Consider the following 57,671-nt stretch of genomic DNA (forward strand, 5'->3'; position numbering starts at 1 on the left):
CAGCGTACTAAACAGACAGAGAACTGAGTAAGAAGACATTAGCGGTATGGCTTGTACGTTATTTACTGCAGCACACGATTGCAGAGGGGGTACACTTAATTTACCCAAATAGACGTGCATAATACATCTTTGGTTGTATTATATGCTACCCCCTAGGAATCCATATAGAGCCAAAAAGTTTATGAACAGTTAGCGCCTGATGTCTGTGTACCTTATGCAACCCGTAGGTCGCTCGGCGAAATCTCAAGAGACCTCCCAGCAGGTTATCTTGACAGGGTTAAGCAGTTTAACGAATAGACAATATTATATGTCATTAATTAGATGCTATATCCATAACAAAGGGTATATGTATCTAATTAATGTCACTTCGATTCACTATACATTAATCAATCCTTAGTTTTTCTTCAAAGTGTATTCAATAACATATATTATTTCATAGCATACCCACTCGGCTTTGGCCATTATTGAATACACATGACGGCTAAAAATAAGCTATTAGAAACAACGGGTTAGAATTAATTCATATCATGGTTTTCATTAGACATGAGTTAATTCAGGTTATAACCACTAACAGTATTGCTTTACCTGCAATGCCTTAGCTTCTAAATGGCCAAAGTCGAGACCCACTAATGCTGTTATACTACAGGTGCTTATGAGCTATGAAGTTTTAGATACTATTGCAGACTTATATATCCCTCTTTTGGCTTGTATACTCTTTTGCACTCTTATTCTTTCAGTAAACAAACATAGCAAAGAGGTAAAAGTACTTAAAAAAGTTGTTTTTTACTTCATAGCTCTAACTATTACTTCCTATGGAGTCATGTTCTTAGATAATACTTTTAAAATATGGCCCCATCTCATGCTCGACTACAGTACCCATACCGCCGTATCATTCACCTTAGTTTTATCTTTATATCAACTATTTCCTCAACGCTGGCTACTCTTATTGTTAAGTTTCATCTTATATTTGGCACTAATGGTGTATCAACAGTATCATAGTATTGCAGATATACTCACAACACTGCTTCCTATTGGACTGTTAGCCGCTATTTTTCATAAGTCAATTTTCACAAAGACATAATTAACTCACACGTAATAATATACACTATGCAGAGTATTTACGCGGTTATGCCCCTTGCCTTGCCTTCCCCCCCCCCCGACAAATCACTGTATATCTTGTTTTTTATATACACTTCAATATCTGTATACAATCATAATTTCTATCAACATATGCATCATCACTTCCAATAGACCATAACCTTCGATTAACGACACTCGCTTTGCTTTAAAAAGCACAACCTGTATATATTTTGTACACAGAAGAATTACACTGACTTAAGTCAACGTATTCAGCTCGCAAATTTCCCTCATTGATATACCATATTTAGTAGTTAGTCATACCAAAGTTACAACATCTTGTAGTACATCAAAACGCCGCTACCGACTAGGGTAGTAGCGATGTTTGTGTTAAGTACGCTAGAGAGTGTTCAGTTTCTGTACTGAAGAGCAAACTTACTGGTTAAAAAACACCCAATTAAGCAGCTTGTTAAATTAAACACCGTTATTGAAAAAAGTTGTGAGGAAAGCAAGTGAAGCCCATTGTTATCAAGCGTGATGGCTGTCGTGTACCATTTGATTGTCAGCGCATTAAAGAGGCAATCTTACGTGCTTGTGTTGCAGTAAACTGTAAAGATGATGCTTATGCTGAGTGGGTTGCCAAAAATGTTAGCCAACAACTGAACACGCTTGATGAAGTTGATATTCAAGATATTCAAAATGCAGTTGAAAACCAACTTATGCAAGGTCCTTATAAAGGCTTAGCTCGTGCATACATTGAATATCGTCATGATCGCGATATGATGCGTGAACGTACTAGCCGGCTCAATATAGAAATTCGAGGACTCATTGAGCAAACCAATGCTGCTATTCTCAATGAGAATGCAAATAAAGACAGTAAAGTTATTCCCACCCAACGAGACTTACTGGCGGGTATAGTTGCCAAACACTACGCTTTACAACATATGTTACCTAAACCCATCGCTCAGGCTCATACTGACGGTGATATTCACTATCATGATCTTGACTACGCACCATTCTTTCCCATGTTCAACTGTATGCTTATCGACTTGAAAGGTATGCTGACGCATGGTTTTAAAATGGGCAATGCAGAAATTGAAACACCCAAATCGATTTCCACAGCAACAGCGGTAACAGCGCAAATTATCGCTCAGGTAGCCAGCCACATATACGGTGGAACCACTATTAACCGTATTGATGAGATCCTTGCACCTTATGTCAAAGCCAGCTATATCAAACATCGGGAAGTGGCATTGGAGTGGGATATCAAAGATCCTGATGCTTTTGCGAAAGCTCGCACCGAAAAAGAGTGCTTTGATGCCTTTCAGTCGCTGGAGTATGAAGTCAATACCCTCCATACCGCGAACGGACAAACACCCTTTGTAACCTTTGGTTTTGGACTGGGAACTTCATGGGAAGCTCGACTTATTCAGCAGTCTATTCTCAAAAATCGAATTGCCGGACTTGGTAAAAATAAAAAAACGGCGGTGTTCCCCAAACTTGTTTTTGCTATTAAAACAGGCGTCAATCAACAAAACGGCGATCCAAACTACGATATAAAACAACTGGCTCTAGAGTGTGCCGCGAAACGAATGTACCCGGATATACTTAACTATGAACAAGTTGAACAGGTTACAGGGTCATTCAAAACGCCTATGGGTTGCCGCAGCTTTTTAAGTGCTTATGCTGAAAATGGTGAATTAATCCATGATGGACGGAATAATTTAGGTGTCGTTAGCCTAAATTTGCCACGCATTGCTCTTCAAGCAAAAGGCAACGAAGCAACATTTTTCAAACTACTAGAACAAAGACTGCGCTTAGCGCGTAAGGCACTGGATACTCGTATTGCACGCCTGGAAAATGTCAAAGCCCGAATTGCCCCCATACTCTATATGGAAGGTGCTTGTGGTGTCCGCTTGAAAGCAGACGACAGTATTGCAGATATTTTCAAAAATGGTCGCGCTTCAATCTCATTGGGCTATATAGGTTTACATGAAACCGTCAATGCACTTTATGGCACCGATCAGCATGTATTCGACAACAAGACTTTACAGGACAAAGCAATAGCTATCATACAACGACTGCGTAATGCTGTTGATACCTGGAAAGCCGAGACAGGATACGGCTTCAGTCTCTACAGTACGCCAAGTGAAAACCTGTGCCACCGTTTTTGTAAGCTCGATACAATGACATTTGGTGTGGTTGCTGGTGTCACTGATAAAGGCTACTACACCAATAGCTTCCACCTAGATGTAGAGAAAAAGGTCAATCCTTATGACAAGATTGACTTTGAAATGGCATATCCAGCCATCGCCAACGGGGGATTCATTTGCTATGGAGAATTTCCCAATATGCAACGCAATGTAGAAGCTCTGGAAGGTGTCTGGGACTACAGCTATAGCCGTGTTCCTTACTATGGCACTAATACGCCAATTGATGAATGCTACAGCTGTGGTTTTATGGGCGAGTTTTCTTGTACAAGTAAAGGCTTTGTATGTCCTCAATGTGGTAATCGTGATCCAGAAAAAGTATCTGTCATTCGTCGAGTTTGTGGTTATTTAGGCAGCCCTGATGCACGCCCTTTTAATGATGGCAAACAAGAAGAAGTTAAACGCCGTGTTAAACATTTATAAGTAGCAGCGCTTTCCATTGCCATGAATTACCATAAATACTTTTCTGTAGATGTTGTCAACGGGCCTGGTACCCGTTGCACACTATTTGTGTCAGGTTGTGAACATCGCTGTGAAGGCTGTTACAACAAGGCAACCTGGCATCCAAACTCAGGAGATAAGTTTACTGAAGCACTACAGACTCAAATTATTAAAGATCTAAAAGACACTCGTATCAAACGACGCGGCCTCTCCTTATCAGGAGGCGATCCACTCTACCCCTCTAACCTTAAAACAATCCTTCATCTGGTTAAGACCGTTAAACAGGAATGTCCAGATAAAGATATTTGGCTATGGACAGGCTATACACTTGAAAATTTTAGTGAGCAACAGCAACAAATTCTTCCTTTTATCGACGTACTTATTGATGGCAAATTTGAAATAGAACATGCTAACCCTACGCTGACATGGCGTGGTAGCGCTAATCAAATGATTTACCAAATCGATAAACATGGAAATAGTCAAAAATTAATACTGGACCATTAGCTACTGAGTAAAGGTTTCTGCTTTTAATTCTAACGTTGTAAAAAACAGTTATTAAACAACCTTCGCCCAAATTCCGCATAACGTTAATCGAACACGCCTCAAGCCCATCAAAAACCATTTTTTATTCGTAGTCACCTTATTTATTAAACAACCTTCATTAAAGTTCACCTTATCTCGGCTTTGGCCATTATTGAATACACATGACGGCTAAAAATAAGCTATTAGAAACAACGGGTTAGAATTAATTCATATCATGGTTTTCATTAGACATGAGTTAATTCAGGTTATAACCACTAACAGTATTGCTTTACCTGCAATGCCTTAGCTTCTAAATGGCCAAAGTCGAGCTTATATAAAACCGCTTTAATTTATTGATTACTCATTTTATCACTATAAATATATTTACAATTTTTAATCAAGAGGCTTATTTATGTGACTTATTAGCTATAATAAAGTTGTTATAGCTAAAATCAAAATAACTGGCTTGTTTATAAAGAGAAATATACTATGAGGTTCCCACAAGCATTAATTATTACTTCTTTCGGTTTTGTTCTTTCAGGCTCTGTACTCGCGCTTGGATTGGGAAAGTTAGAGGTTAAATCTTCTTATGGTGAACCATTAAATGCTCAACTGGAGCTCATAGAAATAGGTGATTTAACAGAAAATGAAATAATCGCTAAATTTGCAAGCTCTGATGACATGAACAAGCTAGGTTCAAATCAACAGATTTTTTATACTCGTTATAATTTTGATGTAACGATTAACCCAGATCAAACTGGATTTATTAAAATAACAACAGATAGACCCATTAAAGAACCCTCTATTGATTTATTTGTTTCTCTCATTTGGCCTAGTGGTAAAATGGTTAGAAAGTACGAGGTAACAACAGAACTACCCGCCTTTGTACATAAATATCAGAGACGTTACGACACTTTAGTTGCTAAACAAACACAACCACCTATTACACAGCCTCTACCTCAGAAGATACGTCATGTCAACCCTCCCAGTTACCAACCTTCAAGCCCTGATCACTATTATGTGAGCGAGAATGATACACTTATGGAAATAGCGGCACAAATGAGGCCTTCTACAGCAGTCTCTCTTCAACAAACCATGGTAGCCATATATAAACAAAACCCTCATGCATTCATTAATAATAATTTAAATCTATTAAGGAAAAATGTTGACATAAAAATCCCAAGCACAAATGAAATTTCTAATATACCTTACGCAGAGGCCATTACCCAAATTAGTAAACATCATAACCAGTGGCAAAACTTTCAAGGGACTGGCACTGAAGTCGCGTCCACTGACAGCCCACCCACCACAACAAAAAGCAACTATATCAAACCTAAAAGTATTAAGCCTAAAAACAAAGAAACAGATAAAGCCAGGTTAAAAATAGTTACTCAGGAATCTAAAGTGTCATCTCAACAGGAGTCTGCTAAAAAAACTACTGCAATGTCTACTGTAGAATTTAACAAATTACAAAATCAACTTACTTCTGATAGAAGTGAGCTAGCAGCAATTAGTGAAAATAACAAAAAGTCATTTGCTAAACTTAAAGACCTTGAGCGCAGAATTCAGTCTTTGAAACGAAGAATAAAAGATAAGGATAATAGAATCTCTCAAATACAAAGTGAGCTAGATGAATCAAACCAATAACCTGGGCTAAAAAACTGGTACTATGATATACAAAAAAGAAGGGTATAAACTACCCTTCATAAGCCTGAAGTATATTATTCACCAAACCATGCAGTATTAATAAGCTAGATACCTCAAAAAATATGATGCAACTCCAGCACATTTAAGTTTTTGTGCTAAACTCCTTATGTGTAGATTTTTACCTTTAATAACAAGGTGAAAAACAATGGACCTGTACTACATCTTTACATTTATATGTCTCTTATTACTTACAACGCTAATTGCCATACCTCTTTTCCCTAAAGAGATCTTAATTTTTCACTTTCTACATAGCAATTGCAGGAAGAAAGTTGAATTGCTAGTAATAGCAAAACAGCTTACAGAAAAACTTGCAACCATAAAAGACAAATCATCCCAAAAATTAAAGCTAACGAGCTGCATCAAACCTGTGATATATGGAATAATATTACAAACCACAATATTTTCACATAATAATTATGAAGCACGAGATAGTTAATTTAACCTTGCTCGCTATATTCATAGTATACAGTGGTCACATTATTTATAACCTATCATATTTATTACAAACAGTTGTTTTTTTAAAGCGCCAGCAAAGCACACTAAACTTTCTTGAACAGCTTAAAAAGAAAGAAAACTCAGGAAAGGACTAACGTTTTGAGTTAATCGATGCTGTCGCAATAAGACAAATTACAATACCCACAAAGATCAAAAACAAAGTACTTTTTAAGCCAATCCAAATAGCAAGTGTCAACTCACTCGCAGCAAAGTTATAAAGAATACCTATTAGTATACCTAGTGGTATAGCAAAAACTAGAAGTGAAATCCCAATAATCAGCATCCAAGCTAGAATGCTATTTTTCCTAAGTCTACTGTATATTCCCTTATCATAGCCACTCATTCAGATGTCCTTAATATATAAGCCTAAATCATATCTTTAATTATTATTTAATTCCCTCCTGCGCTGTTCTCTTTGTATTTTAAAAATGAATTGATCTAATTTCTTTTGTACTTTAGATGACAGCTCTATTAATCTACCACCTACTAATGTATAAGTAATAGGCTTTCGATAACACTTCGCATGACTCACGAGAATACGGCACTTAATACTTGTTCCATCTGGCAATGTAAACATACAATTGTTTACGATAACATCCTGGCGTATTCCTTCAGGAATGGGACCCGCAAACTTTATTTGTACTCCTTTTGTTGATAAATCCAGTATTCTCCCATTCACAACCTTAGTACCAAATCCGCTTAATACTACTTTTAAGTACTCAGACTGTGAAATACTTACTCTGTAGTCTGAGCGTCTTTGTGAGTGCTGTAATGTCTCTGGTAACTCAAGCTTTAAAGCTGGCATATCTTCAAATGACTCGATAGACATTAATGTTGTAACAAAGTGAGTTTTATGACCTCGCTCAGAACAATCCACTCTCACTTTACAGCCATCATTAATAAAGCCCTCAGGAACAGGAGGATATAAATCATCAATCAATAAAAACTCCTCCTGAGGATCTACCATCAATATCATACTTCTAAATATATGATCATCATCATTAATTTGAATATTGATAAAGCTATGATCTCGGCATAACTTACTCAGAACATGAAAAGAAACCGAGTCCTTCTCTTTCTCTGCTGACTGTTTAAACCACCTCAACATACTAAACATGAACACTACCTTTGAACATCAAGGTTTTTTGTTATGAATCTCAAATGATTTATTTACCAATGAAGCACATGGAGTTTAATTAATATGTGACTGCGATGGCTTCATTAGTTGACTGCCCAACTAGCACCTTTAAAGCAACTATACCCTTCACGAATGATTTCTAGGTTTTGTTATCTTCTCTCCTCCCCCCAATCACCTATTAATATAGGCTCATGGGGCTTCGTCACTCGATGGCCGCACCTAAAAACCATTCGTATTGGGTGGTTGCTATCGCTCGTCTTGACTGACCAGACCAGTACTGCTGTGAGCCCTCAATTTTTGGTATAGCACTACTATTTAACAATATTGCAATATAATGTTTATTCAACTTATCTCACTGGCTATGACTTAAAAACATTAACGTTATATAACTCAGGTTAGACTAAACAGTTTCCGCATAAAAATTTAAATAATTTTATTGTGTTATATAAATAAAATGCTTATCACAAAAAGAAATATATGTTTCATTTTATTTTTTTACTTAGCATCATTCATAAACGTATATAATTATAAGACATACTTTGTCATAAGATTAACGAATCAAGGTTAACACTTGAATATACTTATTGCTGATGATACGCCTTCAATAAGGATTTTTCTGCAAAAAGTTGTTCGTGATACAGGACATACAGTTCATGCTGTATGTGATGGTCATGAAGCACTGTCTTATATGAAGAACCATGATATTGATATGATTTTCATGGATATTCAAATGCCAGACCTCAACGGTATTGAAACGGCTAAAATCATTCGAGAACAACAATCAGAGTGGATGCCTATTATTTTTATCAGTGCAACAGAAAATGACAGAGAGTTTGCAGAAGCGTTGAGTGCCGGTGGTGATGGTATTTTAACAAAACCATTAAAACCAATTTTAGTTCATGCACAAATACGCGCTATGCAAAGAATTGTAGATATACAACGTAAACTTCATATGATGAATAGTCAGTTACAAAGCTTAAGCAAAACTGATGTATTAACAGGGATTGCTAACCGTAGTGGATTCTATGAAGTTTCTGAAAGAGAGCTAAAACGATGCCGAAGAGAGCATAAGGCTTTGAGCATCTTGATGATTGATGTTGACTTCTTTAAGCAATACAACGACAACTACGGCCATTTGGAAGGCGATCACTGTCTTGTAACAATTGCGCAAGCATTGAAGAACACGCTTAAACGTCCATTGGATTATATATGCCGATTTGGCGGAGAAGAGTTTGTAGTGTTATTACCGATGACCGACCTGGAAGGTGCACGTCAGATCGCCCAACAGCTTAGACAAGCTGTTCAAAGCCTAGAAATCCCACACAAAGCAAGTACTGTTAGTCCTTTTGTATCAATCAGCATTGGGGCTGCGTCAAACCAAGACCATATCAATACCTTCACCATAAATGACTTATTAACTAAAGCCGATGCGGCACTCTATACAGCTAAAGAACGGGGAAGAAATCAGATTGTGGCCATATCACCAAATAAGTACGGTCAATTTCCTACAAGTTCAGTCCAAATCTAGCTTATGCCATAGGTTCGTCTATTTGCCATAATGAAACTGTCAGCTTTATATCTATTAAAGTAAGCAGTGCTGAAACTTAGCACTATATGCGGATGGGACGTGCATGTAAACAGAGGGAAAGCAGACGATTTTAAATAAGCTGTGTTAAAAGAAAAGAATGATAGCACTGAAAACAATTAACGTGTTTGATATTCAGCAATAAGTTTTTTTGAAAAAGCATCCTTTAGCAAGAAAAAACCTTTAGTTACCTCATTTTTAAATTAAATACTTATACAACTCTAGCGAACCCATGACCATGGGTTCGCTACTTTTTTGCTTCGAGCATTGGTTTTCCTATCACGTTCCACTAAAGTCTAATGAGCAACCTTCAAACAACAACAGCCTATTGACATCTCTACTTAACCGATCTAACATCTGCAACCTCGATTGCCGGTATAGCTCAGTTGGTAGAGCAACTGACTTGTAATCAGTAGGTCCTGGGTTCGACTCCTAGTGCCGGCACCAATCGTTTCTTCCTTCTAGTTGGTTAAATTTAGCTAACCATTAAAGGCCTGGCTTGTTTTTGCCCATCAATTCAAAACTTCTGCTACCAACAAAGCTCATCTCAGTCCACTTAACTACGCCTACACTTTCAGCAAACCATATATCGCTTACTCCTGCATCATAGCATCCACCAGTTAATTTTAAGTGTGTGACATTATCAAATGTACCGGCTTTAGTAGTTAGCTGACCATATTTTTCATAGATAATGGTTTTGTCTGCACAGAAAAATTTAACATCACTTGAATAACCAACTCCAGCTGAAAAATCAGTCATTAAACTTACTTTTTGGTCATACTCATTCCAAACATAAATCTGACCTTCATTACTAACTTTCAGCCACTGCTTGCCTAGCCCTGCAAACTGGTTAAATTTATACCAACCATTATTTTCATTCATTATTTTACTTTGAACGACGTCATGACTATTTTCGGCGTTGACATAAGTCAAACTATCTCCAACATTCATCCTGAAAAATTGATCTGCGCAACCTATGGCTGGAACCATGCCGATAAGCATAACACCAATTAGTTTTTTGCTGAGTTTTAAAGTTTTCATGGCTACATCTCCTTATGTAGTATGTTTTAGTGCTTTTTTTGCTAATTTAATTTTTTATTTTTCCCTGCGATTAATGCTTTAAAATCAACTGGGGTTTAAATTCTCTTTATGCTTTTATAATAGGCCAGGTTATTAAATAATAAAACCGAAAATTAGTAAGTAATTGTGCGTATTTATATTTTTGACATAATTAAATGAATACTAAATGCGGTGCACTATCTGCCTTCAAAGTACCTCTTAGTTTTTTTGATCGATATCAATAAAGAAAATCACTCTGTTTAAATCAAATCCGTATTATTTTTTACTGAAAGCTCAATAGATTCCAGAAAAAAATAGAATAACTAAGTGACTAACCAGTTATTTTAATAGTTTACTCAGCCCAAAACCATCACTCCTACCGTCCTTGGTAGATTTATGACAGGCTATAAAAAATCTTAATTATTGATCGCACAAACAAGGAAGGAAACGACAAATAGGTATGATTAATTTTCACTGTTAAGGACAGAAAAAACAGGTTAGGTATTTTCCTAAATAACTAGTTAGTTAATACGCGATTCACGCGGTAAAGTCGCTTTGACCAATACTTACTTTTAACAGTTGAAATGGTGACACCTTTACGAGTAGAAACATGTAAAAACTTACTTTCTCCCATAAAAATGCCAACATGGCTGACTTTTCTGCCATTATGAAAAAAAACGAGATCACCATACTGTGCCTGACTATACGGCACACGCTTTCCTACTTTTATTTGACTCCTGGAAGACCGAGGTAATTTTATACCAAATAACGTCTGATAGGTCTGTTGAATAAAGGCTGAGCAGTCAATGCCTTTTTTGCTTTTACCACCAAAGCGATAAGGTGTTCCCTGCCAGCTTTGATAGTGGCTATTTAATAATGCCTTAATTTCATTTTGACTCGATAAGTCTTCTTCCTGAGTGAAGATAACACAGCCTGTGACTTGCAAGGTGGCAATAATTACGACTAACTTAATTAACCGAAACACCATAGGCAACGACTCCACATGTTGCATAATTTAAAAGGGTGCTTTGCTTTCTAATCTCTTCATTATCGCGTTGAACTAGAGATTACACACAAAGAAAACAACTGATGGTGCAAATCAAACAACCAAACTTCGTATAAACGGCTACTTTTGCTGTGGCATGTTTCTGTTGTTGGAAACATAAGCAGAAATTCAAGCAAAAATTACACCAATACTAATGCACTTCTTTTTGACAGAGTAAGTAGTTAATAGTTGCCTTTGAAGAGAAAATACAGCAGGAGATATTGAAAACAGTCACTCTTTTATTGATCACCAAACCCTGAACTTTATAAAGAACATCAATAAAGAAACTGTTTGCAGTCACTGTTGGAGGGAGGCCAAAGGGCCATAAGAGAAGGAAGTGAAAGTAGATTAGTCAAAAAATTACTAACGCAGCAAAATCTTTCTGTGCAGGTAATGCCTACTTGCCTGGATGACCTTCAGACAGCAAAACATACACCAGTAATTGAAATCAAATCACACAATGAGCAGTACAACTGCTCATTTTGATTAAAAGTAGCACACTGTTGATTTAGTGTATCAAACCCTTATTCATCAGCCTCGCATAGCTCACGATATGCATCGGCATCAAGCAGTTCATCAACTTCGACTTGATCTTTAACTTTTATTTTAAATAACCAGCCATCTCCATAAGGATCTGAGTTTACAAGTTCAGGTGCTTCTTCCAGATCTTCATTGATAGCAACGACATCACCAGAAAGTGGTGCAAACATATCAGAAGCCGCTTTGACCGACTCAATTGTACCTACTTCATCACCTGCACTAATGGTTGCATCAACATCAGGCAACTCAATAAATACAACATCACCTAGCAATTCCTGAGCATGGTCAGTAATACCAACCACAGCAGTGTTATCATCCTCAAGGCGCACCCATTCATGGGTTGATACGTAGCGCAACTCTGCAGGTATGTTGCTCATTATTATTGTCCTCTCAAAAGCTGAGTTCAAGGAGGTAAAACTGTCGTCTTAACCATAAACAACAGTCGCCATAACTTCAACCAAAAATCTCATGGTAAGTTCTAACGCATATGCTTTATGACTCTTCAGGTATTTTTCTCATTTATTTTTGAGATCGGCCTACTTTCATTACGATAACGAGACTTCCTCATCAAAATAAACACGGGAATAAGTCCAGCCAATACTAACGTCAAAGCTGGCAGTGCAGCCCGCTGCCATTCTCCCTCAGATGTCATTTCATATATTCGCACCGCAAGTGTATCCCATCCAAAGGGACGCATTAATAGTGTCGCAGGCATTTCTTTCATGACATCTACAAACACTAAAATACCAGCCGTTAGTAAACCAGGTGCCAACATCGGAATATATACTCTTCGAACAACAGCCAGCCCACTCACACCTAAACTTCTCGCAGCTTCATGCAAGCTGACGCGAATACTTTGCAAACCCGCATCAATAGGTCCAAAAGCAACCGCAATAAAGCGAATAATATAAGCTAATAACAACGCAAGAAAGCTACCTAATAGTAATTGCCTTGGTGCTACACCAAGCCATTCCTGTAGAGGAACAATAAGGTGATTATCAACCTGGCTGAAAGCAAACATAATACCCACAGCCAGCACAGAGCCAGGAAGTGCATATCCCAAATTTGCCGCCATGATGGCTTTTTTAAGCCAATGATCCTGGTAAAGCCGTTTAGCAAAACTCAGTAATAAAGCCACACAAACAACGGCTAAACCTGCTGCACTTGCTAATAACAAAGAGTGCCCCACTAACCCTGCAAAACGGCCATCAATATCTTGTGCACCTTGTTTTACCACCCATACCAGAAGTTGAACTACTGGCAAAATAAAAGCAAGCCCTAAGACACTCGCAGCATAAGCAAATGCTACATATCGCTGTATACCATTTAATTTATAAGGCTTGTGCTGCTTTGAGCGCTGTCGCAATGCATATTGTGCATTTCCCCTACCTCTTTGTTCTAACCAAAATGCCATACACACAAACAGCATTAATAATGTAGCTAGTTGAGCGGCGGCGTGCAGGTTAAAAAAACCATACCAGGCTTTATAAATAGCAGTTGTAAACGTGTCGTAATTAAAGGTTGCGACAGCACCAAAGTCCGCTAAAGTTTCCATAAGTGCAAGCCCTACCCCTGCCGCTATTCCTGGTCTAGCAATGGGTAACGCAACCCGCCAAAAAGCCTGTAACGGTGTTAGCCCTAAGATTCTGGCGGCATCCATGGCCCCACGCCCTTGAGTAATAAAAGCACTCCGTGCCAACATATAAACATAAGGATAAAAAACCAACACCAAAACCAATATCACACCACCAGTGCTACGAATTGAGGGGAAAAAACGACTTGTACCAAACCACTCTCTTATTACTGTTTGTAAAGGTCCACTAAATTCAAAAAATCCTAGGTACACGAAAGCTAATACATAAGCTGGAATGGCAAAAGGTAACATTAGTGCCCAATCAAAAAACTTTCGTCCAGGAAACTCACACATCGTCGTTAGCCAAGCTAAACTAACGCCAATGATCATCACACCAAAACCAACGCCAACAAGTAGCACCAGTGTATTAGCAAGCAAGCGCCCTAACTGGGTTTCTATAAGATGCAACCAGATGTCAGTTTGAAAGTCATGCCAGCTCAGAATCAACACTAGCAGTGGCATAAGTACAATGCCTGCGGTTGTAAATGATAGGCGACGAAGTAATGGGGGATGCTTTATCACAACGAGCTTACTTTCCTGATTAAATTACCCACAATAATAAATTAAGTGGCTGTAAGTGTTGTATACCCAAAACGAAGGACTTCAAACCCTAAAAATGATTCGTGATGGATATATAAAGGGCTATGAGCTTATATGAATATATAAAATGGGTGAAGTGTAGAAAGGAAAATTCAGAAACGCCTGCCAGTATGCAGGCGTTTTTTAAGAAATAACCCGTTAGTGATAACCTGCACGATCCATTAGTTTTATTGCATCTCCTTGTAATCGCCCTGCAGCCTCAACATTTAACTGATCATGCTTAAACTCACCCCAGCTAGCAACCAGTTTAGATGGTTTCACACTTTGATTTGCAGGGTATTCCATATTGGCATTGGCAAAAATTTGCTGAGCCTCTGGTTTGCTTAACCACTCTAAAAAGGCAATAGCTTCAGCTTTGTGTTTTGCGTACTTGGTAATACCTGCACCGGAAATATTGACATGAGTTCCAGATGTTTTTTGGTTGGCCCAAAATAGTTTAAGCTTCAGGTTAGGCTTCTCTTTTAGTAAACGCCCAAAGTAATATGTATTTACCACAGTCACATCACACTGGCCTGCCTCTACAGCCTGTAATGCTAGTGTATCATTTGAAAAAACAGGCGCGGCTAAATTATTTACCCAACCCTTAACAATAGTTTCTGTCTTATCTTGGCCTAAACGCGCAATTAAAGTACCTACCAAAGATTGGTTATAGACTTTTTTAGCTGTGCGTAAACACAGTCGTCCATCCCACTTGCTTGAAGCCAAATCTTCGTAGGTAGATAGGGATTCCGGTTTTACTCGATCTGTCGCATAAACCATTGTTCGAGCACGCACAGATAAACCAAACCAGTTATTATTTGGATCTTTTAGGTGCTCAGGAATATTTTTACTCAAGGTTTCCGACTGTACTGGCTGCAACAATCCCTTTTGTTGTGCTTGCCATAAATTTCCGGCATCAACTGTTATAAACATGTCAGCAGGTGTCGTTTTTCCTTCAGCTTGCATTCTTGCAATTAAAGGGCCTTCAGCATCAGTCACATAGCTGATTTTGACACCCGTTTCTTTTGTATATTGATCAAATAAAGGCTTGATGAGATGTTCTTTACGCGATGAGTAAATAACCAGCTCGCCTTTATTTGCTGAGCTGCTGGCAAGACTCACATCGGTGATGGTCATTGTTGCAATAAAGAGGGAGGTTAGCGTCAATGAGAAAAATCGTTTTCGAGACATGTGTGGCTCCTTTAACCGTATATTGCTAATGATAATGATTGGCATTTATGCAAGCAACAGATACTCACACATCAAAAAAACGTCAACATGATACGCTATTTATCTTTATCATGAGCTGCTAACGTTTAACTTATAGGCCTACTGCTTTCTTGATCAACTGTTGCTTTAGCCATCCTTGCTTATTTACCCAATTTAGACCTTGGTTTCGCAGCCACCTGACTGGTAATTGTTCACTTTGAAAAGTATGTTGAAAGCTTTCCATTAACCCCATCATCATCAAATTATCAGGCATCCGTTGTCGCTGATAACGTGACAGGATATGTTCACCTCCTGGTGTATCACCTCTATTAGCCGCACGTGAAACTTCTGTCACTAAAGTCAGTGCATCAGCCATACCCAGATTCATACCTTGTCCTGCAAGCGGGTGTATCGTATGAGCAGCATCACCTGCAAGCACGACACCTTTTTTATAATACTGTTTGGCGTGACGTTGGCGTAGTGGAAATGATGCAAGATCATCTATTTCAATGGCATCTCCTAAACACCTCTCAGTAGCCTGTGACAACTGCCTTAAAAGGGTTCTCTTTGACGTCTTAATTAACTCATCTATTTGCGATGCAGGTGCAGACCAGACAATTGAAGTGGTATTCTGGTAAGTGACGTGTTGTTGACCATTCAGATTATTGAGGGGTAATAATGCGAGTGGACCTGTCGGGAGAAATACTTGCCATGCTGTTTGCTGATGATTTTTTTGCCACTTTACTGTTGCGACTAAAGCATGGTGCAGATAATCCCACTCTCTGGTTGTAAACTTTGCTAAACGCCGCACCTGAGACTTGGCACCATCAGCACCAATCACTAATGAAGCAGACAACTCTTGTCCATCATTTAATACAACACTATAGGGATGAGTCGTCACTGGAAAATGAGTATTTTGAGACGTACTAGAAAGAACAGCCGGCGTATTTGCCACTAAAGCCGTCAACACATGTTCACTGTAGACATCAACTGCTGTATCTTTTTCAAGCTGTTGCCAAAGTGCGGCCTGAATGGCTCTGTTTTCAACGATATAACCCAGTTGTGGGCGATGAACCTCTTCTGCCGTAAATTGAATATGTCCTGTTCCTTCACTGTCCCATACAAACATCCGCTCAAATGCACTACTTCGAAATACTTCTATCGTATCCCAAACGTTAAGCTGTTTAAGAAAATCTACAGTGGCTAGGGTTACAGCACTTACTCGGTTATCAATACAATCTCTTTTGGGCCAGGATAGTAATTGATCCAGGGGCTGATGATCGACTATTGCAATTTTATAATCAGTTTGCTGGCTTATCCCCAAAGCAATAGCAGCACCAACCATACCGCCACCGACAATTACAATATCATATGACTTCATTCGTCTTTAGCCCTAGTTGATTTTTGCAGCAGGTAAACCCATTCCCATCGCATGCTGTGTAAAAAAAGATTTGCCTGGAAAGCATAGATCCAAGCCAATTAAACCGAGATTTCTCAATATAGAAATTGAAGGTGTGGTTGCACTAAACCAACGTACCAGTCGATCACTCCACTGAATAGTCAATTGTTGATCAGCCTCTTGACGCTGCACATAGTGATTCAATGTTTTCAGTGAATATAGAGGCTCCCCTCGCATCAACGCTTCCTTAATAACCTCCACCAAGCGAAGTGCATCTCGCAAGGCCAGGTTAAACCCTTGACCTGCCACAGGGTGCAGCTGGTGCGCAGCATTACCCAGCACCACAAGTCCTGGACGTACTTGCTCTGTACTGCACCGTAGGGTAAGTGGATAAATATGTCGAAGACCAATCTTAGCGAATCGCCCCAGCCGATAACCAAAATTTTGCTGCAAGTGTGAGGCAAAATCAGCTTCTGGCATTAATGCCACATCATCAACCATCGCTTCAGGCAGTGACCAAACCAGAGCGCAGTGTTTACCAGAAAGTGGCAATAACGCCATAGGGCCTGACTCCGTAAAGCGCTCATAAGCAATGTTTTGATGAGACTTGCTTAATGCCACGTTGGCTATCAATGCCGATTGATTATAGTGCTTTTCAGTAATATCGATTCCCAGCTGCTCGGTCAACCCTGAACGACCTCCATCAGCAATAATGATAAGGTCAGCAGTAACTGTCTCTGTTGTATCATTACGCTCAATCAGTATAGAGGTGCCTTGATTATTAGGGTGAAGAGCTACCACTTTAGCGGGCATGATAAGCTCGAGCGCCTGCTTCTCTTCAGCAATTAATAAATGTTTAAAAAGCGTTTGCCCCAAGTGTTGGTTGCTTATGACATAACCCAGAGCTGACACCCCCTCATCCTGAGCATGTAATCGTGTAAAACCAAAGTGGCCCTGGTTTGATACATGAATATGCTCAATAGATGTTGCTTGACTATTTAGCTCATCCCACAACCCTAGCTGCTCAAATAATAAGCGAGTGCCCCATGCTAACGCGGTTGACCGGGCATCAAAACTAGGTTGCAAATCGACTTGAGGCGCAGCAGGAAATGGTGATGCTTCAATCAATGCAGTTTTTTGCGGCAATATTCGAGACAGCGTATGTGCTAGTGTCGCACCAACCATTCCTCCACCAATTATGACTACAGGAAAGTGCATCAACATCCCCTCAACTCAAAACTCACTGAATTGGCTGCATCAGTGCTTCTATTTCATGTACGTGTTTCGGTACCTCACTGGTTAATACTTTATGCCCAGTTTCAGTCACCACAACATCATCTTCAATACGTACCCCAATCCCGCGCCACTTGGGATCAACATCAATATTGTCAGGTGCGATATAAATGCCTGGTTCAATGGTTATCACCATTCCAGGTTCTAAATCACGCCATTGTCCTGCAATGCGATAGTCACCAACATCATGAACATCCATACCAATCCAATGACTGGATTTATGCATATAGAAAGGCTTATAAGCTTCGTCTTCAATTAACTTATTCACATCGCCCTTCAGAATTCCAAGCTTAACCAAACCTTCTGTAATCACCCGCACAGTAATATCATGGATATGATTAAACACGGTACCAGGTTTGATAGCTTCAATGGCTTCAAGCTGAGCAGTCAGTACCAACTCATATATAGCTTTCTGTTCTTCTGAAAAACGTCCATTTACCGGGAAAGTACGGGTGATATCTGCGGCATAATGATCAAGCTCGCAGCCTGCATCTATAAGAATGAGTTCACCATCCTTAAGCAGACAATCATTGTTGGTATAGTGCAAGATACATGCATTCTCCCCACCACCCACAATACTGGGATAGGCCGCAAAGCGTGCACCTGACTGCATAAATTCATGGAGCATCTCAGCTTCTATCTGGTATTCATATATGCCGGGCCGACAGGCACGCATTGCTCTTAAATGTGCTTTTGCAGAGATTTCTCCAGCCTCAGCCATCACTGCTATTTCTGCTTCACTTTTAAACAACCGCTGTTCATGCAGAATATTTTCAAGGGCAATAAACTCACCTGGAGGCTGAGCACCTTGCTTCGTTTTAGACTTAATGGACTTTATCCATCCCATTAAACGACGATCAAAGGCTTCATTGGCTCCAATGGCATAATAAACTCTGGAGCGCCCTTCAATTAAACCCGGTAAAATTTCGTCAATATCATTAATGGGAAAGGCATCATCCATAGCATAATCAGCAACAGCACCTTCCTGACCTGCACGCCGACCTTCCCACAGCTCTTTTTCAGGGTCTTTTTCCTGGCAAAAAAGTACAGCCTCGCCATGAGATCGACCAGGAATTAATACCAAAACTGATTCCGGCTCAGCAAATCCAGTTAAATAGTAAAAGTCACTATCTTGGCGATAAGGATGTTCCACATCACGATTGCGAGGCTGCAGAGGTGCTGAAGGTAAGATGGCAATGCTATTTGCTTCCATCTCAGCCATTAACGCACTCCGACGATGCTTATATTCTACTGCTGTAATTTTTTTCATTTAGATTCCCTATGATTACCAAGTTGAGCAACCCACCATCTTTCCGGACTCACAGCTACTGTCTTCTTTGCTCAAAAATACCTTACCTAACGTCATTTATATAAATTGTGATGTCAACGTTCTCGACTTTGGCCATTTAGAAGCTAAGGCATTGCAGGTAAAGCAATACTGTTAGTGGTTATAACCTGAATTAACTCATGTCTAATGAAAACCATGATATGAATTAATTCTAACCCGTTGTTTCTAATAGCTTATTTTTAGCCGTCATGTGTATTCAATAATGGCCAAAGCCGAGAACGTTAACAAGCAAACATTAATGTTTTTTCTTAGGCTCGCTTGATTGCCCCTTTTTTGAGTCCACAGGTTTATTAAATTCTGTATACACTAGTAACGCTGCCATACGCACATATTCAATAATTTCAGTTAAGTCTGATTCGTTACCATCACTATCTTCCAGCTCTGTTTCCAGCTGAGCAATTTGAGCAAAATCACGAAGTATGCCAATAACTTCCTCAGACAGCGATGACTGAATAGCACCGCCTAAACCAAACCCTGCTAAAAAGCTTTGAGACCAACCCCCAATAGCTCGAGCTTGAGCTGTTAATGACTCTGAGTCATCTGGTAAAAAAGGCTGAAAGCCAAAGGCTTGATCTTCCAGTGCAGTAATCACATGGTCATACAGATTAATTAACGTAACCTTTGCCTCATCCGTTAATGCATCAATATCCATCATTTTTTGTGCAACTTGTAACCATGCATCTGGCTGAAAACGTTTTCCAGAACACAAATACCCCGTCAGCTGACCATGAAGCTCTGCTGGGGTTTGAATTGACTTTAAGCTAGAAAACAATTCAAACAAATTGTCATAGTCAAGGGCTTTCTCGTCATGATGAGGATTATTGACCATATATTAAACCTATACCCGCCAATTAATTGGACTAATGCTATCATTTCAATCTGTAACACTGTACCAAAGATTGACCCTTTTCATCAGGCAATCTATAGTAACCGCTGATATTACGGCTAATCTAAAGGCTATGGATGAACAATTAAATCTCATGCTTCATCACAAAATCGATGAGCTTCTAGCTCTATGCCAGGAATTACTAGAAGAAAACCAAACGCTTAAAGCAAGTGAGCAAGCTTGGCGCGAGGAACGGGCACAACTCGTCGAGAAGAATGAACTCGCACGTAGCAAAGTTGAAGCCATGATCAGCCGACTTAAAGCTCTGGAACAAGAATCATGAGCAATTCTGCTGTTAATACCACAACTGTAAGTATTTTAGATAAAGATTACCGCGTTAGCTGTGGAGATGGAGAAAAAGCCGCTCTAGTAGAGGCCGCTAATTACCTCGACAGTAAAATGCGTGATATCCGCGGTACTGGCAAAGTGATAGGTTTAGAACGTATCGCGGTAATGGCTGCACTAAATATAGCCCATGAGTTATTACAACTGGCAAAATCTATTTCTAAAGACCAGGAAGAAACCAAACGTCAGGTGGAACAGATTGTCGAAAAAGTCGATAAGGTGTTACAAGACGTAAATAGTGACCCTGGTTATTGATGCAAAAATTATCTAAAAAAAACCGCGACTATTTTTCTTAAATCATTATAATCTTAAACAGGCTCCCTGGTTTGCAGGCCAGTCACGACTGTCCCTGAGCCGATAATCTAAGTTTAGGAGGCTCCTCGCAAATACTGGCGTGCATGTCCACTTAAAAGTGGAAAGCCCAATGTATTTCAGCAGCCACCACCTTGAACCATGGGTTCAAGGGCTATACTGACAGCGGCAAACCGGGGGTCATTTTCTCTCATATGATATGAACCCAACTCGAAAAACACTCCGCACAACACTACGTCAAAAACGTCGCCAACTATCCAAACAGCAACAACAGCTTGCCAGTGAACACCTGTTAACCCACCTGAAAAAAAATCTCACATTTATTAAAAGCAAAACAGTTGCTGTATATATCGCAAGTGATGGCGAAATTAATTTAACACCCACCATTCGCTTTTTATGGAAATTAGGCAAACAGGTATTTTTACCTGTGCTTCGACCCGATACACATAACAAGCTATGGTTTGTACATTATCAACCGCATACCAATTTAATTCTGAACAATTTCAATATTCCTGAGCCAACCCGTCGAGGTAATAGCATTATTGCGCCTTGGGCACTCGATCTGGTCCTTTTACCTCTGGTTGGCTTTGATATTCATGGCGGTCGTTTGGGGATGGGAGGAGGTTTCTATGACCGAACCTTTGCTTTTATACAGGCAAGACCAACCTTGCGTCACCCCAAATTAATGGGAGTCGCACATGAGTGCCAACGCGTAGATAAATTGCCTGTAGCCAGTTGGGATATACCCTTAAATGCTATCGCTACTGACCAACAGGTATACCACTGTTAGCTACAAGTCAAACTAGCTAGCACTTATTCAGTTGCATGGTGGGAAGATAATGCAAAACTACTTTTAGAGGTGCCCATTAATTTGCACAACCCCCGTAGCTATAACCCCAAATAAAAAAAGTGCGACTAACACCGTCATGAAATCTGGTTTTTTTTGTGTCATGACAACTAACACCACTCATTAAGTTACCGTCACTGGTTAAGAACAATGAGTCATATAACTTTCAATATGAACCCTACAAATAATACGCTAACTGCCGCATTCTACTCTGATAGACAGCATTCAAGTGTGACGCTTACCTCATTGCGTTAGAATAATGAAAATAGAACGAATTTATTTTCCTATTTCAAGGTCTACTTCCAAATGGCTATAAAAACACGCTATTGGCTAATGAAAAGTGAACCCGACGTCTTCAGTATTGATGATCTGTTTGATACCCCTAACCAGTCCGAAGCCTGGGACGGCGTCAGAAACTATCAAGCGCGCAATATGATGCGTGACGAAATGCAGTTAGGTGATTTAGTTTTTTTTTATCACTCAAGCTGCAAACCTCCTGGAATAGTAGGTATCGCAGAGATCAGTAAAACAGCTTACCCTGACCACACAGCATGGGACCCAAGTTCTCCTTATTATGACCCCAAGAGCTCAGCCGAGAACCCTCGCTGGTTTATGGTAGATGTTAAATTTTATAAAAAGTATCCCCGTATGATCACGCTTGAAGAGCTCAAACAACAGCCAGAACTTAATGAAATGCCCCTACTTAAGCGTGGTAGCCGTTTATCCATCATGCCCGTGACGCAATATCAGTGGGAAATCATTAACAAGCTTGCAGAGTAGCACTTTCAGTTTTTCTGCTACATTCCACATGCGCTTCTTTTGTTCGCTCAAACGACAGGCTTTACCGTGAATCGTCGGTAAAGCACCCCTCCCATAGCTTCTGATAAATTGCACTGTGACATGCTAGTCAAGACTAGAGCTGAGGACTATGCTGTTTTTATGGTGCATAAAATCCATAAGTACTTATTGCGGATACAGGGTGTTTTTGCTCAGTGTTATAGCATATTTATTATTGGTGGCTCCGCGACATTAATTGTGGGCGCAGCCTGTTTGCTTGCACTTAGCCAAACAGATTGGGGCGTTTCTATAGCATTAATTCTGCTGGCAAGTGCAACACTCTCCCACTACCTCCATTATTACCGATTTTCTAGTTTACTGGGTGGCCTAACACTGTTAACCACCTTGATTTCTCTGGTAACCCAACTGGTCACTGCAGACTATAGCTCTTTAATAACCTTCGCTAGCTCTCAAGATGTGAGTAACTCACCCCTGGCAAATCTTGCTTCATTGACGGTACTCGGTGCAGGTAGTATTAGCTTTCTGATTAATGAACGTATTTCCCCGTTAAAAAGTCTGCCTTTAACAAGAGGCTTTTTAGCCTGCTGGCCACTCATCTATGGAGCAACTGGTCTCTACGCACTCATACTAGATCTGCCGCCACAATATGGTTTTACCCATTTCTTTTCCATACAGTATGGGGACAACCTGCTGATGAGCCTCTGTGGTTTAACCCTGCTTATTGAGCACACCCCTTGGCAAGAATATCAAGAAGAGCGTGTGCCAGCCTGGGTACCACCTTATTTTGGCTTAATCATGATTTTAGTGTCTCTCCTCGGCTACATGATTCTTGAAAAGAAAGACTACAATTTTTTAAAGCAAACCACCCAACACACTACCCAGCAGCTTGCCACAGAATTAACACGATCATTAAATGCCCAGAGCAATGCATTGCAACGAATGGCTAATCGCTGGTCAGTGCAAAAAACAATACCAAAAAGTGCGTGGCTTGCTGATGCCAATAATCTGCTAAAAGACTTTCCTAACTTTCAAGCCCTTGAGTGGATGGACCAGGACTATACCATTCGCTGGGTTGTTCCCTTGGAATCTAATCAAAAGGTCGTTAACTTTCGAGTGCCTCCCAGTAACCCAGCTATCTTTCACCTAAGAAGAGCTTTCACCCAGCAAAGCAGTGTAACCACCCAAGTTATTCCATTAGTGCAAGGTGGGGAAGGGTTTATAAATTACACACCTATTTTTGACCAAAAAAATAATTTTTATGGTTTTATTGTAGGTGTTTTCCGCGTCAAATCCGTGATTGATAGCTTACTGTCTAATCAATCTGATTATGAAGGATTTGCTTTCAAAGTGATTGAGAGTGGCAGAATTATTTACCAGACCAATTATTTAGAAGGGTATGACCAAAATGCAGCAATAAAAATCAGCACAAATATCAATGAACACTCACCATGGACTATTTATGGTTATCCTTCTTTTGCAATAAGCCAAAAAAGTCATTCTCTTTTGCCTTTAACAGCATTTATTGCAGCAATCTGTTTAAGTGGTTTTTTCACTTTATGCTTATCAACTTTACGTAGAGTTTATATAGAAAGCGAAAAAGCCCAAAAAGCTAATGATAAGCTTACCTACGAAATTGAAGAGCGCCAGCGGATTGAAGAACAGTTTCAAGAGCAAACATTACAACTGGATTTATTTACTAATTTAGTCAACTTATCTCGTGATGCGCTTATTATTGTTGATTACAACACACGCGAGTTGATGTATTACAACAACTCCACATTTACGTCTCTAGGCTACTCTGAACACGAGTTTATGCTGGCATTACAGCATGGCAATTTAGTCGCCAAGAAAATGGAACGTATTATACAGAAAGCCGCATCATCACGAAGAAAACTGACTTCAAGTATTTATCAAATGGAAGTGATTAAGAAGGATGGCTCTGCGCTACAAGTTGAAGTGACAACACGAGCCGCTATTTTAAACCACCGAAAATACCTGTTGGTTGTTGTCCATGATGTCACAGAACATCGTGAACTTGAAAAACGACTTATCACACTTTCAACTCGAGACATGTTAACCGGGGTTTATAACCGCAAACACTTTGAGTCAATGCTGATCAATGAGTGGGAGCGGGCTGCCCGTCAAGCAGAACCCTTAGCCCTTATGATCATCGATATTGACAACTTCAGATTTTATAATGAAGCTCATGGTCACCAACAAGGCGATATTTGTTTAAAAGATGTCGCGAATATTTTGAAACGCTCAATCACTCGTAGTGTTGATGTATTAAGCCGGTTCGAAGGACAACAGTTTGTAGCCTTGCTGCCCGAAACCGATCAATGTGGGGCAGAGGAAATAGCGCGCAGAATTCACAATAACTTACATGATGCCCATATTCATCACCCACTTTCCAGCATCGCTTCATTTGTCACTGTATCAATAGGCTTATCAGCTGGCATTCCTGAACCAGGCTCTTGTAGTCAAGACTTAGTTAAATTTGCCCAAAAAGCACTAGCACTTGCCAAAAAAAGCGGCTGTAACCAAACTGTTAGTAATGAACATGTTCAGCCAAACCTTCGCGAGATTAAAGGTAAAAAACAATAGGACAGCTCACATAGCGTGAGCTATACCCTTCTCTAACAGCTTCTACCCCAAAAACAATTGATAGGCAGGGTTTTCTGATTCAGGCCAATAGTGATAGCCAATCTCCTCTAGAAATGCAGGCACTTGCTCCCGCTCATTCAAAGGTACTTGCAAGCCAACACATACCCGGCCATAAGCTGCTCCGTGATTCCGGTAGTGAAACATAGAAATATTCCAGCGTTGACCCAGTTTATTTAAAAATCGCAATAAGGCACCAGGTCGCTCTGGAAACTCAAACCGATAAACAACTTCATTATCTACAGCTGTTGTATGTCCGCCCACCATATGACGTATATGGAGCTTGGCTAACTCATTATCTGTTAAATCAGTAACCGCATAACCCTGCTTTTGTAGTGATTGAATAATTACTTTTGCTTTATCTTGTGGGCCAATACCCGTTTGCACACCGACAAATATTTGAGCTTCACGTTCCGTATGATAACGGTAATTAAACTCTGTAATATTGCGCTTACCTAAGGCCTGACAAAATGCTTTAAAGCTACCAGGCTTTTCTGGAATGGTAACCGCAATGATTGCTTCCCGCCGCTCACCAAGCTCAGCCCGCTCAGAGATATAACGTAGCCGGTCAAAATTCACATTGGCACCACTATCAATGGCTAATAATGTTTGCCCATGTATTTTGTGTTGCTCCACATATTTCTTTACACCGGCAACACCTAGCGCGCCAGCAGGCTCGCAAATAGAGCGGGTATCATCATAAATATCTTTAATTGCTGCACATATTTCATCTGCTGTCACTGTAATAACATCATCAACATAGTGCTGGCAAACCTTGAACGTTTCTTCACCTATCTGTGCAACCGCCACCCCATCAGCGAAAATACCGACTTGAGACAATACGACACGCTCACCAGCCTGCATAGCAGCGTGTAAACAAGCAGACTCTTCAAATTCCACACCAATAATTTTAATTTCTGGACGAAGATATTTTACATAAGCGGCAATACCCGCAATCAAACCACCGCCACCGACAGGAACAAAAATTGCGTCAAGTTTGCCTGAATGCTGACGTAAAACCTCCATGGCAATGGTACCTTGGCCAGCAATGGTATCTACATCATCATAAGGGTGGATATACACATAACCATGCTCTTTCACCAGCTTTTGAGAGTAAGCTAAGGCTTCGTCAAAAGCATCGCCATGCAAAATAACCTGAGCACCTCTGGCTTTAACAGCACGCACTTTAATTTCAGGTGTTGTTTGCGGCATCACAATCACCGCCTTAATACCTAACTTTTTCGCGGCTAGTGCAAGCCCTTGCGCGTGATTGCCAGCAGATGCAGCAATCACCCCTCGGGCTTTTTCAGATTCAGATAATTGAGCAACACGGTTGTAGGCGCCACGAATTTTAAAAGAAAAAACCGGCTGTAGGTCCTCTCGCTTAATTAAAATCGTATTTTGAAGACGCTTTGATAAAAAAACTGCCTGATCAATCGGGGTTTCAACGGCCACATCATAGACTGGCGCTTCTAATATTTTTTTAATGTATTGCTGAAGCATGACATCCTTCTTTACAACACTCATTAATTTTATGGAAGGTGTACTATTCTATAACGTATTAGTCACAGTGTGCAGCGTCAATATCCCTAATCAATAGAAACGCTTGCTTTGAATGGGATTAGCCAGACCGAAAGGTATATAATTCCTGCCGTAAAGATTTTTAAAGCAAAAGGTATTATTCATGTCTGTTAATCAGGACCAGCTCAAACAAGCTGTGGCATTAGCTGCCTTAGAGCATATCAAACCCCACATAGAACAAGACAGCATCATTGGTATTGGTACCGGCTCTACCGCAAACTTTTTCATTGACGCACTGGCTACCATAAAAAATCAGTTTGATGGGGCTGTTGCTAGCTCTGAAGCCAGTGCTGAACGCTTAAAATCCCATGGTATCCCTGTTTACGACCTCAATACAGTAAACTCCTTAGAGTTTTATATTGATGGAGCAGATGAGAGCAATCACCAACTCCAGCTTATCAAAGGAGGTGGTGCAGCGCTCACACGAGAAAAAATTGTAGCCGCTGTCGCCAAGTCGTTCGTTTGTATTGCTGATGAAAGCAAGCTGGTTGATGTGTTAGGCACATTCCCCCTACCCGTTGAAGTCATTCCTATGGCTCGCAGCCACGTTGCAAGAGAAATCGTTAAACTTGGTGGCGATCCCCAATACCGTGAAGGGGTAGTGACAGATAATGGCAATGTGATTTTAGACGTTTGGAATCTCAGCATCACCTCACCTCGCGACCTTGAATCTCAACTCAATAATATCGTAGGGGTTGTTACCAACGGTATTTTTGCACTTCGTCCCGCGGATGTCCTTTTACTGGGTACACAAGACGGCATCAAAACGATTACTGTCTAAAGCACTACAAACTACTTATCTTCCTCCTCCTCTGTATTGCTAACCCATAAGTAGCAAGGAGGGGGAACCAACCCTTAACTCTATCTGATAGCTGCTATACTGATTGCCAGTAACCATGCTTTTTATAGATGGACTGGATAACTAATGGCATTCATTAATTATAGTGACAAGCGTTTTCTAATTATTGATGATTTTGAAAACTTTCGCTTATCTATCAAAAAGATGCTAGATAGCTTTGGGGTTTCCAAAGTGGATATGGCCATTAATGGGCGAGATGCCGTACTTGCCTGTAAAAATCAAGACTATGATGTCATTCTGTGTGACTACAACCTTGGTTCAGGAAAAAATGGCCAACAAGTACTTGATGAGCTGCGCTACACTCGACGCCTCAAAAATACCAGCCTGTTTTTATTGATCACCGCAGAAGCCACAAAAGATATGGTATTAGGTGCATTAGAGCATCAGCCCGATGCTTATTTAACAAAACCTATTACTCAGTCTATGCTTAAAAACCGCCTCGACAGGCTGATGGATGAGCATTACCACGTTTTACCGATAAAAAAAGCTATCGATCAAAACAATATTAAACAAGCAATTAAAGAATGCCAAAAAGTGTTGAGCAAGGACTCAAGAAGTCATAAGTGGTGTACTCGTAAATTGGCAGAACTCTATTATCAAAATAAAGATTATGATGAAGCTGAGCAGATTTGCCAAAAACAATTGGAAGAAAGAAAGCTAGACTGGCCTTATTTAACCCTTGGCAAAGTCGCAGCAGCCCGCAAAAATTATCCACAAGCTCTGGAGTATTTTAATCAGCTTTTAGCTATAAACCCTCAGTATGTTAACTGCTATGATGAAATAGCAGCAACTTACCTGGCTGTTGGTGAACCAAACAAAGCGCAGCAAGCTATCATGACTGGTGTACAAATTTCACCACGATCCGTACACCGGCAACTCAAACTTGCAGAAATTAGTCGCCAAAATGATGACCTTGATACTGCAACTCAAGCCTACCGAAATACTGTAGAGCTGGGTAAAAACTCAATTCACGATGCTGTAGATAATCACCTCAATTTTGCACGTTGTTTATCTGACAATGCTGAACATGATAATTCGAAAGAAGGCAAACTCCAAGCTAAAGAAGCTTTAAATATTTTGGAACAAATAAGTAAAAAATATAAAGATGACCCAAAACTAATGATACAGTCAGCAATGATAACTTCCCGTGTTCATGCTGGCCAAAATAACAAAGACGATGCAGAAAAAGCCTTAAACTCAGCCTTAAAAGCAATGGAAAACATGGGTGATGGAGCTAATCCTAATACCCAGTTGGAAATGGCAAAAACACTCTTTGCCAATAACCGTACAGAAGATGCCGAAAACATATTAAGACAAGTAATTGCAGAAAACCCTGATAAGCAAGATTTAATTGACCAGGCCAACGCACTTTTAGATGAACCTGTCAGCATTAAAAATCGTATTAAAGCGGCAGCCATTAACTTAGAAGCCATTACAGCTTACGAGCAACAAAACTTTACCACCGCCATCGAAAAATTCACTGAAGCACTTAAGTTCTCTTCAAGGCACCCTGGACTCAACTTAAATCTTATTCAAGCCTATCTAAAGCAAATGAGCGACTCAGGGCTAGATAAAAAAACGTTAGATAAGTGTCAAACTTATTTAAATAATGTAAACCATATACATGCATCGCATCCTCAATTTGAACGTTATGAAGCACTAAAAAGCAAAATAGCTTCACTGCGACAAAAACTATCAGCATAGTCTTTGGAGATCATTATGGCAGATGTTCCTACTTTAGATTTCTCTCTAGTGCTTGCTGCTACAGTGCATGATATGAAAAATTCTCTTGGCATGCTACTAGGTTCTATCGAAGAAACAGTTGAGCAATTTCCCCCTGAAACACAACAACAAGCACAACATTATGCTTTATTACATTATGAAGCTTCTCGCGTTAACAATGACTTAATTCAACTACTTGGTTTATATCGATTAGACCAAAATCAACTTTTATTACAAATCGAAGAACACTTTGTAATGGATTTATTAGAGGAGCAAACACTCCGTAATAAAATATTATTTGATGCAAGGAATATAAGCCTGGAAGTTGACTGCCCTCCTCATTTAAGCTGGTACTATGACCGAGATTTAGTTGCCTGTGTGATTAATAATGTTTTAGTAAATACCCTTCGTTACACCAACGATCAAATTAAAATCACAGCACAAGCAACCCACGAGTTAACCATAGAAATCGCCGACAATGGCCCTGGTTATCCAGATCATATGCTTATTGATCCACTACACTATCACTCACAAAAGTCTATTAATACCCATACTGGCAGTACACATCTTGGACTGTATTTTTCCCAGCGTATTGCCCAGCTTCATACTCAAGAAAAAAGTACTGGCTACATTCAACTTGAAAATAACAGTGAATTAGGCGGTGGTGTCTTTAAACTGGTTTTACCATAACATACGACTTTAACTTTTTATTTCCCACGCCTATTATCTCGTACACCTATATCAGTCATGCGAAGGGTATAGCCATCACCCCCCAGAATGCTTTTCTTGACGTTCCCATTGATGATACCGCGTTATCCACTTAAGCAGCTTTTCGGGAGCATGAGCCTTCTTCCACACACCTGCTGCATATTTATTAGCCTCAGACAGTGTGGGATAAATATGAATAGTACCCAATATTTTATTCAGTCCTAAACCATGCTTCATTGCAGAAATATATTCAGTAATGAGTTCGCTAGCATGATACCCGACAATAGTCACACCTAATATTTTATCTTTACCGGGTTCTGTGAGTACCTTGACAAAACCATGAGCCTCTTCATCAGCAATTGCCCGGTCTAAGTCATCAATCCCATATCGAGTGACTTCATAAGCAATATTTTGCGCTTGCGCTTCCTGTTCATTTAAACCAACGCGTGCCACCTCAGGGTCAGTAAATGTTGCCCAGGGAATAACACGGTAATCCACTTTAAACTTTTTAAACCGTCTAAAAAGGGCATTTACTGCTGCATACCATGCCTGATGAGAAGCTGTATGGGTGAACTGATAAGGACCAGCGACATCACCACAGGCATATATGTTTGGAAACTTCGTTTGCAAATAGTCATTCACCGCGATAGTTCCACGCTCAGTTACTGCTATATCAAGAGCATCCAGCCCCAGGCCTGCAGTATTTGCCTGACGGCCCACGGCGACTAAAACCAAGTCAAAGCCTAATGTTTGCTGCTCACCATTGGCTTCTAAAATTAGTTGTTTTTCTCCATTTTTGAGCAAAAATTCCACCGGTCGGTGACCAACCAATACATTTATACCTTCTTCTATGAATTTCTGCTGAATTAATGCGGAGACCTCTTCATCTTCCCGAGGCATCAAGCGCGATGCTATGTCTACTTGGGTTACCTTTACCCCAAGTCGCGCAAAAGCTTGCGTTAACTCACAGCCAATGGGACCTCCACCAATTACAAGCATACGCTCTGGGCGTTCACGAATACGCCAAATCGTGTCAGAGGTGTAATAGTCCATTGACTCTAAACCTGGAATTGGCGGTACCATGGGGCGAGCACCTGAGGCGATGATAATATTTTTTGTGGTGATGGTTTTCCCATCGATATCTACAGAGTAAGGGGTTTTAATCGTTGCTGTTCCAGTTATACACTCAACCCCTAATGACGTATAACGCTCAATAGAATCATGAGGTTCGACTTTTTGAATGACCTGATGCACACGCTCCATCACTTTGGCAAAGTCCACTTTCACTTCTGGTGGCGTGATACCATAGGCTTCTGCTCTTTGAAAGTAGTGCGCCATTTTGGCAGACCTTAATAATGCTTTCGAAGGCACACAGCCTGTGTTTAAACAGTCACCCCCCATTTTGTGACGCTCAACCAATATGACCTTTGCTTTTACTGCTGCGGCTATATAAGCCGAAACTAAACCAGCTGATCCAGCCCCAATCACTAATAAGTTAGTATCAAAATGAGCGGGGCGAGGATAAGGCTTCAGCACTTTATGCTGCTGCCAGCGGGATATAGCCGCTTTAGCCAACCAAGGGAATATGCCGAGTAACACAAAGGCCACTATAATTTCCGGCTGTAATACACCTTTTATTGATAGCTCCTCTACTTGTGTCAGACTTGCTCCTGCCCCCACATAAACAAGTGTGCCTGGTAACATTCCTATCTGACTAACGATAAAGAAACGTCCAACCCGCATTGGGGTTAATCCCATAACCAGGTTAATCACAAAAAATGGAATCGCTGGAATTAAGCGCAACGTAAAAAGGTAAAAATCACCTTCTTGACGGATACCCTTGTTAATGGTTTTCAAATAGCTTGCAAAGCGGTTTTGTACCCAGTCATGAAGTAACGTGCGCGATAGCAAGAACGCTAAAGTAGCGCCAATAGTACTGGCAAACGATACCAAAATCGTGCCGTGTAACAAGCCAAAAATAACACCCGCAACTAATGTCATTAACGCGGCACCAGGCAGCGACAAGGCAGTAACCGCTACATAAATACAAAAGAAGATGAGCGCCGTTTCTATTGGGTTTTGCTCATAAAGTGACTGGAAGAAGGTGACAGAAAGATACTGCTCCAGATCTAGCAGAAAAAAAAGAGCAATGGCAATAGCAACACCTGTTGCCAATATCAATTTTGATTTTTTCATTGACTGTCCTGCGCTGTGGGTATGCTACCCATTTTATACGATCATAGGTTCTGACCTGATTACACTGTGTTTTATTTCAAAAACTAACATTCTCCGATGACCTTACTATTTCCAGCTTGCCAAAGTGTGAGGTACCCCCAGCCACCTTCAGCGCTTAGCAGGTAAAGTACCAAATCATCATGTCAGTGGGGGGCTAGTCAAATGAAGCAACGCTTGAGTACAAAGCTATGGCATATTACCTGTGCCCTATTCTGCCCCCTGCTGCTGAGTCTTCTGGCACAAGCCTCATCATCGGTCTCAACAAGTGCTCAACATTATTCTACTAACACTACACTTGTTACTAACGACAGCTGCCAAGAACAGTTTTGTGAGTTTATTGCACTAGAGCAACCGTGGCCTGCCAAAGTCGTTGCGCCTCCTCAAGCGACTACCCTGTTATTTGATGCCTTTCGACTCAGAATCAGCGGTCCCTTTTCATCAATTAGCCAAACAGAAAGTGAACTATTCCTTAAACAACGAGCAGGCTTTTCCCTTGCATTGCAAATACTGACGCTTGATGATTACCCTGAGCTTAAAAATAGCTCGATTAAAGCCAGTGATATTCCAACCATTATGTTCGAAACTCCTCGTAAAAAAATATTACAAGAAAAACAATCAGCAACTCGTGCACTTAAATTAGGCTTATATAAAGCCGCAAGACATACTGACTTTAAAACATTCGATCAAGTATCAGTGATTCGTAACGAGAATATTAAAGGTTTTTTAATTAAAGGGGACAATATTACCTTTAACTATGCAGCTTACTTTATCGATTTAAATATACCCGATAAAGTCTATCGAATTGAGTTTAGCCATGGCAACAAGCGTAGTTGGTTAGATTTGCTTGGATCAATGTCTATTAATTAAAAACGCTTAATTATATCCCTCTCAAATCAGTTTATATCAAAAAACTTCTTCTTTAAAAATAAAAGAGAGCCAAAACACTGGCTCTCTTTTTTAAAATTATACTTTTAAACTACAGTATAATTAAGGATCAACTTTATCTAAGTTCTTACGGATAAAGTTTTCGATAGTTTGACAAGCAAGGAAAGGAGAACGCTCAGTAACCGTAATAACTGCTTCCTTACCAACGATAGTGTATTCACCTTTCACTGTACCAAAAACAGGTACAGAAACGCTGAATCTACCAGACTGAGTATCACCTTCCAATGTCCCACCATTACCGTCAATCATAGCTTTTACACGATTGTAAATATCTTGTGGTTGGCCATTAAACGCTACTTTAAAAGGTGCACATGATGCCATAATTAATATCTCCTTATTAATTATAAAAAATTTATTTACCAGCTCTCAGACATTGACTATTTATTTGTTTCAAGCCCCTGCTGAAGCTGAAATCAATAATACGCACCTCTAAAAAAAAGATAATTTGGAAAAAACTCCATAGAGTTTTTCTTTTCTAGGCTAAAGGGCACCTCTAAAAATAGTGATTTTTTTTGTAAGAGCAAGGAAGCACTGCACAGAGGACCGCAGTGTATATGGAATACATGAGGATTCGAGTACAGCGCTGACATAGCTATTTCGAAAAAAGTGCATTTTTAGAGGTGCCCTAAAGGGAATTTTGATAAAAAAGGCGTATATCTATATTCGCCACTAAAACATTCTTAACAATATTCAATTGACCACTTGTGAAAGACCATTCCTGAATTATGTATACCCAAAGTACAGGAATGAATTAGAATCAGCGTCTAAATAGCCAGCTCGGCATTGACAAGGTATACTATTTCTTTTGAATATCTACTGGATAGGAGCAAGTGTGATGCGTATCATCTTCTCAATGGTTTTGCTGCTGTTACTGTCCGGCTGCGGCCAAAAAGGTCCTTTATATTTGCCAGACGAATCAGAACAACAGCAAGCGACTGAAGAAACAGCTGAGTAAAAAATCACAACCAGACAGGTGTACTTAGGTCATTATGGATCACTTTCACTATCAAGACGGTGAACTCTTTGCAGAAAATGTTCCCGTCGCTAAGATAGCCGCACAATTTGGCACCCCTACTTATATCTACTCGCGTGCTACACTCACTCGCCACTTTCAAGCTTATCAGCAGGCATTGGGTAAACACCCACACTTAATCTGTTTTGCAGTTAAAGCTAATGCCAATATTGCCGTACTTAATGTGCTGGCTAAGTTAGGTGCAGGATTTGATATTGTCTCCGTGGGAGAGCTAGAAAGAGTGCTATCGGCGGGAGGTGATCCCAAAAAAGTTGTTTTTTCAGGTGTCGGCAAACAACCTCATGAAATGCGCCGCGCATTATCTGTTGGCGTATACTGCTTTAACGTTGAGTCCATTGCTGAGCTGGAGCAACTGCAGGCTGTGGCCAGTGATATGGATACCGTAGCCAATATTTCCATTCGCGTTAACCCTGATGTTGATCCACAAACCCACCCTTATATTTCTACTGGGTTAAAAGAAAATAAGTTTGGTATTGATATCAATGAAGCGGTTGCCGTTTATGAGCAAGCATCTCGCTTAAGTCACATTAGCATCAAAGGGATTGATTGCCATATTGGCTCACAGCTGACGTCTCTGCCTCCTTTTCTCGATGCCTTAGACCGACTCCTGGCGTTAGTTGATGCATTAGAAGACAAAGGTATCACTATACACCACCTAGATTTAGGTGGTGGGCTGGGTGTCCCTTACCAAAATGAACAACCGCCCGCACCAGATACCTATGCGAGCGCTATTTTGAAACGCCTAGGTGGCCGCTCTTTAGAGCTTATTTTCGAGCCTGGTCGCTCTATTGCTGCTAATGCAGGTATTCTCATCACTCGGGTTGACTATTTAAAGCCCACTGCAACAAAACATTTTGCCATCGTCGATGCTGCTATGAATGATCTGTTGCGACCAGCACTTTACCAAGCCTGGCAAGAAATTATTCCTGTCACTCCACGGCATGACTGTCCACCACACACCTATGATGTCGTTGGCGCCATCTGCGAAACCAGTGATTTTTTAGGTAAAGACCGCGAGCTAGCCATTCAGCCTCAAGACTTATTAGCGATCCGTTCGGCTGGAGCGTACGGCTTTGTTATGAGCTCCAACTATAATACGCGCAACCGAGCAGCTGAAGTCATGGTAGATGTTGATCAGTTTCATTTAATTCGCAAGCGAGAAACGATTACCGAGCAGCTTGCCAATGAGCAGTTATTACCAGAGTGAATGCACCAAACTCAGATTTTCTACCCTTAGAATGTAAGGTACATACCACGCTAGCCTGAGCTAAGGCTAGCCATAAAGTTTGGACGTGCACCATAGTAGCCACAAAAATAACAAACAAACCTGGTGTTAATACACTACAAGTACTGTTAGGCTTAAGGCTAACGAAAAGCCACTAACCAGAATAGATAGATAGCTACAACAAGTGCTGTACTATCATTTACAGGCTTTTTAATCCCAGATCAGGGGAACATACTCAAGAAATACATAGCTATACCCAATACGAATGGTTTTTAGGTGCGGCCATCGAGTGACAAAGTGTTATGAGACTATATTACCTATGAGCATAAATTACCCATGAGCCTATATTAATAGGTGATTGAGGTAAGGAGTGAAGATAACAAAACCTAGAAATCATTCGTGAAGGGTATATGTTCTATTAAATTCAATGAGTATTATCACTAGATAATTACAACAGACCTGTTTTCATAAAGTATTTAAGAATTGAGACTACTTTAAATGCTACTTCGTTTCACCAAAATGCACGGATTGGGCAATGACTTTATGGTAATCGACCTGGTTACCCAACATGCTCGTCTCACTGAAGAAAAAATCAAACAGCTAGCCAACCGGCACTTTGGTATTGGCTTTGACCAACTGCTTATCGTCGAACCCCCTTCAAAACCAGATGTAGACTTCAAGTACCGTATTTTTAATGCTGACGGGTCTGAGGTTGAGCAATGTGGAAATGGTGCTCGGTGCTTTGCCCGCTTTGTTAGAGACCGCAAATTAACCAGCAAGCGAACAATTAATGTAGAAACACAAGGTGGAGATATAACGCTTATTGTTCATAACCACAATGATGTTGAAGTGGATATGGGATATCCAATACTTGAACCTGCATTGATTCCATTCCATGCGGAACAGCAAGCCATCACCTATCCTATTAATTGTCACAACCAAACATTTGAAATAAGCGCAGTTTCCATGGGTAATCCTCATATGGTGCTGATTGTCGAGGATATTCTTCAAGCCCAAGTTGAAAAATGGGGTCCATTGCTGGAAAAACATGAATCTTTTCCACAACGTGCTAATGTTGGTTTTATGCAAGTCATTAATTCGCAACAAATTAAGTTACGTGTATTTGAACGTGGAGCAGGGGAAACCCTTGCTTGTGGAACAGGTGCGTGTGCCGCCGTTGTGGCTGGACGCTTGCAAAATCTGTTAGCAGAGCAAGTACAGGTAGATCTGCCAGGAGGCTCATTACAAATAGAATGGCAGGGAAGTGGACACTCAGTGCGTATGATCGGGCCAACAACCCGTGTTTTTGAGGGGCAAGTACGTATATGAAAGAACAGCAACAAACTATACCACAGACATTAATCACTGAAGACGAAGTGGCCGACTACTTAAAAGCAAACCCCAATTTTTTGTATCAACGACCTGATATACTCAAATTACTCGAAATACCTCACCCGTCAGGCGAAGCAACCTCTCTCATTGAACGACAAGTGTCGCTACTTAGAGAACGAAATCTAGAGTTACGCAACCGGCTCAATAAATTATTAGATATTGCCCGTGAAAATGATTCTCTTTTTGAAAAAACTCGCCGCTTGATTACTGAGTTGCTTGAAGCTAAATCCCTTGATGAAATTGGTAAAGTGTGTCGTATTACGTTGAAGCATGAATTTAATGTCGACTTTGTAAGCCTTATATTGTTCTCTGACACTCAAAAACTAAGTGCTTACTACCAAGTTCAACCGCTAACACTTGCTCAGCAAAAAATTTCTATTCTTCTGGCCCAAGATAAACCCGTTTGTGGCGTGCTTCGTCAAAATGAGCAGCAGTTTTTATTCCAAGAACACGCTCAAGTTGTCGGTTCTAGCGCTGTAATTACACTCAGATCTACAGAACCACTGGGAATACTCGCCATCGGTAGTAAAGACAGCAAACACTTTCAAACTGCCATGGGAACACTGTTCATAAGTTATATTGCTGATATATTGAGTCGCGCATTACTTCAATATTGGTCTCATTAACCACATGACTCGATTAGAGCTAATTATTAATCAGTTTTTAAATTACTTGCATGTTGAACGTCGTCTGGCCAAAAATACCCTGATTAGCTACCAGCGAGATTTACAACAACTGCTTGCTTTTATGCAAGATCGCCAGCTACACCAGTGGTCACAATTATCAACAGTACTGCTTCGTGAATTTCTACAATCTCAGCATCAACGAGGCTTAAATCCTCGGTCTATTCAGCGTCAGCTGGCGACGCTTCGGCGCTTTTGCAAACACCTTTATGTCAACCAACACCTGTCAACCAACATCACGCTTAATCTAAAAGCACCAAAAACTCAACGCAAGCTGCCTGAAACCCTATCCGTCGATCAGCTGGAACATTTGCTCTCCTCCCCTGATGATGATCCGCTACAGTACCGTGATCATGCAATACTAGAGCTGTTTTATTCTTCCGGATTACGCTTAAATGAGCTGGTTATGCTTGATATGGGTGATATCAACTTGACATCACGGCTAGTAAAAGTCCAAGGGAAAGGCAATAAAGAACGGTTGTTACCTGTAGGCAGTAAAGCTATCGAAAGCCTCCAATCATGGCTATCAATTCGTCCTCAACTAGCCAACCAGACATGTTCTGCTCTCTTTGTTTCACTGCGTGGAACACGCATTAGCTCACGACAAGTACAGTATAGGCTTGCTAAACTGGCTCGGGAAAAGTGCTTAAATACTAAGCTACATCCTCACATGTTAAGACATAGTTTCGCGACCCATATGCTTGAAGGTAGTAAAGACCTGCGTGCCGTGCAGGAATTACTAGGACACAAAGATATTTCTACCACACAAGTCTATACGCATATTGACTTTGAGTACCTCAGTAACGTATACGACAGTAGTCATCCTCGTTCCAAGCGTAGTAAAAAGAATTATGATTAAAGCTGTTACTTTCGACCTTGATGATACGCTTTGGGACAATCAACCTGTCATGGTTGAAGCTGAATCAGCCATGTACACTTGGCTACAGCAACACTGCAAACAGTTAACTGAACAATACTCGTTAGCACGACTTAAAAAACTAAAAGACGAGCTGTTAGCTGAAACCCCAGAATTGGCCCATGATGTCAGTGAACTACGACGTCATACTCTTGAACAAGCACTAATAGATTGTGGCTATGGCAGTGCTTCCAGAAAGCTTGCAGAGCAAGCCTTTGACCAGTTTTTAACCGCTCGACAACAAGTGACTTACTTCCCTCATACTGAGAGTACACTACAGCAACTAAGCCAACGATACAGCTTAGGCGTTATTACCAATGGTAACGCTGAAATATCTCAAATGAGTATCGGTCAATATTTCTCTTTTGCGATCAAAGCTGAGGACCTAAAAATCAGTAAGCCAGCCCCGATAATTTTTTCTAAAGCAGTCTCACTGGCAGGTGTTAAGCCTCATCAAATCGCCCATATAGGCGATCATCCTATTCATGACATACTGGGTGCCCACCAGGCTGGTTTTAAATCTGTTTGGTTTAATCCTCAACAAGATAATTGGGAATATCATGAGCATCAACCTGATGCCATAGCCCACAGCATACATGAAATTCCCGCTTTAATTGATAAGCTATCCAATAAAGAATAATGTGCACCGCTAAAAATACATTTTTTTGAGATCCCCCAAAAGGCTAACCTACTTTTAATACATCAACTTATACACCAACCTTAAAACCGCTATACTTATACCATCTGTATACCAAAGTCCTGTCTTATATACCACTTAAATCGGACTTTTATGTATAACGTTTTACTCAAAAAAGTGCTAATAAGCTTGGTAGTATGCTTTTCCATATCCCCTGGTTATGGTTCTGAAACCATAGATTTTGCTGTGGCTAATTGGCCGCCCTACTTTGATAAGGAAGCTCCAAATAAAGGAATAATGGCTCAACATTTAACGCAGATTTTTACAGACGCAAACCTTTCGTTTAATTTTATTTGGTACAGCACTTGGAAGGCTGCATTCAATAATGCAGCAGCTGCAAAAAACATCGCTAGTCCAGGCTGGATATGCAGTCCAAAGCGAGCAGAATTATTTTACTTTTCATACCCTATCTACAAACTGGATCATGTTTTCTTTCACTTAAAGTCAAAGCCAGTAACTATTAACAACGTATCTGACTTAAAAAAATATGAACCAATAGCAGTAACTGAAGCATACTACTATAGCAGTGAGTTTCAAGAAGCTGTAGACAAATATAAGCTCAAACTAAGTAAAGTACGCCTAGAAGAACTGACGTTTAATTTACTGCTTAAAAATAGAGCCGCTATTGCACCCATGTCGAAAAATAATGGTTTATCGCTTCTTGAAAAACACTTCACTCTTCCCCAGCGAGAGCAAATAACCTATAGTAAAAGCCCTTTTCCAGATAGCTATTTTCACATTATGATATCTAGAAAACACTCCAAAGCACTCCATATTTACCAGTTAATCAATAGCATATTGATTCATCACTCAACAAATAAAAAAATAGTAGGCGTAAATCTTAAAGTTAAAGATATCTGTCCTCAAGTTAATAACCCTGTATCGCAATAATTTAATTAGTGGGCAGTCAATTATTAAAAACACACTATATAGGGAAACCACATATTGTTAATAATATATCACCGATCGAGTACGAAAACTCATTTTAAAAAGTGGCCGGTTTTAGCTGAGCAGAACAACCCTTAAAACTGGCAACGTAAAACTTATATTTCTATATTTATAATAATTCAAATAATACTATGGAAACTGTAATCATCTAAAAATATTAATTATTTTCTATACAGAGCAGTTTCATTAAAAAATACAACATTTAACAAAGTAAAGAGAATGATTAAGCAAGATTTCCTTATTTGCATGTCTATAAACTTTATTATTTTTTATATATTGTGTTTTGCTTCTAATTTTACAAATGCAAGAGAAATAATAAATTTAGCCACATTCGAATCATGTCCCTATATATGTACTAATGGTAAGGAAAAAGGTTTTTTAGTTGACATTGTGGAATCAATATTTGATGAAGTTAATATTGAGGTAATGACTAAAGCATTACCCGCTAAGCGTGCGTTAAAGTTAGCAAGAAAAGGAAGTTTCCATGGAATAATTGGAATCCAACAACGACAAGCACCAGAGTTAACCTTTCCTACAGAGAGTATAGGTCAATATAGATATTTGATGTATGTAAGAGATGACGATAACTGGTTATTCACTGGTTTGAACTCATTATACGAACGAAAAATTGGTGTGCAGCTAGGTGTTTCATATGGAGTAGCGGATAGTTTTATTCAAAGATATGGTTATAGGGATGAAATAGTTAAGATATTATCTGGAAATAATATACCATTGAGAATGATAAAGATGTTGAAAACAGGTCGTATTAATATGTTTTTAGCAGATAAGAACGTTATAGATAGCTTAAGTGGTAAAACGCGCATAATTAATTTAAATGTAGCTGGCACTATTCCTCCCGATAATATTTATGTAGCATTTAACCATCATAAAGCTCAACAATATTCTGACTTTATATCAAATGGCATTACTAAGCTACGTGAGAATGGCTATCTTAATTCAATTTTAGCTCGTTACAATTTAAGCGACTGGAAAAATTGGAGGCCTGATTATCGTGACCCTTTTGCAGGAGACTATATTAATGATCTAGAAAAAAAATACTCTAATCCAAAGAAAGCAAAAACTAATCAAGCATTAATAACTTTTAAAAGCTCGGTTAATACTGATTATGGTTATTGGAAATACGCTGTTAAATTTAAAGAATTACTGGAACAATACTCTAATGGTAAACTGAGGGTTGAGTTAAGGTTTGGAGATTCTTCTGAGCATGATATTGTTATGGATATAGCTGAGGGTAATACGCAGATGGGTATGGTCGCAATCAATAACTTTACACCTTTTGCTCCATCAATAGGTTTTTTCTCTTTGCCATATATGTTTCCAACAAAGGATAGTGCAAAAAAAATAATACGCCATAAAAAAATGGAGGAGATTGCTCTTAGATCAGCCCTTGAATCAAACGTAAGACCTTTGAGTTTCTTTATTGGGGGCTATCGTTTATTGGCTAATAGTGAACGGCCTATTAAGCGCTCAGCCGATTTGCGAGGACTAAAGATCAGAGTACCTCAAAACCAATTTATGGTGGAAACATTCAGATCATGGGGAATAGAGCCTTATCCCTTACCTTGGCCAGAAGTATACCCGGCTTTAGAGGCTAAACTTATTAATGGTCAAGAGAACCCAATGAATATAATGTTTTCAGGCATTAAAAAAGATAGGGAAGTATGGGAGATTTTAAAATACGTCACTAATATTCGTTATTTCCTGTTTACGGCACCACACCTTATATCTGAAAACTTTTATCAAAGTTTAACTAAAGAAAGTAAGATCTTTGTGAAAAAAGCCGCTATGGAGGCAGAGGAATATATATGGGATATAATGAGCAAAGAGGAACAACAGCTTATAGATCTTGCAAAAAGTAAAGGCATGATATTTATCTCTCCCGAGAATGAAACAGGAGATTGGGAATTTAAGGCAAAAGAGATCTGGTCAAAGTTCTATTTCCGCGCAGGTGGAGAAGAACTAGTTAACAGTGTTAATAGAATTATTAATCAGGAATAATTATTTTGACAATGTCCTCCTGGAGATCATACCTGAAAGGGATTTTTTTTATCGGATAGGCGTCGCCTGTCACCCGGTGATGCCCTCCTATGAACTGTATGTGCAATTTTCCTGCATATAGCTCAAGCAACCCCATGCCACTCTCATAAATAATGCTAGCGTCTTCAACCTCTTCTTTCGAAAGGCTAGCTGCATCATTATTTTTTTAAAGCACTGGCTAGAACTGTTTTAGGGAGTACGCTGCTCATGACTAGTATTCGCAAGAAATTCAGATTTATACTGACTAGGTCCCTCAAGCTGTTTTGCTTTTTCTTCAAGCTTTGCTTTTTATAAAACGCAGCATCAACTAACAAGTGCAAATCAACAATATCTAGGATGAGAAGGACTATCTGCTATACTAATCAGCTTTTCTTTTCCAACAAGACTGGAGCTGCTAATGACTAAGACTTACAGGCTGATGGCCCTAAAAGAACGATACCAAATTTCAGCTTACTTAGCAGCTGGTTTTACCCGTTCAGCAATCACTGAAAAACTTGGGCCCGATAAAAGTAGTATTTCCAGAGAAATAAATCGTAATATACGCTTACGAGGTTATTACCCCAAACAAGCACCCATGAAAAAGCTATAGAATGTCATCAACTGGCTTGTAAAGCGGTTAAAATAACTCCAGAGCTAATCAATTTAGTTGAAACTAAAATTTGCAAAGAGTGAAGCCCAGAACAAAGATCAGGTTGGCTATTGGTTCCGCATAACCTAAAACTGAGCTATTAGGGCACCTCTAAAGGTCATTAGGCTATGTCTCAAAAAACAATTCTTATCACAGGATGTTCGTCAGGGATTGGGCAACACGCTGCTCAGTCTCTGCAGCAACGAGGGTATCGTGTTTTCGCAACGGCAAGAAAACAAGTAGATGTTGACTCACTCAATCAAAAAGGACTGGAAAGTATACAACTCGATCTGGATAGCCAAAGTTCAATTGAGCAAGCACTTGAGGAAATTCTACAACGAACAAACGGTACTCTAGACTTTTTATTCAATAATGGTGCTTATGGCCAACCTGGAGCCATTGAAGATTTACCAACAGAAGTATTGCGTCAACAGTTTGAATCGAATGTCTTTGGCTGGCATCACCTCACGAGAAAAGTGCTTAAGGTGATGCGTCAACAAGGCCATGGCAGAATTGTTCAAAACAGTTCCGTTTTGGGGTTTGTGTGTATGCCTTATCGAGGCGCTTATAATGCTTCGAAATTCGCAATTGAAGGATTAACAGATACACTTCGTCTTGAATTGAAAGACTCGCCTATTAAGATTTCACTGATTGAGCCAGGACCAATCATTTCTCAGTTTCGAGCTAATGCTGCAGCAAAGTTCAAGCAAAACATTGATTGGCAAACGAGTGTACACGTTGAGAATTATAAAGCTCAGCTTGAGCGTCTAGAGAAAGCTGAAGGAACGACACCATTTACGTTAGGCCCTGAGAAGGTGACAGCAAAGCTGATACATGCTTTAGAAAGCAAAAAACCAAAAGCTCGTTACCGGGTAACTTTTCCAACATATCTATTTGCCTTGTTAAAAAGGCTATTAACCACTCAAGCACTGGACCGATTATTAGTTAAAGGGTAAAGCTTTGAGAATCCATACCAACCATATGCTGGTTTTAGAAAACATTTATTCACGAAGGGTATAGTATTTTGCTAGTGTTCTATCAGCACTTGGTACCATTGCATGGGTATTATGCCGAAATGTATCGTACAGCTCTTTACGGTGACATTTCACCGTAACAACACAACTAGAGCACTGGTGGCTATCAGATAAGTTCCATTCAAGTAGCGACACCGTATAATCTTTCCCTTCAAAGCGAACAATATCTTCCTTCGCAGGTAATGCTGTTAGCTCAACAACAAACGGCTTTTGATAACTTTCTGGGTTCTGACGGCTGGCAAAAAAATCAAAGGCAACTTTCATGGTCAGGCTCCTCTAGCCTTTTATCTGCCACCAACATAAGCCATCTTAATGAAAGATAAATGTCATACAAGTTACAAATGCAAGACATTTTAAGTCTATCTAAATCAATAAGTTATATAATTTACCCACAGGTCTGTGAGCACACTTCCTTAATCAGCGACTTTATTTAATGCCTCTAGCTCAGAACCTTTATCCACCAAGTGAAGTTTAGTCACAATTGGTGAGTGATCTGAGCCAATATGACCAACAACTTCCATTGAAATAATCTCGATATTTTCACTATGCAGTACATGATCAATGGGTATCTGTAACAGTGGCAGAGGAGCAGGCCATGTCGGCAGAATGCCAATACCTTGTCTCGCATTTTTAAGCTTTGCCTGCTTCATCAAACGTGTAAAAACAGGGGACCAAGGGGTTGTATTTAAATCCCCCACCAACAGGTAGGGTGCAGCAACACTCTGAAAAAACTTTGCAGTTGCTTCAATCTGAAAGTCTCTTAACAAAGAATAGGAAACACTCACCGGCGGCAAGGGGTGTGTCGTGAACACTGAAAGCTCGCCTTGCTGTGTTTGAACAGAAACAAATATACTGGGTATTCCGGTATTACTGAGCTGTACTGTTTGCTTATTGTTAAATGGAAAACGGCTGAGTAAGGCAATACCAAAATTACCTTCCTCAGGTTTAGTTATTTGGTATGGATAGTCTTTAATGCCATCTTCAATGCCTTTTAACCATGCCTCAGTGACTTCCTGCAATACAACAATATCAGGTTGATAATCTGACAGCTGTTGTACCAGTTTTTGGTACTGAGTATTGGATGACAGTACATTCGCATGATAAATGACTATAGACTTTTTCTTTTTGCCAGTTGACTTTGGGGAGGATTCTAACGCACTAGAAACTAACATTGATGGCGGCAGGTAAAGCATTGGTACTTGCCAGTTTAGCCCGAGAACAAGCAAAGCTAATACCGCAGGAAACAACCGGCAAGTTACGAGTAGCAATAAAAGTACTATGATAGCACTATAAAAATAAAATGCTCGAAAGTGTGTTAATAACTCCAGCCACCAATGACTACTTCCCCAGTACGCTAATACAGAGCAAAAGGTTGCACTAAGTAATACCAAAAAAATTAGTTTATCTACAACTTTTTTAATCATCTATGCTTACATTATTCCCAAAATAATTTACCCACCGTGTTAGGTATAAGCTACCGATTATAATTCGTGGGTAACTCTTCACTTATGTTACAGCTCACAATCCAAGACTTTTTTCTGCCACGGACTGCCGTCGGAACCAACCCGCAATACTCATGCGTGATCTCAAAGAAGGTAGGACCTCATGAGGAATTTCACAGCTCATAAAGCAAACACAGGTACCTATTTCTGGCAACACCGTTTTCACGACTTTAGAGCTTTTTACCGAGTATAGTTTTAAAGCCCCCCCATCCGCCTCAAGCCAACCACTATTCAAATAAAAAACAATACTGACGACTCTGCTCTCATGCCTATTAAAGGCATCCAGATGACGCTTGTAAAAGCTTCCTTTGTCGTAAATAGCATAATGGCATTCAACTTCATCCAGACCAAGCCAGAGATTTTGATTCAACTTAAGCCTGAATACATCTAGCAAACTTAGTAATGCCATCTGTGTTGGTGATCGTCCATCAAGCCATAATGTTCTATCACTGCGAATTGATTGATCAAGCACCTTTTGGTTATGGCGCCCAATCGCAGCAGGCATTAACAATTGTTTATTATCAAAATAATTAATCTCGTCAACCAAACCTTGCAATAATACACTGGGTAAAGCATTTTGTTGAACGGACCATCCTTGTTTAACCAAATCCTCTGTCACTAAAGTAAATAACCTTTCTTGAGAGAAGGATTGAATAGCTGGGCTGCACTCCATATTAATTACACCTCAAAGTATCTATATACTCATTGTGTTATGAAACACCTATGCAATATAAGCAATACCAAGCTTTTGTCAATTTATACCCTTCACGAATCATTTTTATGTGCGCTATCCATAGCGCTCACCCTAACGGGCCAGCGAAGCTGTTCTAATGTGTTCCTGACACATTAGTAGGGTTTGTTGTCCTCGCTCTTGAACACTAAGAATGGTGTAAATGCAGTTTATGCATAATGGCATGGATGTTATATAGTAGAGCAATGCAGGAGCTATTGCCGAGGAGCGTTTAACTGCCACCTCAGTCACTTATTAATATATGCTTCTGGGGCTTCTTCGCTTGATGGCCCAGCTAGCACTTTTGATTTCAATTAGTGCTGCTATCGCTAGCTTCACAGTAGTAAGCCAGCCCCCTAAAAGTCCTTCGTTTTGGGTATATATTTAAGGAGTGATCAGTTTCATTTAATGATCAATAAGCTTACCTAATAGATCAGCAAGTTGGACCTTTGCCAGTTTTTCCATTATCTACAATACAGCTATAATACTACATAATTTCGTTTTATATTTTTATACGAATATATACCCAATACGTCGCCTTTTGAGGAGGTATTATGTTTTCTTATCGCATTAAAAATACCTCTTTATACATATATTTTTCAGTTTTTATATTAACAATCATATTAGTTTATCCAAGCATCAGCCAAGGGAAAACATTACCGATTATTTTCGCCACCTTCCCCCCTATGAATTACTTAGATGACGACGGTGAAATCAAAGGGATCAGTTATGAACTGGTAACCCAGACAGTAGAAGCCATTGGCTACACCCCAGAAGTAACCATATTACCTTGGAAACGTGCTTATAAAGAAGCAGCTGAAGGCAACTTTGCTATTCTTTTTACTTTTACGCAAAACGAGGCTCGCATAAAGCAGTTCTTATTTACTGACTATCTGATAAAAATTGCGGATGTGTTTTTTAAACGGAAGGAACTGGATATAACCTGGAATGAAATCACAGACTTAAAAAGTTACGTTATCGGTTATACTGACGGTTATAACTATGCACCGGTTTTCCTTGAGGCCATCCGCAATAAATCATTTGTTGCTCGAAAGTCACCCGCCTTAGAAACGCCAGAAAAACAGCATTTAAAGAATTTATTCAACAAACGTGTTGATCTCATTATTTGTGAAATACACCAATGTAAATTTTATTTAGGTCAAAATAAGAAGTGGAAAAATGTTATTGACTATATCCCTAAGCCTATTGGTAAAGTAAGAACATTTCATGCAGGAATTAGCAGAGCTTGGCCTAATGCTGAAGAGCTACTTAACCAGTTTAATCGCGAGTATCAAAAGATAAAACAGTCAGGTCTTCGAAAAAAAATTGTGCTTAAATACATCGACAAAGAGTTCGAGTAATATACCTACAACTAATCCCTGGAGGTCAAGAGTGATGATCTCTATACCCTACAGGGTACAACTAACCCTAATAATGAGCAGGGAGCATATTAGAACAATTTCGCAGGACCGTTTGGGTAAGCGCCATGAATAGCACGAGTAAAATCAACTCGCGAAGGGTATATAGCAATTCATCAAACATATGATTACAAGTAATAATATTATATCTTAGGGAAGATACAGTTGAACCTTAATATCTATTCATTTTAGAATTTTCCCTTGGGAACTTGTTTATACCGCCAAGCACATCAAAATAAGTAGATAGTCACCATTATATGCCCAAAACGAAGGGTTTTTAGGAGGATGGCAGTTAAATGCTCCCGCATAAACTGCATTCCCACCATCCTGGGTGGTCAAGAGCGCTGACAACAAACCCTACTAATGTGTCGGGAACACATTAGAACAGCTTCGCTGGCCCGTTAGGGTGAGCGCTATGGATAGCGCACATAAAAATGATTCGTGAAGGGTATACAAGGAGTCGTTGAGTTTTATATTAGATAGTTTATAGCGTCAGCACTCATAATACCCAGACAACTCTGTATAAAATGTTCAGTCTTTGCTCAAGGCATACTTTATTTTCTACTATACCTAGATCTGTACGCCATACGCAATAACTCCCAAAAATAATATCTTTATTGCTTGATCAATATGGGGATTACATGCGACAAAAAATTAACTTCTCAAACACAGTTACTGATAATAATTATTATTTTGATGATATTGAGCCGCCTTTGACCAATAAAGAAGCTATGGAAGAAGCATCTCGTTGTCTTTACTGTTATAACGCACCCTGCATAACCGCATGTCCAACCCATATTAACATCCCTAACTTCATTAGAAAAATAAGTACAAATAATCTACAAGGCGCAGCAGAATCCATTTTAGAAGAAAATATATTTGGAGGTAGTTGTGCTCGAGTATGCCCAACCGAAATTTTATGTGAGCATGCTTGTGTCAGAAATACTCATCCAGAGTCAAACCCTGTAAAAATAGGGCTATTACAACGGCATGCTATTGATAACCTACAAGGGGAATATCCCTTTACACGTAAAAGCGATACCAATAAAAAGATTGCAATTATAGGTGCTGGGCCTACTGGTATTTCCTGTGCTCATAAGTTAGCTCAACTTGGTCATAGTATCGATATTTTTGAAAAAGAAAGCAAAGTAGGTGGCTTAAATGAATATGGTATTGCCGCCTATAAACTGGTAGACAATTACTCAGAATTGGAAATTAATAAGATACTTGCAATAGGAAACATCAATGTCTTTACAAAAAAGACATTAGGTGAAAACTTTTTTTTGGATGATTTACTGGACCAATATCATGCAGTTTTTATAGCTATTGGACTAGCTAAGTCAAAAAAACTAAATATACCTGGCGAGTTACAGCCAAACGTTTTAGATGCAACATGCTTCATTCACACTATTCGTCAGCATCAAGTTCAACAGAATTTAAATGGTAAATCTGCAATCGTCATTGGCGGTGGAAATACTGCAGTTGATGTGACAGTACAATTAAAAAAACTTGGTGCAGGTAAAGTTACATTAGCCTATCGGCGTGGACATCAACACATGTCTGCTACTCTTAAAGAACAACAACTTGCTCAGCTACATGATGTTCACAAAGAAACTTGGTTTAACCCTGTCAAAATCGCTCCATTAACAAACAAAAAGTTAGCGGTTACTTTTGATATTCATATTCCAGAAACACCCAAAGAAACAGTTACCTTAACGGCTGATTACGTATTTAAAGCGATTGGTCAAAATCTATCTACACAACCTCTTTTTAAAAACAACCAAAACATTTTATCAGTTCAGCAATATAGAATAGCCGTTAATGATAACTACCAAACTTCACTACCAGGTGTTTTTGCAGGAGGTGATTGTATCTCTAAGGGGCAGGATCTTACCGTATATGCAGTACAACAAGGTAAGGAAGCAGCAGAAAATATTCACGCTTATATTACAGGAAATTAATTAAATGAGTATTTTAGCTAGTAACTTTGCAGGAATCTCTTCACCTAACCCCTTTTGGCTCGCCTCTGCACCTCCTACTGACAAAGCCTATAATATTAACCTCGCCTTTGAAGCTGGTTGGGGAGGCGCTGTTTGGAAAACTTTGGGTGAAGACCCTCACCCTGTCAATGTTTCATCACGCTACTCAGCTCATCACGATATGTACGGTAATCTGATTGGCATTAATAATATTGAGTTAATTTCTGACCGACCACTTGCCACTAATCTCTCAGAAATCCGTGCTATAAAACGTAAGTGGCCTGATCGTGCTATTGTTGTTTCTATAATGGTACCCTGCAAAGAAGAAGCATGGCGCACAATGCTGAGAAAAGTTGAAGATACTGGTGCAGATGGAATAGAGCTAAATTTTGGCTGTCCTCATGGTATGCCTGAACGAGGAATGGGCTCTGCTGTTGGCCAAGTACCTGAACTCGTAGAGCAAGTCACAGCGTGGTGTAAGCATTACACCCGTATGCCCGTGATAGTTAAGTTGACGCCCAATATCACAAACATTTTACAGCCTGCTCATGCCGCCCTGCGAGGAGGTGCTGATGCTGTTTCACTCATAAATACCATAAATTCAATTACTGGGATCAACTTAGATACATTTGAGGCTCGGCCAAATGTTGATGGTTATACTACAAGTGGGGGTTACTGTGGACCTGCAGTAAAGCCTATTGCGTTAAATATGGTTAGCCAAATAGCAAGAAATCTGGATACCCAAGGGCTACCAATATCAGGCATTGGTGGAATTACAACCTGGCATGATGCCGCTGAGTTTATGGTCCTTGGTGCCCACAATGTGCAAATTTGTACTGCTGCAATGATCTATGGTTTTTCTATTATCGACGAACTAACTGATGGTTTAACACAATGGATGAGAAATAAAGGCTATCAAGCGCTAAGTGATTTTATTGGCATAGCGGTCCCACATATTACCGACTGGAAATATTTAAACTTGAACTATAAGACTATTGCCAATATTAACCCTGACGCTTGTATTGGCTGTGGTCGTTGTTATGCAGCCTGTGAGGATACATCCCACCAGGCTATTCAACCCTCAATATATAAAAACCAAAAAATATACTCTATTATTGAAGAAAAGTGTGTTGGCTGTAACTTATGCGAAATGGTATGTCCAGAACATGATTGTATTACTATGATAGCGCAAGAGAATAAAAAGCCTTACTTAAACTGGACACAACATCCAAATAATCTAATGTGTGAAAAAAAAATTGAAAAGGTCACAGCTTAATAAAAGTAGAGTACTCTAAAAGCTATGTTTTTATGTTGACCAAGAGCGCTGCACTGCTGGCCTTTGTATATAACAAATACTTATAGATCTAAGTACAGCGCTCATTCAATCATCAAAAGAACTTACTATAAATTTTCTTCTAATAAATCATCTCATCTTCATTAATTTCGTGTATTCCATAATTGAAGAAGATACTGTTTACAGCAGTGTCGTTTTGTGAAGATCAGTTGCGATATCTTTCAGAGCAGGCAGTAAAGTATCAAGTGCACGAACATGTCCGTTTACTACTATGTGAGCTATAGCATTCTCAACCGTCAAATGGTACTTTCTCCAAATAGCTTCACTAGGCTTAGGGAAAACGACTATATTTGAAAATTAATTTCTCCATGCAGGAACACCAAGTTCATTAAGAACGTTAGTCGCTTGAGAGGCAATTTCTAAACAAAGCTTTATTCGATTTTGATGTTCTTCAAAAGAAACTGATTTGACTGCATACCACATCAACAAAGGTGTTAAACCATTGCGTGATCCACTAATGGTTAGATCTAAGGAATCGATATATTCGACTCTTGATGTCATTGCACGCAGGTGACTTTCAAATGTAATAAATAAGCCCACAAGGGATTGGACTACCCAACACTTTATGTCCTGATAAACTTAATGAGTCTAAGCCTTTATCAAAAAAACCCTCTTGATACTCAGATACAAAGGGCAAAATAAAACCACCTAGTGCTGCATCTGCATGAATATGCACCCTATCTCGACTTAATTTCAAGTCATTAATAATTGTATTTATCTTGCTTAGAGAGTCATATGCACCTACCATGGTAGAGCCAAAGTTAAGCACAATTATGATTGAGTTTCTCTGGTGATCTTTAATCGCCCTAGTTAAGCTTTCGTAATCTATTTCCCCTTGTGTATTTACAGCTATTTTTCGAATAGACAAACTTAAAATTTTGGCGATTTTATCAATGGAGTAGTGAACAGCTTTACTGCAAAGTAAGATAGGATTATCTAGTCTTTCGCGTGCCATATACAAGGCTTGCAGATTCCCTTCTGTGCCCCCGTTAGTTGTATACCCCCAACCTAAGTCCAAAGGAAGGTTAAAAAGTATACTAAACCACTCAACGACCTCTCTTTCAAAAGAAAAACTATTAATAAGGTAATTGCCGACACTCATACAATTACCAGCATTATTAATTGAATAACTTAAAAATGTGGAAAGTGAACCATAGTCATAATCTGTTGAACAGGGATATCCATAAATATGTTCTTTATGTGCTTTACATGTCTTTTTAAACAACTCTAGCTTTTCAGCGTCAATTTTTGATAACGCCATAACTACAATCCATGAACTTCCAGCTAATAGAGAGGCCCATATTATGCATCAGTATTTCTAATGCTGTCACCTATACCCAATACGTATATTTTTTAAGTGCAGCCATCGAGTGACAAAGCCCCATGAGCTTATATTAATTGGTGATTGGGGCGAGGAGTGAAGATAACAAAACCTAGAAATCATTTGTGAAGGGTATATACTCTCCTTATCAATTTCATGCACATGATCAATAGCTCTTCCGCTAACAGATCTGCAAAGCTGTTAAACACCTGATCTCAACTACCTTATCCTATCAGCTATATACCAATAATCAGGACCAGAGAGATCAGAGGGTCAACAAAGGAAATAAGAGCTATATTATTGTAATTCATTCACTAATATATAAATAATACAGCTAATGCTCGATAACTCATCCTATTTTTTTCCAGTTTGTAAACTCCATAGCTGGCTGTAGCGTCCTTCCAAGTCAATTAATTGTTGATGAAGGCCCTGCTCAAGAATCTGCCCTTTTTCCAGAACAATAATATTATCGCACTGTTGTAGTGTATTAAGACGATGAGCAATCATTATCAGCGTTCTGCCTTTGGCAATCTCAGGGAGTTGCGCCAGAATGACACTCTCTGACTCGTAGTCTAAAGCACTTGTGGCTTCATCAAAAATGAGGATACTTGGATTCGTAATCAGTGCTCTTGCGATTGCGATACGCTGACGCTGACCACCGGATAAGCTACCTCCACGCTCACCTACAGGTGTCTCATATCCCTGAGCCAGCTGCATGATAAAATCATGAGCGCCTGCCAACTTAGCGGCATGAATCACTTCTTCTTCCGTAGCTTCAGGGTAAGCTAAAGTAATATTATCTTTTACTGAGCCATTAAATAAAAAGCTCTCTTGCAATACGACACCTGTTTTCTGGCGAATCACAACAGGGTCAGTGACGGCTAAATCCATACCATCAATCAGCACTTGGCCACTTTCCGGAACGTACAAACGTTGTACTAATTTGGTGATGGTGCTTTTACCTGACCCTGAAAGCCCAGTAATACCAATCATTTCACCAGCATTAATGGATAAATCCAAGCGACGCAGCACTTCAGGCCCATTATCCTGATAACGGAATGTAACTTTTCTAAGCTCAATATCGCCTTTAATCGCAGGCGGTGTTGACTTACCACTGCCGACTGCTTCAACAGGTGCATTTAGGATATCCCCAACTCGACGTAGCGATACGCCTGTCTGTTGAAAGTCTTGCCAAATCTGAGCCAATCGTAAAATAGGCATGGTGACATGGCCTGCCAGCATATTGAAAGCCACCAAGCCACCCACTGATAAATCACCGGTCATTACCAAGTCAACACCAAACCATAAGGTCAGTGCTGCTGTAATTTTTTGAATCAAACCAATACCTTGTCCAGCCCAAATGCCCAGTGTTGCGGCCTTAAACGATGTTTTTACATAAGCTGATAATTTATCTTCCCAGTGACGACAAAATTGCTGTTCTGTCGCTGAGGTTTTTATCGTTTCAATACCTGTTACTGCTTCAGTTAAAAATGCAGTATTTGTGGCATTTTTTTCAAACGTGCGCTGAACCCGATCGCGCATCACGGGAGTGATACAAAGCCAAAATAATGAGTACAAAACCAAGGAACCGACGACGATCCAGGCCAGTAGGTAGGCATAGGAAAATAATAGTGCTAAGAAAATACCAATAAAAAATAAATCCAGAACAAAGGTTAGTGCTGAGCCTGTCAGGAAACTACGGATTTGGTCCATTTCCCGAACACGAGCAATAATTTCTCCGGTTTGTCTTTGCTTAAAATAATTGAGCGGTAACCCTAACAAATGCTGATAAAGCCGGGAGCTTAACTCTGAGTTAATTCGACTCGCCGCATGAGAAAATAACCAGGAACGCAAAAGACCAAATAAAGGATCAAAAACAGCTAACACCAAAATAGCAAAAGCAAATACTTCTAAGCTGGCCAAACTTCGGCTGACTAAAACTTTATCAATAACCCCCTGAAAAAGGAGCGGTGTCACAATGGCAAACAACTGAATAAATAGCGAGACAAAAATAACGTTACGAAACTGCGGCCAAAACTTTTTAATTGACGGGATAAACCAACTATAACCAAAAGGTTTTTGCTGATTATTCCCTGTTTCTTCTTGACGTGAAAATAAAATCCATTCTTCAGGCCAGTCGCGCTTTAACTCATCCAATGATTGGTGCCAAGATTGTTGGGTTTTACCGCAAAACCCGTAAACAACACCGTCTTCACATTGTTCTATCACATAAAAGCTGTCACCTATCTTTGCCATTACCGGCAATGGTGTCAGCTCAATCCGATCTGGTTTAACCAACACTTGCTGGGTACGTAAACCCAGTCGTTGAGCACAACGAGCAACATCTAATGCCTCATAAACCGTATGATATTTGCCATGCCGGTGAACCACTTGTAAAGGATCAACCGCAATATCAAACAGTTTACCAAGTTGAACCAAACAATAGATGGCACTATCAAGTGGCTGGGTATTGTCATTAAGCTTTCCATTACCTTCAGCCATATGACGGGGCAATGCAGCGTCCATATTCATCGTTTAACGCTCCCGTAACGCTTCTGACTGATATTCTTGTAAGGGGCTTAATAAATATTCAATCACCCGGCGATCGCCTGTTTTAATTTCAGCCGTAATACTCATACCAGCCCCAAGCTTAATCTCTTCACCATCCACATTGATAACGTCTTTTTCCATTTCAATACGAGCCGGGAAAACTAAACCAAGCTGCTCATGCTCAACGGCATCGCGTGACACATGCTTAATGGTGCCCGCAATTGTTCCATATTTTGTGTAAGGAAAACTATCAATTTTTATTTCTACCGATTGCCCAGCTACCACAAAACCAATGTCTTTATTTAAAACCAGTGCTTCAGCTTCCAACAATGCATTTTCAGGCACAATAACCAATAATTGCTGTGCAGGACTGACAACACCACCAATGGTATGAATTTCCAATTGCTGGACAACACCATTAACAGAAGCTTTTAACGTTTGTAGACGATTTTTTTCAATCGCTTTAATACGTTCCTGAGCGTATTCTGCCACCCGCTTTTGCGCTTCATTTAATTCCTGACGATCCTCACGTGACCACTGCCGTATAGTTTGCTTGCGTCGATCTTTGATTGTCACTGCAGCTGCTTCAAGCTCTTTAACTTTATTGCGTAAAACTTCCAACTCGCTGCGTAATGACAGTGTTTCCTCTTCAAGCTCCAGCATCTGTAACCGAGGAAATGCATCCCGCTCCACCAATTTACGCTGTGCTGCCAAACGCTTTTCTTTAGTGCTTAATACTTTGCTTTGGCTAATAATTTCTGCTTTGGTTGAAGTTAACTGAGCCGCACTTTGACTCAGTTCACTATCAATGGTTTCCAGCGCCGCTTCTCGCTCATCCACCTGACTTTGTAATAAATGCCGAGCCTGCTGAACATAGTGCTCTGGTGCATTTATTTCAGGTTTAAATGAGTCTACTGGATTTTCCTGCCGCAATGCCTGCCAACGCGCAATATCCACCTTGGCAAACTGCAGTTGTTCCGTAAGGCGTTTTACATCGGCAGCAGCACCTGTCGGGTTAAGTTCAATCAGTACATCACCTTTTTTGACAAACTGTCCATCCTGAACATGAATACCAATGACTTCAGCCGTTTCAATGGGCTGAATAACTTTAGTACGGCTGCTGACAATTAATTTACCAGTAGCACTGGCGATAATGTCGATACGGCCAAGAATGGACCACGCCAGCGCAATAATCACTAAAGCACAAATACCGAGTAAAAATGCACGTCCATAAGGGGTAGGTGGACGCTCTGTTACCTCTAAATAAGCCGGCAAGAAATCATATTCATGGGCTTTTCGTTTTTCCGGTTTAGGTTCTTTACGCTGCTGTCGCCATGCAGAAAGTGCGACTTTTAAATGCTGTTTAATACTCACTTTACTACTCCAGAAGGACGCCACTTTTACCCTTCATGTATAAAATCCAATTGCTATGGGTATACCCGTTTTATACCCTTCACGAATCATTTTTAGGGTTTGTTGTCTGCGCTCTTGACCACCAAGGATGGTGGGAATGCAGTTTATGCAGGAGCATTTAACTGCCACCCCAGTCACTTATTAATATAAGCTCCGGGGGCTTCATCACTTGACGGCCGCCCCTAAAAACCCTTCGTTTTGGGTATATTTCAGCTAAAAACAGCACTACGCGCTAAGCCGTAATACTATTTTCTTGTTCCATATTTTCCTGTTGGGCCCACAGGCGGGCATATAGTCCATCTTGAGCCAATAGCTGTTCATGCTGGCCCATTTCCACAATTTGTCCATCTGCAAGTGCAATTATGCGGTGACACTCTCTTACTGTAGATAAACGATGCGCAATCACGATCACAGTACGACCACGACAAATGTCGCGCATATTTCGTTGAATAATTTCTTGGGAAACATCATCCAGTGCACTGGTAGCCTCATCAAAAATGAGCAAGGCAGGGTCTGTTAATAATGCTCTGGCTATGGCAATACGTTGCCGTTGTCCACCGGATAATGAGCTTCCCCCTTCCGCAATAATGGTGTCGTAACCATCTGGTAGCTCTAACACAAAATCATGCGCACCGGCCAATTTGGCCGCAGCAATAATTTCATCTAACGGTGCGGCAGGGTTTGATAAAGCAATATTATCCCGGACAGAACGATTAAAGAGATAGTTTTCCTGTAAAACCACCCCAATCTGTTGACGCAGACTCGATGGCTCAAGCTGTGCGACATTTGCCCCATCAATAAAAATATCACCTTGCTGTGGCAAATATAAACGCTGAATAAGTTTAGTTAATGTGCTTTTCCCTGAACCTGACGGACCCACAACCCCAATAATCTCTCCAGGCTTAATCATTAAATTAATACCTTTTAATACTGGAGGTAAATCAGGGCGATAACTAAACATCAAGTTTTGTATTAACACCGAGCCTTTTACACGTTGCACTAAATCCTTTTGGCCTTGTTGCTGCTCCATCGGAGTATTCAGTACATCCCCCAACCGGTCAACAGATACTCTAGCCTGCACAAACTGCTGCCATAACTCAGCTAAACGAATCACAGGCTGGCTGACATGATTCGCCATCATATTAAATGCAATTAATTGACCTATAGATAATTCGAGATTAATGACCATCCTGGCACCAAACCAAAGCACCAATGCCATCGTGACTTTTTGTATTAACATTACGCCATGTGAAGTAAAACTTTGTAACTGTTGGGTACGATAGTTTGCATCAACAAAGTCTTGCGTCTGACCTTCCCAGCGCTGCTGCATTTGTGGTTCAACCGCTAGGCTTTTAACCGTTTCAGCCCCTGATACCGTTTCAGTTAAAAAAGCATTATTTAGCGCACCGTACTGAAATTGTTCTTCAATGCGCTTTTGCATGGGGTTAGTGACTAAATAGGAAAGCAATAAATAAATGGGCACTGAAGCTAACACTATCCCCGTTAAAAATGGCGAGTAATAATACATCACTGCAAAAAATACGAAGGTAAACGCTAAATCTACAATAAGCGTCATACCAGCCCCAGTAATGAACTCGCGGACTGTGGATA

At 39.9% G+C, this 57,671-nt stretch carries 48 protein-coding genes, 1 tRNA gene and 1 other RNA gene (1 of these 50 running past the window's edge); 28 read left to right on the forward strand and 22 right to left on the reverse strand.

Annotation, left to right across the window (positions count from 1 at the left end):
• Positions 1-1,589: 1,589 nt before the first annotated feature.
• The 3 genes from nrdD to F607_RS0106510 all read left to right on the forward strand — a co-directional run bounded on the left by nrdD (position 1,590) and on the right by F607_RS0106510 (position 5,897).
• Positions 1,590-3,710: an anaerobic ribonucleoside-triphosphate reductase gene (gene nrdD, locus F607_RS0106500; RefSeq protein ID WP_027707441.1), complete on the forward strand. Its 2,121-nt coding sequence runs from the start codon at positions 1,590-1,592 to the stop codon at positions 3,708-3,710.
• 21 nt (positions 3,711-3,731) lie between these two features.
• Positions 3,732-4,232, forward strand: a complete 501-nt coding sequence (gene nrdG, locus F607_RS0106505; protein WP_027707442.1) for an anaerobic ribonucleoside-triphosphate reductase-activating protein — start codon at positions 3,732-3,734, stop codon at positions 4,230-4,232.
• Positions 4,233-4,739: 507 nt separating this feature from the next.
• Positions 4,740-5,897, forward strand: a complete 1,158-nt coding sequence (locus F607_RS0106510; RefSeq protein WP_027707443.1) for a type IV pilus assembly protein FimV — start codon at positions 4,740-4,742, stop codon at positions 5,895-5,897.
• Between the two features lie 646 nt (positions 5,898-6,543).
• Here the strand turns inward: F607_RS0106510 and F607_RS28430 are convergent.
• Positions 6,544-6,795: a hypothetical protein gene (locus F607_RS28430; protein WP_038290369.1), complete on the reverse strand. Its 252-nt coding sequence runs from the start codon at positions 6,793-6,795 to the stop codon at positions 6,544-6,546.
• A gap of 36 nt (positions 6,796-6,831) precedes the next feature.
• Complete coding sequence (locus F607_RS0106525; RefSeq protein WP_027707446.1) at positions 6,832-7,569, reverse strand: flagellar brake protein; 738 nt, start codon at positions 7,567-7,569, stop codon at positions 6,832-6,834.
• A 592-nt stretch (positions 7,570-8,161) separates the two neighbouring features.
• Here F607_RS0106525 and F607_RS28435 point away from each other — a divergent pair.
• Both F607_RS28435 and F607_RS0106535 read left to right on the forward strand, forming a co-directional pair.
• Positions 8,162-9,118 (forward strand): GGDEF domain-containing response regulator, encoded by a 957-nt coding sequence (locus F607_RS28435; protein ID WP_051311008.1) that lies wholly within the window; start codon positions 8,162-8,164, stop codon positions 9,116-9,118.
• A 428-nt stretch (positions 9,119-9,546) separates the two neighbouring features.
• Positions 9,547-9,622: transfer RNA gene (locus tag F607_RS0106535), tRNA-Thr, on the forward strand.
• A 39-nt stretch (positions 9,623-9,661) separates the two neighbouring features.
• On the opposite strand, the gene F607_RS0106540 is transcribed toward F607_RS0106535, so the two are convergent.
• From F607_RS0106540 to F607_RS0106580, 9 genes are all read right to left on the reverse strand, one after another.
• Positions 9,662-10,216, reverse strand: a complete 555-nt coding sequence (locus F607_RS0106540) for a hypothetical protein (RefSeq protein ID WP_027707447.1) — start codon at positions 10,214-10,216, stop codon at positions 9,662-9,664.
• 535 nt (positions 10,217-10,751) lie between these two features.
• A complete protein-coding gene (locus F607_RS0106545; RefSeq protein WP_169719770.1) occupies positions 10,752-11,222 on the reverse strand; it encodes a C40 family peptidase in 471 nt (156 codons plus the stop codon).
• Positions 11,223-11,803: 581 nt separating this feature from the next.
• A complete protein-coding gene (gcvH, locus tag F607_RS0106550; RefSeq protein ID WP_027707449.1) occupies positions 11,804-12,196 on the reverse strand; it encodes a glycine cleavage system protein GcvH in 393 nt (130 codons plus the stop codon).
• A gap of 125 nt (positions 12,197-12,321) precedes the next feature.
• Positions 12,322-13,974 carry an ABC transporter permease gene (locus F607_RS28445; protein ID WP_051311012.1) on the reverse strand — a complete coding sequence of 551 codons (1,653 nt, stop codon included), beginning with the start codon at positions 13,972-13,974 and terminating at the stop codon, positions 12,322-12,324.
• A gap of 216 nt (positions 13,975-14,190) precedes the next feature.
• Positions 14,191-15,222 (reverse strand): extracellular solute-binding protein, encoded by a 1,032-nt coding sequence (locus F607_RS0106560; protein ID WP_027707450.1) that lies wholly within the window; start codon positions 15,220-15,222, stop codon positions 14,191-14,193.
• 130 nt (positions 15,223-15,352) lie between these two features.
• Entirely contained in the window at positions 15,353-16,621 is a 1,269-nt protein-coding gene (locus tag F607_RS0106565) for an FAD-dependent monooxygenase (RefSeq protein ID WP_027707451.1), read from the reverse strand.
• A gap of 12 nt (positions 16,622-16,633) precedes the next feature.
• On the reverse strand, positions 16,634-17,857 hold the full coding sequence (ubiH, locus tag F607_RS0106570) for a 2-octaprenyl-6-methoxyphenyl hydroxylase (RefSeq protein WP_038290379.1): 1,224 nt from the start codon (positions 17,855-17,857) through the stop codon (positions 16,634-16,636).
• Between the two features lie 22 nt (positions 17,858-17,879).
• A complete protein-coding gene (pepP, locus tag F607_RS0106575) occupies positions 17,880-19,202 on the reverse strand; it encodes a Xaa-Pro aminopeptidase (protein ID WP_027707453.1) in 1,323 nt (440 codons plus the stop codon).
• A gap of 313 nt (positions 19,203-19,515) precedes the next feature.
• Positions 19,516-20,109 carry a UPF0149 family protein gene (locus tag F607_RS0106580; RefSeq protein ID WP_051311014.1) on the reverse strand — a complete coding sequence of 198 codons (594 nt, stop codon included), beginning with the start codon at positions 20,107-20,109 and terminating at the stop codon, positions 19,516-19,518.
• A 151-nt stretch (positions 20,110-20,260) separates the two neighbouring features.
• On the opposite strand from F607_RS0106580, the gene F607_RS0106585 reads away from it, so the two are divergent.
• From F607_RS0106585 to F607_RS0106605, 6 genes are all read left to right on the forward strand, one after another.
• The gene (locus F607_RS0106585; RefSeq protein WP_230400372.1) at positions 20,261-20,449 is read left to right on the forward strand and encodes a TIGR02449 family protein; all 189 of its coding nucleotides are present in this window, start codon (positions 20,261-20,263) and stop codon (positions 20,447-20,449) included.
• Complete coding sequence (locus F607_RS0106590) at positions 20,446-20,766, forward strand: cell division protein ZapA (protein WP_027707456.1); 321 nt, start codon at positions 20,446-20,448, stop codon at positions 20,764-20,766. Before F607_RS0106585 ends, F607_RS0106590 begins: the two co-directional genes overlap by 4 nt.
• Positions 20,767-20,826: 60 nt before the next feature.
• Positions 20,827-21,007, forward strand: a non-coding RNA gene (gene ssrS, locus F607_RS33450) — 6S RNA.
• A gap of 15 nt (positions 21,008-21,022) precedes the next feature.
• Entirely contained in the window at positions 21,023-21,613 is a 591-nt protein-coding gene (locus F607_RS0106595; protein WP_027707457.1) for a 5-formyltetrahydrofolate cyclo-ligase, read from the forward strand.
• Positions 21,614-21,976: 363 nt separating this feature from the next.
• Positions 21,977-22,450 (forward strand): EVE domain-containing protein, encoded by a 474-nt coding sequence (locus F607_RS0106600; protein ID WP_027707458.1) that lies wholly within the window; start codon positions 21,977-21,979, stop codon positions 22,448-22,450.
• A 159-nt stretch (positions 22,451-22,609) separates the two neighbouring features.
• Positions 22,610-25,072: a sensor domain-containing diguanylate cyclase gene (locus tag F607_RS0106605; RefSeq protein ID WP_027707459.1), complete on the forward strand. Its 2,463-nt coding sequence runs from the start codon at positions 22,610-22,612 to the stop codon at positions 25,070-25,072.
• Between the two features lie 42 nt (positions 25,073-25,114).
• Here F607_RS0106605 and ilvA read toward each other — a convergent pair whose 3' ends face one another.
• Positions 25,115-26,656, reverse strand: a complete 1,542-nt coding sequence (gene ilvA / locus F607_RS0106610; RefSeq protein ID WP_268967633.1) for a threonine ammonia-lyase, biosynthetic — start codon at positions 26,654-26,656, stop codon at positions 25,115-25,117.
• 157 nt (positions 26,657-26,813) lie between these two features.
• Here ilvA and rpiA point away from each other — a divergent pair, with 157 nt between their 5' ends.
• From rpiA to F607_RS0106625, 3 genes are all read left to right on the forward strand, one after another.
• Complete coding sequence (gene rpiA / locus F607_RS0106615; protein WP_027707461.1) at positions 26,814-27,491, forward strand: ribose-5-phosphate isomerase RpiA; 678 nt, start codon at positions 26,814-26,816, stop codon at positions 27,489-27,491.
• Positions 27,492-27,635: 144 nt separating this feature from the next.
• Positions 27,636-29,273, forward strand: a complete 1,638-nt coding sequence (locus tag F607_RS0106620) for a tetratricopeptide repeat-containing response regulator (protein WP_027707462.1) — start codon at positions 27,636-27,638, stop codon at positions 29,271-29,273.
• A gap of 15 nt (positions 29,274-29,288) precedes the next feature.
• A complete protein-coding gene (locus tag F607_RS0106625) occupies positions 29,289-29,981 on the forward strand; it encodes a sensor histidine kinase (protein WP_027707463.1) in 693 nt (230 codons plus the stop codon).
• Positions 29,982-30,056: 75 nt separating this feature from the next.
• On the opposite strand, the gene lpdA is transcribed toward F607_RS0106625, so the two are convergent.
• Positions 30,057-32,195: a dihydrolipoyl dehydrogenase gene (gene lpdA / locus F607_RS0106630; protein ID WP_027707464.1), complete on the reverse strand. Its 2,139-nt coding sequence runs from the start codon at positions 32,193-32,195 to the stop codon at positions 30,057-30,059.
• Positions 32,196-32,396: 201 nt separating this feature from the next.
• On the opposite strand from lpdA, the gene F607_RS0106635 reads away from it, so the two are divergent.
• Positions 32,397-33,101, forward strand: coding sequence for a hypothetical protein (locus tag F607_RS0106635; protein ID WP_027707465.1), 705 nt, complete (start codon positions 32,397-32,399; stop codon positions 33,099-33,101).
• Positions 33,102-33,221: 120 nt separating this feature from the next.
• Here F607_RS0106635 and F607_RS0106640 read toward each other — a convergent pair whose 3' ends face one another.
• Complete coding sequence (locus F607_RS0106640) at positions 33,222-33,500, reverse strand: hypothetical protein (RefSeq protein WP_027707466.1); 279 nt, start codon at positions 33,498-33,500, stop codon at positions 33,222-33,224.
• 514 nt (positions 33,501-34,014) lie between these two features.
• On the opposite strand from F607_RS0106640, the gene lptM reads away from it, so the two are divergent.
• From lptM to F607_RS0106695, 10 genes are all read left to right on the forward strand, one after another.
• On the forward strand, positions 34,015-34,134 hold the full coding sequence (lptM, locus tag F607_RS33455) for an LPS translocon maturation chaperone LptM (RefSeq protein ID WP_084611139.1): 120 nt from the start codon (positions 34,015-34,017) through the stop codon (positions 34,132-34,134).
• 34 nt (positions 34,135-34,168) lie between these two features.
• Positions 34,169-35,419 (forward strand): diaminopimelate decarboxylase, encoded by a 1,251-nt coding sequence (gene lysA, locus F607_RS0106650; RefSeq protein ID WP_027707467.1) that lies wholly within the window; start codon positions 34,169-34,171, stop codon positions 35,417-35,419.
• A 516-nt stretch (positions 35,420-35,935) separates the two neighbouring features.
• Positions 35,936-36,766, forward strand: a complete 831-nt coding sequence (gene dapF, locus F607_RS0106655; protein ID WP_027707468.1) for a diaminopimelate epimerase — start codon at positions 35,936-35,938, stop codon at positions 36,764-36,766.
• Complete coding sequence (locus tag F607_RS0106660) at positions 36,763-37,455, forward strand: DUF484 family protein (RefSeq protein ID WP_027707469.1); 693 nt, start codon at positions 36,763-36,765, stop codon at positions 37,453-37,455. Before dapF ends, F607_RS0106660 begins: the two co-directional genes overlap by 4 nt.
• A gap of 4 nt (positions 37,456-37,459) precedes the next feature.
• On the forward strand, positions 37,460-38,371 hold the full coding sequence (gene xerC, locus F607_RS0106665) for a tyrosine recombinase XerC (protein WP_027707470.1): 912 nt from the start codon (positions 37,460-37,462) through the stop codon (positions 38,369-38,371).
• Complete coding sequence (locus F607_RS0106670; RefSeq protein ID WP_051311016.1) at positions 38,364-39,068, forward strand: HAD family hydrolase; 705 nt, start codon at positions 38,364-38,366, stop codon at positions 39,066-39,068. The genes xerC and F607_RS0106670 overlap by 8 nt, the downstream gene beginning before the upstream one ends.
• Before the next feature lie 243 nt (positions 39,069-39,311).
• Positions 39,312-40,016: a type 2 periplasmic-binding domain-containing protein gene (locus F607_RS0106675; protein ID WP_165773234.1), complete on the forward strand. Its 705-nt coding sequence runs from the start codon at positions 39,312-39,314 to the stop codon at positions 40,014-40,016.
• Positions 40,017-40,292: 276 nt separating this feature from the next.
• A complete protein-coding gene (gene dctP / locus F607_RS0106680) occupies positions 40,293-42,092 on the forward strand; it encodes a TRAP transporter substrate-binding protein DctP (protein WP_027707473.1) in 1,800 nt (599 codons plus the stop codon).
• Between the two features lie 436 nt (positions 42,093-42,528).
• The gene (locus F607_RS28450; RefSeq protein WP_038290381.1) at positions 42,529-42,720 is read left to right on the forward strand and encodes a helix-turn-helix domain-containing protein; all 192 of its coding nucleotides are present in this window, start codon (positions 42,529-42,531) and stop codon (positions 42,718-42,720) included.
• Positions 42,721-42,887: 167 nt separating this feature from the next.
• Positions 42,888-43,715, forward strand: a complete 828-nt coding sequence (locus F607_RS0106695) for an SDR family oxidoreductase (RefSeq protein WP_027707474.1) — start codon at positions 42,888-42,890, stop codon at positions 43,713-43,715.
• 45 nt (positions 43,716-43,760) lie between these two features.
• Here F607_RS0106695 and F607_RS0106700 read toward each other — a convergent pair whose 3' ends face one another.
• The 3 genes from F607_RS0106700 to F607_RS28455 all read right to left on the reverse strand — a co-directional run bounded on the left by F607_RS0106700 (position 43,761) and on the right by F607_RS28455 (position 45,968).
• Entirely contained in the window at positions 43,761-44,057 is a 297-nt protein-coding gene (locus F607_RS0106700; RefSeq protein WP_027707475.1) for a hypothetical protein, read from the reverse strand.
• Positions 44,058-44,206: 149 nt separating this feature from the next.
• The gene (locus F607_RS0106705) at positions 44,207-45,217 is read right to left on the reverse strand and encodes an endonuclease/exonuclease/phosphatase family protein (RefSeq protein ID WP_027707476.1); all 1,011 of its coding nucleotides are present in this window, start codon (positions 45,215-45,217) and stop codon (positions 44,207-44,209) included.
• Between the two features lie 94 nt (positions 45,218-45,311).
• Positions 45,312-45,968, reverse strand: a complete 657-nt coding sequence (locus F607_RS28455) for a 2OG-Fe(II) oxygenase (RefSeq protein WP_051311019.1) — start codon at positions 45,966-45,968, stop codon at positions 45,312-45,314.
• Between the two features lie 611 nt (positions 45,969-46,579).
• Here F607_RS28455 and F607_RS32575 point away from each other — a divergent pair.
• The 3 genes from F607_RS32575 (at position 46,580) to preA (ending at position 50,698) form a co-directional block, all read left to right on the forward strand.
• Positions 46,580-47,386: a substrate-binding periplasmic protein gene (locus F607_RS32575; RefSeq protein WP_027707477.1), complete on the forward strand. Its 807-nt coding sequence runs from the start codon at positions 46,580-46,582 to the stop codon at positions 47,384-47,386.
• A gap of 674 nt (positions 47,387-48,060) precedes the next feature.
• Positions 48,061-49,404, forward strand: coding sequence for an NAD(P)-dependent oxidoreductase (locus F607_RS0106720; RefSeq protein ID WP_230400373.1), 1,344 nt, complete (start codon positions 48,061-48,063; stop codon positions 49,402-49,404).
• Positions 49,405-49,408: 4 nt separating this feature from the next.
• Entirely contained in the window at positions 49,409-50,698 is a 1,290-nt protein-coding gene (preA, locus tag F607_RS0106725) for an NAD-dependent dihydropyrimidine dehydrogenase subunit PreA (RefSeq protein ID WP_027707479.1), read from the forward strand.
• Positions 50,699-51,073: 375 nt separating this feature from the next.
• On the opposite strand, the gene F607_RS33460 is transcribed toward preA, so the two are convergent.
• The 5 genes from F607_RS33460 to F607_RS0106745 form a co-directional block, all read right to left on the reverse strand.
• A complete protein-coding gene (locus F607_RS33460) occupies positions 51,074-51,277 on the reverse strand; it encodes a hypothetical protein (protein WP_157365393.1) in 204 nt (67 codons plus the stop codon).
• 16 nt (positions 51,278-51,293) lie between these two features.
• On the reverse strand, positions 51,294-52,037 hold the full coding sequence (locus F607_RS28465) for an aminotransferase class I/II-fold pyridoxal phosphate-dependent enzyme (protein ID WP_084611141.1): 744 nt from the start codon (positions 52,035-52,037) through the stop codon (positions 51,294-51,296).
• Positions 52,038-52,451: 414 nt separating this feature from the next.
• Positions 52,452-54,629 carry a type I secretion system permease/ATPase gene (locus tag F607_RS0106735; protein WP_211233604.1) on the reverse strand — a complete coding sequence of 726 codons (2,178 nt, stop codon included), beginning with the start codon at positions 54,627-54,629 and terminating at the stop codon, positions 52,452-52,454.
• Between the two features lie 3 nt (positions 54,630-54,632).
• Positions 54,633-56,021 carry an HlyD family type I secretion periplasmic adaptor subunit gene (locus F607_RS0106740; RefSeq protein WP_051311022.1) on the reverse strand — a complete coding sequence of 463 codons (1,389 nt, stop codon included), beginning with the start codon at positions 56,019-56,021 and terminating at the stop codon, positions 54,633-54,635.
• A 271-nt stretch (positions 56,022-56,292) separates the two neighbouring features.
• A protein-coding gene (locus F607_RS0106745) for a type I secretion system permease/ATPase (RefSeq protein WP_027707482.1) crosses the window boundary here: on the reverse strand, positions 56,293-57,671 show its 3' portion. Its footprint extends 781 nt past the window's final position; 1,379 of the gene's 2,160 nt are visible here — the last part of the coding sequence; its start codon lies off the right edge, out of view; the stop codon is at positions 56,293-56,295.

The organism is Zooshikella ganghwensis DSM 15267 (genome assembly GCF_000428585.1).
In the GTDB taxonomy this organism is placed as follows: domain Bacteria; phylum Pseudomonadota; class Gammaproteobacteria; order Pseudomonadales; family Zooshikellaceae; genus Zooshikella; species Zooshikella ganghwensis.

Coding starts and splice junctions, on each gene's coding strand:
- nrdG (WP_027707442.1), top strand. CDS start 3,732: ATGAATTACCATAAATACTTTTCTGTAGATGTTGTCAACGGGCCTGGT.
- F607_RS0106510 (WP_027707443.1), top strand. CDS start 4,740: ATGAGGTTCCCACAAGCATTAATTATTACTTCTTTCGGTTTTGTTCTT.
- F607_RS28430 (WP_038290369.1), bottom strand. CDS start 6,795: ATGAGTGGCTATGATAAGGGAATATACAGTAGACTTAGGAAAAATAGC.
- F607_RS0106525 (WP_027707446.1), bottom strand. CDS start 7,569: ATGTTTAGTATGTTGAGGTGGTTTAAACAGTCAGCAGAGAAAGAGAAG.
- F607_RS0106540 (WP_027707447.1), bottom strand. CDS start 10,216: ATGAAAACTTTAAAACTCAGCAAAAAACTAATTGGTGTTATGCTTATC.
- F607_RS0106545 (WP_169719770.1), bottom strand. CDS start 11,222: ATGGTGTTTCGGTTAATTAAGTTAGTCGTAATTATTGCCACCTTGCAA.
- gcvH (WP_027707449.1), bottom strand. CDS start 12,196: ATGAGCAACATACCTGCAGAGTTGCGCTACGTATCAACCCATGAATGG.
- F607_RS0106560 (WP_027707450.1), bottom strand. CDS start 15,222: ATGTCTCGAAAACGATTTTTCTCATTGACGCTAACCTCCCTCTTTATT.
- F607_RS0106565 (WP_027707451.1), bottom strand. CDS start 16,621: ATGAAGTCATATGATATTGTAATTGTCGGTGGCGGTATGGTTGGTGCT.
- ubiH (WP_038290379.1), bottom strand. CDS start 17,857: ATGCACTTTCCTGTAGTCATAATTGGTGGAGGAATGGTTGGTGCGACA.
- pepP (WP_027707453.1), bottom strand. CDS start 19,202: ATGAAAAAAATTACAGCAGTAGAATATAAGCATCGTCGGAGTGCGTTA.
- F607_RS0106580 (WP_051311014.1), bottom strand. CDS start 20,109: ATGGTCAATAATCCTCATCATGACGAGAAAGCCCTTGACTATGACAAT.
- F607_RS0106585 (WP_230400372.1), top strand. CDS start 20,261: ATGCTTCATCACAAAATCGATGAGCTTCTAGCTCTATGCCAGGAATTA.
- F607_RS0106590 (WP_027707456.1), top strand. CDS start 20,446: ATGAGCAATTCTGCTGTTAATACCACAACTGTAAGTATTTTAGATAAA.
- F607_RS0106595 (WP_027707457.1), top strand. CDS start 21,023: ATGAACCCAACTCGAAAAACACTCCGCACAACACTACGTCAAAAACGT.
- F607_RS0106600 (WP_027707458.1), top strand. CDS start 21,977: ATGGCTATAAAAACACGCTATTGGCTAATGAAAAGTGAACCCGACGTC.
- F607_RS0106605 (WP_027707459.1), top strand. CDS start 22,610: ATGGTGCATAAAATCCATAAGTACTTATTGCGGATACAGGGTGTTTTT.
- ilvA (WP_268967633.1), bottom strand. CDS start 26,656: ATGAGTGTTGTAAAGAAGGATGTCATGCTTCAGCAATACATTAAAAAA.
- rpiA (WP_027707461.1), top strand. CDS start 26,814: ATGTCTGTTAATCAGGACCAGCTCAAACAAGCTGTGGCATTAGCTGCC.
- F607_RS0106620 (WP_027707462.1), top strand. CDS start 27,636: ATGGCATTCATTAATTATAGTGACAAGCGTTTTCTAATTATTGATGAT.
- F607_RS0106625 (WP_027707463.1), top strand. CDS start 29,289: ATGGCAGATGTTCCTACTTTAGATTTCTCTCTAGTGCTTGCTGCTACA.
- lpdA (WP_027707464.1), bottom strand. CDS start 32,195: ATGAAAAAATCAAAATTGATATTGGCAACAGGTGTTGCTATTGCCATT.
- F607_RS0106635 (WP_027707465.1), top strand. CDS start 32,397: ATGAAGCAACGCTTGAGTACAAAGCTATGGCATATTACCTGTGCCCTA.
- F607_RS0106640 (WP_027707466.1), bottom strand. CDS start 33,500: ATGGCATCATGTGCACCTTTTAAAGTAGCGTTTAATGGCCAACCACAA.
- lptM (WP_084611139.1), top strand. CDS start 34,015: ATGCGTATCATCTTCTCAATGGTTTTGCTGCTGTTACTGTCCGGCTGC.
- lysA (WP_027707467.1), top strand. CDS start 34,169: ATGGATCACTTTCACTATCAAGACGGTGAACTCTTTGCAGAAAATGTT.
- dapF (WP_027707468.1), top strand. CDS start 35,936: ATGCTACTTCGTTTCACCAAAATGCACGGATTGGGCAATGACTTTATG.
- F607_RS0106660 (WP_027707469.1), top strand. CDS start 36,763: ATGAAAGAACAGCAACAAACTATACCACAGACATTAATCACTGAAGAC.
- xerC (WP_027707470.1), top strand. CDS start 37,460: ATGACTCGATTAGAGCTAATTATTAATCAGTTTTTAAATTACTTGCAT.
- F607_RS0106670 (WP_051311016.1), top strand. CDS start 38,364: ATGATTAAAGCTGTTACTTTCGACCTTGATGATACGCTTTGGGACAAT.
- dctP (WP_027707473.1), top strand. CDS start 40,293: ATGATTAAGCAAGATTTCCTTATTTGCATGTCTATAAACTTTATTATT.
- F607_RS28450 (WP_038290381.1), top strand. CDS start 42,529: ATGACTAAGACTTACAGGCTGATGGCCCTAAAAGAACGATACCAAATT.
- F607_RS0106695 (WP_027707474.1), top strand. CDS start 42,888: ATGTCTCAAAAAACAATTCTTATCACAGGATGTTCGTCAGGGATTGGG.
- F607_RS0106700 (WP_027707475.1), bottom strand. CDS start 44,057: ATGAAAGTTGCCTTTGATTTTTTTGCCAGCCGTCAGAACCCAGAAAGT.
- F607_RS0106705 (WP_027707476.1), bottom strand. CDS start 45,217: ATGATTAAAAAAGTTGTAGATAAACTAATTTTTTTGGTATTACTTAGT.
- F607_RS28455 (WP_051311019.1), bottom strand. CDS start 45,968: ATGGAGTGCAGCCCAGCTATTCAATCCTTCTCTCAAGAAAGGTTATTT.
- F607_RS32575 (WP_027707477.1), top strand. CDS start 46,580: ATGTTTTCTTATCGCATTAAAAATACCTCTTTATACATATATTTTTCA.
- preA (WP_027707479.1), top strand. CDS start 49,409: ATGAGTATTTTAGCTAGTAACTTTGCAGGAATCTCTTCACCTAACCCC.
- F607_RS33460 (WP_157365393.1), bottom strand. CDS start 51,277: ATGACATCAAGAGTCGAATATATCGATTCCTTAGATCTAACCATTAGT.
- F607_RS28465 (WP_084611141.1), bottom strand. CDS start 52,037: ATGGCGTTATCAAAAATTGACGCTGAAAAGCTAGAGTTGTTTAAAAAG.
- F607_RS0106735 (WP_211233604.1), bottom strand. CDS start 54,629: ATGAATATGGACGCTGCATTGCCCCGTCATATGGCTGAAGGTAATGGA.